This window comes from Marinobacter sp. MBR-105 (assembly GCF_053628895.1).
This window is the reverse complement of the sequence record NZ_JBRJHG010000011.1, coordinates 1-56,301: the sequence shown is the minus strand read 5'-3', so window position 1 is coordinate 56,301 and position 56,301 is coordinate 1. Positions and strand designations below refer to the sequence as shown.

Here is a 56,301-nt window from a genome sequence, read left to right as displayed (position 1 = left end):
TGGCCGGCTGCTGGCCGGACCGCCCGGAGGCAATGACTGATGAGTGAGCTGTTTTACGACGCCGCCCCCAATGCCACCCGCGTGGCTCCTGAGCGCCCCAGGCCACGAACGTATCCGGCCAAGCCGGCCGAGGTCACTTTGTTCGGCACCTGCGTGGTGGATTTGTTCTTTCCCGAGGCCGGGCTGGATGCTATCCGCCTGCTGGAACGGGAAGGCATTCGCGTGCATTTTCCAGACGAACAATCCTGCTGCGGTCAGCCGGCCTGGACCTCCGGCTACGTGAACGAGGCCCGGGAGGTGGCGCGGGCACAGCTCAATTTACTCGACAACGGCTTGCCGGTGGTGGTGCCGTCCGGATCCTGTGCCGGTATGTTCCGACAGCATTACCGGGAAGTCTTTGCAGAAGAACCAGATACCCTTAAACGTGTGGAAGATCTGGCTGAACGAACGTTCGAGCTGACCGAGTTTCTGCTGCATGTATGCAAGGTGGACTGGCAGGATCTCGGCCAGCCCACACAGATTGCCTTGCACACCTCCTGTTCCGCCCGCAGGGAAATGAACACCCACCTGCACGCGCGGGAGTTGCTGGGCAAGCTGGCGAATGTCGAGCGGCTGGACCACGATCATGAAAGCGAATGCTGCGGCTTTGGTGGCACCTTCTCTGTGCGCATGCCCGAAGTGTCCGGGGCCATGGTGCTCGACAAAACCCGTTCGTTGCGGGAATCCGGTGCAGCGGAAATGGTAACCGCTGATGGCGGCTGCCTGCTCAACATCAACGGCTCCCTGGAAAAACAGAAACAGACGTTCCGGGGCCGGCATCTGGCCAGCTTTCTTTGGGAGCGGGTGAGTGGAGAGGTGAAATCATGAGCCAGCGTATACCGGTAAAAGAACTCACCGACAGCTTCCGTGGCCGCGCGGTGGGCGCCCTGGCCGACGACCAGCTGCGCACCAACTTCCGCGTCGCCATGGACTCGCTGATGAAAAAGCGGGCCGATGCCTTTCCGGACGAGGAAGAGCGTGAGGGCCTGCGGGAACTCGGCAACCACATCAAGGCCCGGGCGCTGTCCCGGTTGCCGGATTTGCTTGAACAACTGGAAACCAGGCTGACCGCAAACGGTGTCAAGGTCCACTGGGCGGAGACTACCGAAGAGGCCAACCGGATTGTGCACTCCATCATTGAGGCGAAGCAGGGTTCTCAGGTGGTGAAGGGTAAATCCATGGTCAGCGAAGAAATGGAAATGAACGACTACCTGGCCGAACGCCACATCGAGTGCCTGGAGTCGGACATGGGCGAGTATATCGTCCAACTGGATGGTGAAAAGCCCTCCCACATCATCATGCCCGCGATTCACAAGAACCGCTTTCAGGTCTCCAGACTGTTCCACGACAAACTGGGCGTGGATGAGACCGAGGATGTGAACGAACTGATCCAGATTGGTCGCCGCACCCTGCGCCAGAAATTCCTTGAAGCGGATGTCGGGGTCTCCGGCGTGAACTTCGCCATTGCCGAAACCGGTACCTTGCTGCTGGTGGAAAACGAAGGCAATGGCCGCATGAGTACCACGGCGCCACCGGTGCACATTGCTGTTACCGGTATTGAAAAAGTGGTGGAGAACCTGAGGGACGTGGTGCCTCTGTTGTCGCTGCTCACCCGCTCCGCATTGGGCCAGCCGATCACCACTTACGTGAACATGATTTCCGGCCCGCGCAAGGCGGATGAGCTGGATGGTCCGGAAGAAGTGCATCTGGTGCTGCTGGACAATGGCCGCAGCGGTGCTTTCGCCGATGCCCAACTGCGCCAGACGTTGAACTGTATCCGCTGCGGTGCGTGCATGAACCACTGCCCGGTCTATACCCGTGTGGGTGGCCACACCTATGGTGAAGTGTATCCGGGGCCGATCGGCAAGATTATTACGCCGCATATGGTTGGCCTGCACAAGGTACCGGATCATCCCAGCGCGTCCTCATTGTGTGGCGCCTGTGGCGAAGTGTGTCCGGTGAAGATTCCGATCCCGGAAATGCTGCAGCGCTTGCGTCAGGAAAACGTGAAAAGCCCCGCCGAACAGCCGAAAGTTAAAGATGGCGGCGCCAAGTATTCCCGCAAGGAGCGGGCAATCTGGCGCTTCTGGGCCAGCCTGAATACGTCGCCGGTGTTTTACCGCCTGTTCCTGTGGGGCGCGACCCGTTTTGGCAAACTGGCACCGAAAAACGTCGGCCCCTGGACCGAGAACCACTCGGCGCCGGTACCGGCCCGGCGGTCTTTGCATGATCTGGCCAAAGCCCATTTAAATCAGGGAGACCGGTGATGAGTGCCCGCAGCAATATTCTCAACAAGCTCCGTGCCGGTCTGGCCGGCACTACGCCCCGGCCGGACGATTTCGATGAGGCTCTGGTGACCCGCCCCTGGCAGTATGCGCCGGAGGACCGGATTACCCGACTGCGCTCCCTGATGGAAGCGGTGCACACCGAAATCCACCAGTTGACGACCGAGCAATGGCCCTCAAAGGTTCAGGAATTGCTGGAGAGCCGCGGCCTGAAGAATGTGCTTTATGCCCCGGGTACCGAGCACGGCAAGCAGCTGGCGGAGCACTGGCAGCGTGCGGAGCCCAGACCGGAGCTGTTGGTCTATGACCGCCCCATTGAGGAATGGAAAGAGGAACTGTTCTGGCAGGTGGATGCCAGCGTGACGGGCACAGTGGGCGGGATTGCTGCCACCGGTTCACTGGTACTGTGGCCGGATCGTCACGAACCGCGGCTAATGAGTCTTCTGCCGCCGTTGCATATCGCGTTGCTCAAGGCGAGTGAGGTGGAAGACAACCTGTATGGGATGATGCAGAAGCACAACTGGTCCGCGGGTCTGCCCACGAACCTGTTGCTGGTCTCTGGTCCGTCCAAGACGGCGGACATTGAGCAGGTGCTTGCCTATGGGGCCCATGGCCCCAAGGAGCTGGTGGTCCTCATCCTTGAGGACGGCTGATCAGAGTTCCTTGATCGCGCTGGTGGTGGCTTGCAGGACTTCCTTGGCGTCGCCCTTCACCATCAGGCTGTTGTCGCGAATGAACAGACCGTTGGGAATGCCGGCGAAGCCAGCGGACAGGCTGCGCTTGACCACCACCACCGTTTTCGCCTTGTGCACGTCCAGTATGGGCATGCCGAAGATGGGCGAGTTCGGGTCTTCGGCGGCGGCCGGGTTCACCACGTCATTGGCGCCGAGCACGATGGCCACATCCGCCTGCGGCAGTTCCGGGTTGATGGCGTCCATGTCTTTCAACTGGTCATAAGGGATTTCAGCTTCGGCCAGCAGCACGTTCATGTGCCCTGGCATCCGGCCTGCCACCGGGTGAATCGCGTAACTGACCTTGGCACCACGGCCCTCAAGCTGGTTGGCGAGTTCTTTCACCGCATGCTGTGCCTGAGCCACCGCCAGGCCGTATCCGGGCACCATGACCACTTTACGGGCACCATCGAGCAGCAGAGCCAGGTCGTCAGGGGTGGCGTATTTCACCTTGCCATCGTAGAACTCCCCTTCATCCTGCTGGCTCGCCGTGCTGTCTGATCCGCCCAGTACACCGCCGAACAGAACGTTGGGCAGGGACCGGTTCATGGCCTTGCACATGATGGCGGTCAGAATCAGCCCGGAAGCACCCACCAGGGAACCGGTAATGATCAACCCCTGGTTGCCCAGCACGAATCCGGTGGCCGCGCCCGCCAGGCCGGAATAGGCGTTAAGCAGGGCGACGACGACCGGCATGTCGGCACCACCGATAGGCTGGACCAGACCAATGCCAAGCAGCAGGCAGAGCCCTACGAGGGCCGCGAGGGCCAGCGGGCTGGTGCTGCCGCTGGTGGCAAACAGCACCGCTCCGGCGACGGCGGCAATCAGCGTAACCAGCGTGACACTGTGCCACAGGCGATTGTTCCGGCTGTCGCCAATATTCCCCTTGAGTTTCAGAACGGCTACCACCGAACCGGTCAGGGTCACTGAGCCGATGACGATGGAGGCCAGAATCGCGGCGGTCCAGCCGCCACTGCCGGCACCGGTGGCATTAACCGCGTGCATCCAGGTACTGGCGGCCACTGCAACGGAGGCGCCCCCGCCGATACCGTTCAGGCTCGCCACCAGTTCCGGCATTTCCGTCGTTGCGGTCCGTTTTGCGAGCCAGACGCCGATCGCGCCGCCCAGCAGCATGCCAGCGATGATGGCCGCGTAGCTGATGATTTCCTGGTGCAACAGGGCGGCGACGACCGCAATCAGCATCCCGATGGCGGCCAGCTGGTTGCCACGTACCGCTGTTTTCGGGCGGGTCATGCCCTTGATGCCGAGAATGAAGCAGACAGCAGCTGCAAGGTAAGACAGATTGATCAATGCAAACATGGTTATCCCTTCCGCTTGAACATATTCAGCATGCGATCCGTCACCAGAAAACCGGCCACGATATTGATGCTGGCCAGGGTGACAGCGATAAAGCCCAGCACGCCGGCGACATTAGGCGACAGCTCTGTGCTACCCGCGCTGATGATGGCGCCGACAATCACGATGCCGGAGATGGCATTGGTGCCGCTCATCAACGGGGTATGAAGCGTGGGCGGAACCTTGTTGATCAGTTCCACCCCGACGAACAATGCCAGAATGAAAATGGTAAAGCTGAGTGCAAACAGTTCCATCAGTCCGTGTCCTTTTGGGTTGAAGTTTGCGGAGTGTCTCGAGTCTCGGCGTTGTGGCGGACGCTGCCGTGCTGGACCACCAGTGTGGACGCAACAATCTCGTCCTCCAGCTTGGGCACCACACGACCGTCTTCGGTCATGTTGAGCAGAAAGGCGGTAATATTGCGGGTGAGCAGCTGGGAGGCATGCACCGGTACGCGGGAGGGGTGGTTGGCATGGCCCACCAGGGTAACGCCGTCTACATCCACCTTCTGGTTCAGAACGGTGCCGTCCACGTTGCCACCTTTGTCCGCCGCCAGATCCACGATCACCGAGCCGCTCTTCATGCGGTGGATCATTTCCTGGTCAATCAGTTTGGGAGCCGGTTTTCCGGGCACCGCCGCCGTGGTGATCACCAGGTCGGCGCGGGCGACGCAGTCTGCCAGTTGCTGTCGTTGGGCGGTGTAGAACGCCTCGCTCTGCGCCTTGGCATAACCGCTGTCTCCGGTGGTATCGGATTCAGGCACTTCGATTTCAATGAAATCGGCGCCCAGGCTCTCCACCTGCTCTTTCACCTCAGGGCGAAGATCGTAGGCCTCGACCACTGCGCCCAGACGGCGGGCGGTGGCAATGGCCATCAGACCTGCAACACCGGCGCCAATGACCAGTACCCGGGCCGGATGAATGGTGCCGGCGGCGGTCATCAGCATGGGGAAGTAACGGGGCAGGGCCATGGCGCCACTGAGGACGGCGCGGTAGCCGCTGATGCCCGCCATGGCACTCAACACGTCCATGGACTGGGCGCGGGTGGTTCTGGGCACCAGGTCCAGGGCAAATGCCTGTACGTTTTGCCCGGCGAGCTGTTCCAGCAAAGGCTGGTTGAACCAGGGATCGAGCAGGCAGATCAGGGTGGCGTCTTGCTGAATCAGTCGCGCTTCCTCTGAGGAGGGCGCCCGAACCTTGAGGATGACTGTGGCCTGACGATATAAGGCGTCGGCATCGTCGGCGATGATGGCCCCGGCGTGGCGATAGTCGTCATCGGTGAAATGGGCGGCACTGCCAGCGCCACTCTCGACCACCACCTCGTAGCCGGCCTCCAGCAGGGTGGAAACTCCGGATGGGATAATGGCCACACGGTTTTCACCGTCTTGTCGTTCTCTGGGAATCCCTATCATCATGCGTACAGGCTCCGTTCAGTTTGAGTTTGTTCTGCCCCGGTGTTCAGTCCCAGGGTGTTAAGGGTGTAGCGGCGGACATCGGCCAGCAGTTGGCGGTTGGCCTGAAGCGATTGACCGTAGCTCGGAATCAGCGATTGCAGGGTTTGCAGCGGTTGGCCCTGAATCAGCTCCGGGAAACAACGTTCTATAACCTCCAGCATTGCGGAGACGCAGGTGGAGGCGCCCGGTGAAGCGCCCAGCAGGGCTGCCAGGGATCGGTCCTCAGTGCTCAAAACCTCGGTGCCGAATTCCAGACTGCCCCGGCCCGAGGCCGTTGGCTTGATAACCTGCACACGCTGCCCGGCCCGCACCAGTTGCCACTGAGCCGGGTCCGGGTCCGCAATAAAGCGCGCCAGTTCGCCGAGGCGGGCCGATTTGGGGCTGAGGGCTTCTTTGATCAGGTATCGGGTCAGCGGCCAGTTGTGCACACCAACGTCGATCAGCGGCCGCAGGTTGTGGCTGCGAACTGAGCGGATCAGGTCCGAGCGATCGCCGCTTTTGAGGAAGCGGGTGGTAAAGCCGGCGAAGGGACCAAAGAGCAGGGCCGCCTTGCCATTGATAAAGCGGGTGTCCAGGTGCGGTACCGACATGGGTGGCGCGTCCACCGGTGCCTGGCTATAGACCTTGGCGTTGTGTGACAGGGCCATGTCTTCGTTATTGCAGGCCAGCCACATGCCGGATACCGGGAACCCCCCGTAGCCGCGAATTTCCGGAATACCGGTCTTCTGCAGCAATGACAAGGCCGCTCCGCCCGCGCCAATGAACAGAAAACGGCTGGTAATGCTGCGTTTCTCGCCGCTGCCCAGGTGATGCAGGCTCACGCGCCAGCCGCCGGCTTCGCGCTTGATATCGGTTACCTGGCACTGGAGCTGAATATCACAGGCGTTGTGCTGGGCCAGGGAGCGCCCCAGCAGGCGCGTCAGTGCGCCAAAATTGACGTCACTGCCGTGGGCGACGCGGGTAGCTGCGACCGGCTCAAAGGCTTGCCGGGTACCGTGGATAAGCGGGAGCCAGCGAGCGAGGGTGTCTGGCTGATCGCTGAACTCCATCTCCTGAAACAGCGGTTGGCCCTCGAGGGCTCTGTGGCGGGTTTTCAGAAATTCACAGGCCCTGGCACCCTGAACCCAGCTCAGATGTGGCACCCGGCGAATGAAGTTGGCCGGTGCGGGCAGGAGCCCTTTCTCAACCAGGCTGCTCCAGTACTGAAGTGAGAGCTCGAAGCGCTCGTTGATGGCGAGCGCCCGCTCTACGGAAACGCTGCCATCGGGGTTGGCGGGGGTGTAGTTGAGTTCGCAATAACCGGCGTGACCGGTGCCTGCGTTGTTCCAGGCGTCCGAGCTTTCGCCGGCCAGCTGTTGTCCCTGTTCGACCAGGGTGATCGACCGGGAGCTGTCCAGTTGCTGAATCAGAGAGGCCAGCGTGACGCTCATAACGCCGCCGCCAATCAGAAGAATATCGGTATCGAAGCCCGCCATGGGTATGCCCCTTTCAGTAGCAAACGAACAAAGGGGGCATACTTTAGTCTAAGGCGGTTGCCGCAAGAATCGTATTTACTGAGGCAAATGCATCGAAAAAATCGATCTATTTGGTACCGAAACCGCGACCGTTGAGGAATGGTTTTATGTGCGGGCGCAGTTTTGAGGTAAACAGCGGCTTCAGCTGTTCGGACCAGGTGGTGTCTTTATTGCTGCTGCTTCTGGCCTGGTAATACTGATTCATGGTCTGGTCGAAACGGTTCACCAGTGCGGTGTCATCGGCATCAGTGTAGGCGTCTTCTTTCAGAATCGCGGAAAGTGGCAGCCGGGGCTTAACTTCCGGGTTCTGATCGGGGTAGCCGAGGCACATGCCAAATACCGGGTAGACATGTTCCGGCAGTTTCAGAATCTCGCTCACGTCCTGCGGGTTGTTACGAATACCTCCGATGTAACACAGTCCCAGCCCCTCGGATTCCGCCGCAATGGCGACATTCTGTGCCATCAGGGCGGTGTCGATGGTGGCAACCAGCAGTTGCTCGGTCATACCTCGTATCACCTCGGCACCGGCCCGCTCTGCGGCTTCGGTCGCCCGTTTCATATCGGCACAGAACACCAGGAAGTCGGAACTGTTGGCGACATAGGGTTGGCCGCCGGCCAGTTCGGCGATTTTACGGCGGTTCTCCGGGTTGACCACATGGATGATGGAGTAGGCCTGAACGTGATTGGAGGTGGCGGCACTCTGGCCGGCACGAATCAGCTCTTCGAACAGTTCCCGGGGGATCTGTTGGTCCTTGAACTTGCGGATGGAGCGGTGGGATTTCAGAAGTTCAATGGTCGGGTTCATAACCTCTCGCCTGTCTTTGAGAAAGAGAACAGACGATAGCTTGCTCATCAGCAACCGCACAAGCGGACAAAGGTGGGTAGTTGTCCGGATGGTATGACTTTCGCCAGACAAAAAAGGCGCGCCGGGGAGGCGCGCCTTTGAGGGTGAATGCAGAGCCCGTGCTTTACGGGATCATGTCCACCGGCTTGGGCGTATTGGCCGTACTTGGTGGCAGTACCGGATAGGTTACTTCCGGAACATTGCCGGTCAGGGTCTTGAGGAAGGCGACGATGGATTTCACTTCGTCGTCGTTCAACTCGGTACCCAGCTGGGCAGTACCCATCACCGCAACGGCTTCTTCCAGGCTCCAGACGGCGCCAGAGTGGAAATAGGGCGCGGTCAGCTCGATGTTACGCAGTGGAGAGGCGCGGAACACATACTCGTCAGACGCGGTTTCGGTGACAGAGAAGCGGCCTTTGTCGCCCTCTGGCAGGATCTCGGCACCGGGCTTGGCAACCAGTCCGAACGGATAGTAGTTCTGGCCGCCGAGGTTCACTCCGCTGTGGCAGGCGGTACAACCGCGGTCCATGAACAGGGCCAGGCCTTCTTTTTCACTCTCGTTCAGAGCGGAACCGTCGCCGCGCAGGTACTTGTCGAAAGGTGCTTCCGGGGTGATCAGTGTCGCTTCATAGGCTTCAATGGCCACAGCCATGTTGTCGAAGGTGACCGGATTTTCCTGGCCCGGGAAGGCATCCTCAAAACGCTCGATATACTCCGGCATACTCTTCAGGGTAGCCACCACACGGTCTGGCGTGCTGCTCATCTCGACACCCGCCTGTACCGGCCCTTTGGCCTGCTCGGCCAAGTCGGCGGCACGGCCATCCCAGAACTGGGCCGCGTTAAACACGGCGTTGAATACGGTCGGTGAGTTCCGGGGGCCTTTCTGCCAGCCATGGCCGATCGAGGTAGGCAGCTCGTCATCGCCACCCAGTCCCACGTTGTGGCAGGTGTTGCAGCTGATCAGGTGGCTGGAAGACAGGCGCGGTTCAAAGAACAGCATCTTGCCCAGTTCAACCTTGGCCTGGGTGAGTTCATTACCGTCAATCACCGGTGGGTATTTGGGAATGGGCTCGAACATGCTGTTGGCCCGTTCCATCAGGTTGTCCGCCATGGCGGAACCTGCTGCCACGCCCAGGCTCAGGGTGAGTGCTTTTGCCAGTGGATGCTTGATCATGTCGCTTTCTCCTTTGAGAACAACTCGGTATCCATCTGGTTCCAACGTAACAGAGTGGCAGCGTGGTTCATCGCAAAAACGCGAGAGTTGGTTCTGAACTTGATGTTCATCAAGTTTGGTTCCGGTCTGCAATTTGTGGATCTTTCTGCGGCATTTCGTCGCGCAGAAAAGCCGTGCTCTCCCGCTTTTATTTAGGTTATAAAGTTATGCTCAGAAGAAATTTAAAAGTAGGCAGGAGTACGCGTTATGAAACCGATTGTTGTGTCTGTGCTTTTCTTTTTGACGGTTGCGATGTCAGCCCAAGCGGAAGAGGCACTGTCTGTGACTCCGGAGCAGACCTGGGACACGGTTCAGGAGCAAGGTGACAATCTGCTGTTCATTGATGTCCGGGATCCGGTGGAAATCATGTTCATCGGCTTTACCGATGCGGTGGACCGAAACATTCCGTTCCAGCTGGTGGATCGTACGCGCTGGAACGATGAGAAAGGTGTCTTCGCCATGGACATCAACGAGGATTTTGTTGCCCAGGTTGATGCCGCGCTGAAGGAAAAGGGACTGACGCGGGATTCCCTGATCATCACCATGTGCCGCTCCGGTTCCGCCCGCGGCAAGCCCAGTGCTGATTACCTCCTGGAACGTGGCTTTACCAACGTGAAGTACATCGACAACGGCTTCCAGGGCAGTACTGTGAAGGAAGGCGAAAAGAAAGGATTCCGTGTGCAAAACGGCTGGCAGAATTCCGGCCTGCCCTGGTCGACCAAGGCCAACCCCGAGAAAATCTATCGTCCGTGATAGCGACGACGCCCGCCTGCATTGGGCGGGCGTCACTGCCCGGTTTCACTCCTCCACGCAGATTTCCCGCCGCCGCACCGCAACTGCGGTTCTGATCACCAGCCCGGTAATCAGCAGGCAAAGCACTATCAGCAAGATCAGCCCCAACCATTTCAGGAAGACCAGCCCCAGGCTTTGATGCATCAACAGTGTGGCAATGGTGATTGCTGCCATGGGGAATGAATAGGCCCACCAAGACAGGGCGAACGGGACTTTGATGAATCGGGATGTCTGGGTAAACAGCATCAGGGTAAGGAACAGTGCGCTGTAGTAGAGAATCCGGGCGAAGGCGTCCACTTCTTCTCCGTTCAGCTGTAACCAGGACACCATTCCGACGCCGGGTGGTGCTATCAGGATAAACAGTGTAGGCAGCAGCTTTCCCGGTAGCGGTTGATGGAAGAACATTCGATTAAAAATAATGGTCAGCAGCACCAGCCAGAACAGCAGCCCGATGCTGAAAAAGAACCAGGAAATTTCCACCGACGCGTGATGCACTCCGGCGACGGGTACCAGGATGTTGCCCACAATCGGGATGAACCAGGCCGGGTTCATATGGTTAATCTCGAAATGGGTGTGATGGATCCAGATCGACAGCACATACAGCGTGAAGCCGAAATGCAGCACAGTGCCGGCGGTCCAGACAATCTGTGACAAGCCCGGATAATGAGGCAGAAGGGCAATGCTGATCAGTATCAGGCCAATCGAAATGGTCGGAAAAAAGTTGAGTTTGACCGGATGGCTCAGTTCAGCTTTGACACTGGCGGGGTGTCTGGCCAGTTTTAACAGGTAGAGGCCGGCCAGCGTGGCGAACACGGCCACGGTCAATGCCAGAAGTGCAGGGCTTGGGTGAATGCTCCACCCGAGTATCGCCTCTGCCCGGTGCAGGGCAATGGTCAAACCGGCAAGCCCCATGACTGTGGCAAACCAGGAAACCGGGAAGTTCTGTAGCCGTGAAACGTCGCTATGCGCCATCGGATACCTCGTTGTTTGCTTGTAACCAAAAGCGCCAGCCCGATAGAGGCTGGCGCATGAAAAACACCGGAACTATGTCAGGCCTCAGAAAGTGAAGGTGCGCATCTTGCGATCCAGCATCTGGGCGGCCATGGCCGGCGGGGTTGCAACGCCGACACCGTCCAGCAGGTCGTCTTTGCTGTACTCGCTGTTGGGCAGGTACAGCGCACATACATTCACCGTACCACCGGCTTTCATCAGACCACGCAACATCTGGCCCGGAGTGACGTTTTTCGGTGCCAGGGGCTCGGCCTCATAGGCTTTCAGGGCCAGGTCGCCGGCTTCGTCGCATAGCAGCACATTCACCTTGGCACCTTTCTGGGCCATGGTGTTGGATAGCACCATCGCCATACCCTGGGTTTGCAGAGAGTCGCTGGAGAGAATCACCAGAACCTCGTCCACGGTGTTTCCTTTATTGCCGTTGTTTGCCTTGTGGTTATCGGCCATGGCTGTCAGCGGGGCCGAGAATAGCAGAGCCAGTACAAAAGTCTTGATTGCATTCATCATGGGGTAACTCCTGAGTGTTGTTGGTTCACATGCCAATCCTAGGGGCATAACTATCGAAGCTTCAGTGACAATGTCACTGATCTGTCCGCCGCCGGGCGATAGATTGATCCTGCTCAATCTTTGTACACGCTGCCGGGAAAACCAGCACGGCGCGACTAGACTAAAGGTAGATGCTCATCTGAGTGGACGGTGTGGATATGAACAATAAAAGAGCTCTGCGAATCATTTTTTCGCTCAGGTGGTTGGTGCTCGTCGCCTGTCTGGTGTTTGCCGCGAATGGGGCCGCCTCGATAGCGGCTGTAAATGGGAAATCGACCACCACGGCAGATCACAGCAAGTTCAAGGCATTACAGGGCCCCTTCGAACGGGCGGAAGACGTGACGGCGGCCTGCCTGACCTGCCATACCGAGGCCGGTGAACAGATTCGCCAGACCACTCACTGGACCTGGCTCTACGAGCATGACGAAACCGGGCAGACCCTGGGCAAAAGCAAGGTCATCAACAGCTTTTGCGGGATGACCATTACCAACGAGCCCCGGTGTACGTCGTGCCATGTGGGTTACGGCTGGAACGATATGCGTGAGCCACCGCCGCAGGCCGAGAATGCGGTGGATTGCCTGGTTTGCCACGACACCACGGGGGAATATTGGAAATTCCCGACGCTGGCGGGCCACCCCACCTATATTCCCCGGGAATGGCCCAAGGGCAGCGGCAAAATGGTTCAGCCGCCGGACCTGGAGCGCATTGCCCGGAATGTGGGCGCCAGTGGCAGGGCGAATTGCGGTAGCTGCCACTTCCATGGAGGCGGTGCCGACGGCGTGAAACATGGCGATCTGGATACGTCCCTGATCAACCCACCGAAATCGCTGGATGTGCATATGTCGCCGGACGGCCTGAATTTCGGCTGTTCCGACTGCCACACCACCATGGGCCATGCGGTATCCGGCAGCCGGTACCAGGCCAATGCCCGGGATACTCTGGGCATTGATGTGCCGGGCCATACGGATTTCTCCCGGGCCAGTTGCGAGTCCTGCCATGGCCTTGCGCCCCACGACAAGCCAAAACTGAACGACCACGTAGACAAACTCGCCTGCCAGACCTGCCACATCCCGGCTTTTGCCCGGGGCGGGGTGCCCACCAAGACCTGGTGGGACTGGTCCACCGCCGGTCGGCTGGATGAAAACGGACAGCCAATAAAACAGCTGGACGACCATGGCCACCCGAGCTACCTCAGTGAAAAAGGGGATTTCCGCCATGGCGAGAATGTGGTGCCGGAGTACGCCTGGTTTGATGGCACAGTGAAATATACCCTGGCCGGGGATCCGCTGGATATCGAGAATCCGCCGGTGGCCATTAACCGGGTGGAAGGCAGCCCTGATAATGGTGAATCCCGCATCTGGCCGTTCAAGGTGATGCGTGGAAAGCAGCCGTTTGATACCGAGAGACAGACCTTGCTGGCCACCCATGTGTTCGGTGCCGATGATACCTCGTTGTGGAGCAATTTCAGCTGGGAGAAAGCCCTGCAAGCCGCCAGTGATCTGTCTGGCATGCCCTACAGTGGTGAGTTCAGCTTTATCGAAACCACCATGCACTGGCCGATCACCCACATGGTGGCACCCGCTGAACAGGCGGTGAAGTGCGGCAGTTGCCACAAGGCTGAAAGCCGGCTGGCGGGGCTGGGTGGTATTTATATGCCAGGCCACAACGGTAGTGTCTGGCTGGACCGGATTGGCTGGTTGCTGGTGGCAGCCACCCTGTTTGGTGTTCTGGTGCACGCCATGGCAAGGGTCGTGTTCAGTGGGAGGAAAGACCAATGAGCCGGGTACTGATGTTCAAACGTTTTGAGCGCTTCTGGCACTGGACTCAGGCGCTGCTGATTTTTGTCTTGCTGTTCACCGGCTTTGCCATTCATGGCAGCTACGACGTCATGCGCTTCAGTACCGCCGTGCAGGTGCATACGCTGGCCGCCTGGGCACTGATTGTGCTGTGGATATTTGCCATTTTCTGGCATTTCACCACCGGCGAGTGGCGCCAGTATATTCCTACCCGGGATGGCCTGTTTGCGGTGATGCATTATTATCTGGTGGGTACTTTTACCGGCGCCGCCCATCCCTACAAAAAGACCTCAAGGGCCAAGCACAACCCGCTGCAGCGGCTGGCTTACCTGTTCTTCAAACTGATAATTTCACCGATTATCTGGGCTTCTGGTCTGTTGTATCTGTTCTATAATGACTGGCCCGCAACGCTGGCCGGCGCGCTGCAGCTGGAAACGGTCGCGCTGGTTCACACCGGTGCCGCGTTCGCCATGCTGGTGTTTGTGATTGCCCACGTTTATATGGCCACCATGGGTAAAACCCTGACCAGTTATATCAAACCGATGATTACCGGTTATGAGGATCTGGACAGTCACTGAGCCGCAGTCAGGTAAACGCCTCTCGTTTGCCTGACCGCCCCCGGCCCGACAGCCATCCCGGCCGTGTAAAGGCCACTCCCACCGCTCTATATTCCCGCCTTGAGCGCTATGAACCGCGAAGGACCTTGTGCATCGCTATATTTCATATCGATATAACGATATATCTTAAATGGTGTTAGGATTTGATATACATCAAGATGAAATGCCGTGCGAACAAACACAAGAGGGTAGAGGCATGAACAGCAGAACAGAACCGGCGGGGGCAGACAGGCACCACACCATTGTTATCGTTGGTGGCGGCGCTGCCGGTATCTCGGTGGCGTCCAGCCTGTACAAACGGGACCGCCGTCTGGATATCGCGATCCTGGAACCATCCGCGACCCATCACTATCAACCAGGCTGGACCATGGTCGGTGGCGGCGTTTTTCAGCCGGAGGTTACCTCCCGGCCCATGTCACAGGTGATGCCGGGTTTTGTCTCCTGGTATCAGCAGGCGGTTTCGGGCGTAATGCCGGAGCAGAATCAGGTAAGACTGGCGGACGGTTCGAGTATTTCCTATCAGGCACTGGTGCTGGCGCCTGGGCTGGAGCTGAACTGGTCTGCGATTGATGGTCTGGAATCCGCGCTTGGGGACAATGGTGTGACGTCCAACTACCGTCAGGGTATGGCGCAATACACCTGGCAAACGGTACAGGCCCTGAAAAAGGGAAGGGCCCTGTTCAGCCAGCCACCCATGCCTATCAAATGTGCCGGGGCGCCGCAGAAAGCGATGTATCTGTCTTCCGACCATTGGCGCAGAAACGGAGTTCTTGGCCAACTCGATATTCAGTTTCATAATGCCGGAGCGGTTCTGTTCGGTGTGCCGGCTTATGTCCCGGCACTTCAGGAATACATTGATAAATACGGTATTCAGGTCAACTTTCAGAGTAATCTGGTAGCTGTTAACGGCCCCGCCCGGAAAGCCACGTTCCGGCTTACGGACGCTGAAGGTAACAGCCAGGATCGGGAACTGGATTTCGATATGTTGCACGCGGTGCCGCCCCAGCGGGCGCCCGGTTTCATCCGCGAGTCCGTTCTGGCCAATGACGGTGGCTGGTTGAATCTGGCGGACGATACGCTCCAACACAAAACCTTTGCCAATATATTCGGACTTGGCGACGTGAGCGGCACCGGTAATGCCAAAACCGCCGCAGCCGTTCGAAAGCAGGCGCCGGTCGTGGCGGAAAACCTCATTGCAAGTTTACGGAATCAGCCCCTGCCTGCGGCTTACCTCGGGTACGGTTCCTGCCCGTTGACGGTAGAGAACGGCCGCATCGTGCTGGCCGAATTTGGCTATAACGGTGTGCTTCAGCCCAGTTTCCCGCAGTGGGTAAACGATGGCACCAAAGCCACCCGCGCTGCCTGGTGGCTCAAGGCCAAGCAACTGCCCACCTTATACTGGCACGGTATGCTCAAAGGTCGGGAGTGGCTGGCCGGCCCTGCCGTCCGCGAGCATCACTGAAACAACGTTCAGAAAAACGGCGCCCGGACAGGGCGCCCCCTCCTGTGATTTAGTCCTCCGTCCTTCATCCATAGCGAATTAATTAAAGCTTCTGATATGTGATTTACCGGAGCTATCGCCTATATCAAATTTTATATGCGGTAATGGTATATGGTTATATCTAAAAGTATGGTCTACTGAGGGTGTGAGTTAACGATACCCATGCCCGAGGAGGACACGACGATGCAAACGCCATCAGTCACTCACTTCTTCGACGAAGCGACCAACACCTTCAGCTACGTCGTTCAGGATCCTGACAGCCAGGCCTGTGCCATCATCGACTCGGTACTGGATTTTGATTATGCCGCCGGCAGGATCGACGTGCGTTCCGCCGATCAGATCATCTCGTTTATTCGGGACAACAATCTTCAGGTGGAGTGGATTCTCGAAACCCACGTACATGCCGACCACCTCTCCGCTGCGCCCTACTTGCACGAACACCTGGGTGGCAAGACCGGCATAGGCGCGAAGATTGTGGATGTTCAGGAAATCTTCGGAAAAGCCTTCAACGCCGGCACCGAATTTGCCCGGGACGGTAGCCAGTTTGACCAGTTGTTTGAGGAGGGCGACACCTTCCGGGTTGGCAACCTGGAGGGGCAGGTCCTTCACACGCCTGGTCACACGCCGGCATGCCTGACCTACGTTATCGGTGATGCGGCCTTTGTTGGCGACACCCTGTTCGCGCCGGATTCCGGTACCGCCCGCTGCGATTTCCCCGGCGGTGACGCCCAGACCCTGTACCAGTCTGTGCAGAAGGTACTGGCTCTGCCCGGCGAGACGCGGATCTTCCTGTGCCATGACTACAAGGCGCCGGGGCGGGATGAATACCAGCATGAAACCACGGTAGCCGAACAGCGCGAACGTAACATCCATGTTCGCGAGGGCATGAACGAATCCGAATTTGTGCGGATGCGAACCGAGCGCGATGCCACGCTCGCCATGCCGAGGCTGATCGTACCGTCGGTGCAGGTGAACATGCGTGCCGGGGCCATGCCGCCGGCGGAAGACAACGGACAGGTTTACCTGAAAGTCCCGGTAAACGGCTTCTGAGCTGGAGATTAACGATGAAGATTCATTTTCTGGAACCAGGATTCGCCGTGGCAGATGCGGTCGCTCCTGAGGACTTTGAGGACATTCGCCGCCAGGGCTTCCGAACCGTGATCTGTAATCGCCGCGCGGGCGAGGACGGCTACGAGGGTGAAGAAGCCTTCCTGGAAGCAGCAGCCAGCCAGGGCCTGCAGTGGTTCTGCGTGCCGGTCGCCTCCGGTGAATACACCGAACAGGATGTGGATGCCTTTGCACAGGCACTTGATGCGGCCCCTGCGCCCATTCTCGGATTCTGCCGCACAGGCCGGCGGGCGGTGCACATGTGGGCCCAGTCCCGGGCCCGGAACCCGCAATGCAATATCCCGATGTTGCTCAAAGCGGCCCATGACGCAGGCCATGAAACCCAACCCATTGAAGCTTTGTTAACCAATGCCACAAACGTGGAAACCCCGACAGGAGAAATGAAATGACGATTCGTCTTGGACAAATTGCCCCTGATTTCAACGTAGACACCACCAAAGGCCCCATGAGCTTTCACGAGTGGGCCGGCGATTCCTGGGTGTTCTTCTTCAGCCATCCGGCTGACTTCACCCCGGTATGCACCACAGAAATGGGCCGCACGGCACAGCTGGCGCAGGAGTTTGCTGCCCGCAATGTGAAGCCTCTCGGTTTGTCGACTGACTCAGTCGAAGAACATCTGAAGTGGATTGATGATGTAAACGACACTCAGAGCTGTGATCTGCAGTTCCCGATCGTTGCCGATGAGGACCACAAGATCGCTGAGCTGTATGAAATGATCCATCCGGGTGAGAGCGAAACCGCCGCTGTGCGCAGTGTGTTCATTATCGATCCGGACAAGAAAGTACGTCTGACCATGACCTACCCGATGGCGGTGGGCCGTAACTTCGACGAGATCCTGCGTGCCATCGATGCGCTGCAGACGGCCGATGCCAATAGCTGTGCATTGCCGGCGGACTGGAAGAAAGGTGGCGAGGTGATCATTCCACCGTCCATCTCCAACGAGAAGGCGAAGGACATGTTCCCGCAGGGCTGGAACGAATTGCGTCCTTACCTGCGCCTGACCAGAATCTGATTTCTGGTACTGAGGAAGCGCCCCGACCGGGGCGCCTCCTCATAAGGCCCAGCTAAAAGACAGCGTGCCAAAGCTGAAGTTATCCTGGTTACGCTGTTCCTCCCCCGTCGTGGCCCGCAAAATCAGCGCGGCTTGCAGGTTGTCCCACTGCCAGGTGCCGCCCAGGCCTATCTGGCCGAGCAAGGGGCCTTCACTGAACCGGTAGGGCCCGGAATTGTCCTCCAGATAGGAATAGGCAATGTATTCCGCCCCCAGGCCTATGAATACTGACCAGGCGCTTTTCGCGTCACTGAAAGATCCGGGTAGCGCGATGGCCGAGGAGCTGCCGGCGTAATCCGGTATAAAATTGGCCGGAAGGTTTCTGCCCATCCGCCAGATCACGCCAACGGTCGCGGAGGTTCGAAAACTGGACAGCAGGCCGGAGCCCACCGCTGAAAACTGTTGTTCAAGGTCGCCGCGTTGCCCCGCTTGCAACAGTTTGCGCCCGTGGGCCGCCTGAAATCCGCCAACCACGTCGGTCCCTAGCTGGTTGTCCCATCCTTTGGGGCGTTCGCTCCCGGTGATTTTGTGTACCCATTTCTGGCTGGCTTCGGCGCCGCTTTCAGGACCAACCACGCCAATGTGAGCGCCGTACCCCGTAATACTGTCGGCGCTCCAGCTCCAGAGGGTGCTGCTCAGGGAGAGATGACCGGCGTAGGGGATATCATTGAGTTGAGGCTCTTCCTGGCTAATATCTGCCGGTGTCACCATGAGTTGACGCAGACTGACAGTCATTGCATGGTTGTTGGCGGCGTCGCCGACGCCGGGCAGAAATGACAGACTATCTCTGCCCGCCCTTGCAAGTCGGGCTGAGCCTCCGCCGGAGTCTTCGGCTGTATTGGTAAGGTAAGACAGGCGCACGCCATTGGTGTAGCCCCGGTCGCTGCCAGTGAATAGATCGTTGTCCCAGGCAAGGTTGAACTGTTCCGCATTGGCGGAAGCGGGTGCTAGCACGAGTAAGAGGCTAATGCGGGCAAAAAGAGCTCGGATGGGCATTGGGAATGGACTCCGTGAGGGTAGGATGCAAAGTATCTTAGCAGAACCCTGCTACGGTTTTATGGCGCAAACAGATCCATACCCGCGCTAATCAGGAGTCAATATGCACGTTAAAACCAATACCACGGGCTATGCCGATGCGCTGATTTGCGAAGCTGAGGGTCTGGAATCTCTTCGGGACGGGTTGCAACAGGCAGGGGTTGAAGCACTCCGTATTCCGGAGGTTATGGAGGTGAACCAGCACCGACTTACCCTCAGGCGGATTGACTCAGCACCGCCCGACGACAAGTGCCTCACTGCGTTGGGGGAGGGGCTGGCGCAGTTGCACCTGCTGGCTCGGGATCAATATGGCTGGCGCCGCGACAACTTCATTGGCCTGGCACCTCAACCCAATACGCTGACAGATTCCTGGGGCCGGTTTTTCCTGGAGCAGCGGCTGAAGTATCAGGTCAGCCGGATCTCAGATGCCGGGGTGCGAGCCAGGTTCGAGCGCACCCTGGAAGCCTGTGATGCCCGCCTGGCCAACTGGCTGGATCAGCATTGTGAACAGCCGAGCCTGCTGCATGGCGACCTGTGGAACGGCAACGTGATGTTTGACCGTAATGGCCCCTGGCTGATTGACCCGGCGGTGTATCAGGGCGACCGGGAGGCGGACCTTGCCATGACCGAGATGTTTGGCGGTTTCGGCGCGGCATTCTATCGTGCCTACGATCGCGTATACCCGCGCACTGAGGTCTACGCCACCAAGCGAGAAATCTATAACCTGTACCACTACCTCAACCACTACAACCTGTTTGGTGGCGGGTATCTGGGTGGTTGCGAGCGTGGCCTGTCGGCCTTGGCGGCGTTACCAGCCCCGTGATCAGAAGCTGGTAACGCCGGCATCACACTCAGCTCCTGGCGGGTTTGCGTTCCCACACGGTCACTTCAGACAGCGTGTGCTGGAACTTGTGCTCGGTCTCGCGAATCACGAAGGGCACTTTCCGGGGCTCGCCCACCATCCGGAAGTGCTCTCCAAGGCACTCTCGAATGCCGTCTAGCGTTCGGTGATTTTCGCCATCCTTCTTGAAACCGCCGAGCCATTCCTCTTTCGGGGTGTGTTCTTCAAGCCAGGTATACGGGGAGGCAATAATCAGCAGCCCGCCTTCATTAATGCGCTCGTGGATACCCTCCAGGAAACGACGTGGCCGGTACAGGCGGTCGATCAGATTGGCGGCCAATACCAGGTCATAACCGGAATACTGGGGCTTCAGGTTGCAGGCATCGCCCTGATAGAACGCCACCTTGGCGGCGGTATCTTCGAGATCCAGTTCTTTCAGGGTGCGGGTGTGGTAGCTGACCAGTTCGCCTTCTTCGGTCAGTGAATACCGGATGGCGCCCTGCTCGGCCATCTCCACCCCCAGACGTATGAAGTTGGCGGAGAAATCGACACCTTCAACCTCGTCAAACTGGCGTGCCAGCTCAAAACTTGCCCGGCCACAGGCACAGCCCAGATCCAGCGCTTTCCCGGTCTTTTTGCCGGCCATAGCGTCCAGGGCCAGTTCCGCCATGGTTTTCGGGAAATTGGCGACGCCAAACCAACGGTCGCCGTAATGGAACTCGGCGTATTCAGTGAGTAGCCGGTCGCTCTCGTAGTAGGCGTTGGGTTGAACAGCCTGGGCCTCGGAGGTGATGTAGCGGAAGCCTGCATGCTGGAAGAAATGCCGACGGAAGGCATAACGGGAGGCCAGCCTTGCTTCGTTGCCACAGGAAATCCAGGAGCCGCCTTTGATCAGATTGTGCTGGCCGTCGAACGTGGGTGTGGTGAAGTCGTCGTACAGTGGATGCACCTTGAAGTTGTCGAACGGATAGGTGGGCGTTTCGGTCCACTGCCAGACGTTGCCAACCACATCGAACCACTGGCCGTGGCGAAAGCGCGTTACCGGACACGACGAGGCACCATGGTCCAGGTGGAGGTTGGCGTTGGCCGGGGATTCTCCCACTTCTCGGACGCCGGATTCGTCACAGAGGCGATACCACTCGTCTTCCGTGGGCAGGCGGATGGGTTTGCCGGTTTGCTCACGTTTCCACTCACAGAACGCCTTGGCCTCGTGATAGTTGACCTCGACCGGCCAGTCCCAGGGCATCTCCACCTCTTCAGTCATCAGGCGCAGCTGCCAGCCATTTTGCCAGCGCCAGAACGTGGGGTGTTTGGCTTCGGCAAAGGTTCGCCAGGCCAGGCCCTCCTCGCTCCAGTATTCGTCTTGTTGATAGCCGCCGGCCTCGACAAATTCCAGGAACTCCTGATTGCTTACCAGGTACTGGCTGGCCTTGAACTCGGCGACGTCGGCCTGGTGCTCGCCGTACTCATTGTCCCAGCCGTAAAAGGCATCGTCGTAGGGCTTACCGATGTGTACTTTGCCAGCGGGAACGGTGAGCAACTCGTTTTCCGGTGCCTCGCCGGTTTCCCGAATGGGCGCCCATTCCGGTTGCGGTTGAACGCGTTCCAACGCGTGCTGGCGGATGAGCACCGAGGACGTCTCAAGGTGAATTCGCTCATGTTCGATGCCCATCACGATGGGCCACCAGTCACTGTCCCAGTCAATCGGCAGCGACAGCGGCATGGTTTCGATCAACTCCAGCACGGTCTGGCGCACCTGTGCCCGGTAGTCCAGTACTTCCTGGACAGCGGGCCAGTCGTAGTGATCGTCGTTCAGGTCGTCCCAGCTCATTTCATCCACACCCACCGCGAAGATGGATTCCATGTTGGGGTTGATGCGTTCTTTCAGGATCTTGGCCAGTACCAGTTTGTTCACAAAGAAGGTGGCGGTGTGGCCAAGGTAGAAAATGAGCGGATGCCGGAGCGGGATAGATTTCTGGTAATAGCCGGAGTCATCAGCCAGGCAATCGAACAGGCGCGTGTAGGTGTCGAAGGTGTCTGTGAAATAGCGCGCGATTTCCTGGCGCTTGGTGTCCGGGGTTCCCTCGGCCAGATTGGGCGTGCGGGTTAAACCGATGGCATGTTGGCGTTCGAGAATTGCAGTCGGGTTGGAGAACTCCATGGCTGAACCGATCCTTCCAGTGAATGATGTCCTACAGGATTACGTTCAACCATAGGTAACCGGTTCAGCGACTGGCAAGTAAAGGCCGGAATTAATCCGGGGGACTCAGGCGCGGTTCAGCTCATAAACCGCCATATTGACCGCGGAGGCCAGGTTCAGCGACTCGATAGCGGCCGCACCGGGGATGGTGTAGGCGTGGGCACTAAGTTCAGTCAGGGCTTGCTTTGGCACGCCGCGGGCCTCATTGCCAAACAGGTAGCAGTCCTGGGCCTGGAATTCGGGCTTGGTGATAGAATCGCCGCCGATGTCCAGGCAGGCGATGCGGGCGTATCGCTGCCCCAGCGTGTCCAGGGCAACCTCGGTCTCCAGCGGTACATGGAATATGGCGCCCATGCTGGCGCGCACCACTTTCGGATTGAACGGATCCACGCTGCCGGGGCTAAGGAGGCACCGGAAGCCACCGAACCAGGCCAGCGTGCGCAGGATGGTGCCCAGATTGCCGGGATCCTGCACCTCGTGAAGGTAAAGCGCTTTTTCCCGGGAGGCGTTTTCTCCGCGGGCAGCCGGTGGCAGTGGCACCAACGCCAGGATGCCCTGAGGCGTTCTGGTATCGGAAAGCTGGGCCATCTGCCGGTCACTGATGACGTGCTTGGGCCAGAGGCTGGGCCAGTGCTCGTAGGCGCCGGTCACATACAGTTGGGCGTTGCGCCAGTGGGGCACCTGCTTCGCCGCTTTTTCCAGCTCCAGTACCAGATGCTCGCCTTCCACCAGAAACTGTCCGAACGACTGGCGGTATTTCTTTTGATGCAGCTTTTTGATGTCGTCCAGTTTCACGGTCTGCTTTCCATGGTGCCTGGCACGGCCGGGGCCGGGCGATGATGGTTTTAATGAGGCATGTGATCAGGCGCTATTGTACGGGGGCTTGGCTGGCTTGTCAGGAAGTGGCTGGTTTTTGCGGCGTCACTGACGCCGGCGTACAATGCCGGTTTTCCCGCAGTGAACAGAAGGCAGGCGATGGCACGCTCGAAAAGCAGTAACCGGTGGCTCGAAGAGCACGTAAACGACCCCTTTGTAAAACAGGCGCAACAGGATGGCTATCGTTCCCGTGCCAGTTACAAACTGCTGGAAATCAACAACAAGGATCGGCTGATTAAACCCACGGACCTGGTCGTCGATCTGGGTTCGGCCCCGGGCGGCTGGTCCCAGGTGGCGGCGAAACTGGTGGGCCACAAGGGCCGTGTGGTGGCGTCTGACATTTTGCCGATGGATCCGATTGCCGGCGTTGAATTCATCCAGGGCGACTTCACCGAACAGGAGGTCTTCGACCAGATCATGGCGATACTGGACGGGGCCCGTGCTGACGTCGTGATCTCGGATATGGCCCCCAACATCAGTGGCGTAAACGCCGCAGACCAGGCAGCCTCCATGTATCTGGTGGAACTGGCCCTGGATATGGCCTGCCAGGTGCTCAAACCCAAAGGCAGTTTTGTTGCCAAGGTGTTCCATGGTGAAGGCTATGATGAGTATGTGAAAACCGTGCGCGAGTCCTTCGATAAGGTGGTGATTCGCAAGCCGGATTCGTCCCGGGCCAGATCCCGGGAGGTGTATCTGGTGGCCAAGGGTTTCCGCGTAGCCTGATTTTAAGGTCGAACTGCGACGCTCTGCGGCCAAACTGCTTTTTTGGTGCGAGTGGCTACATATTTTTTACTGCTGTCGAGCAGAATTTCCGAAATCGTCTATTCTTTAACCTGTGAGGAAAGGGACTGTTCTCGCAGGCTGCCTGATATTGCCACCTCCCTGAATATCCTTTTCTTTGAAACCACACCACGATCAAAAGGTATGGAGCGCCTGAGAGAGGCCTATGGGACTTGTGGCTGTTCGTTACAAAACAAACTGGAACTGGGCAACGGGACAGCGATAAACGCCGCCCCACCGACAACAACCGGCCAGGCTGAAAAGGACGAACCTCGTGCGACAGAATCTACCCATAACCGGGAACGAAAGAACGTTTCCGGAATCGCAAAAACTGATTTCCTCAACGGATCTGCGGGGAAAGATCTTGCACTGTAACGACGCTTTCGTGGCGGTCAGCGGTTTTTCCCGGGATGAGTTGATTGGTCAACCGCACAATATCGTTCGTCATCCGGATATGCCTCCGAAAGCCTATGAGAACATGTGGTCTCACCTCAAGGCCGGCCGACCGTGGATGGGCCTGGTGAAAAACCGCTGCAAGAACGGCGACTTCTATTGGGTCAGCGCCTACGTCACACCGGTGACCGCAAATGGCGAGGTTGTCGGTTATGAATCCGTTCGCTCTTGCCCGGGCCGGGAGGATGTGGCCAGGGCTGAGAAACTCTACAAGTCGATTCGGGAAGGGAAAACCGGGATCCCGTTCTGGCAGCGGGTGGCGCCGAGCACCTGGTGCCTTTTTGGATTGTTGATGGCAGCCGGAGGATTGTTTCTCTCAGGCCAACAAGTGTTGTCGGAGTTTTTGCTGTCGGTGGGTGTGCTCGCCTATGCGATCTGGATGAATATAGCGAGGCACCGGTTAATTCAGTCGGTTACCGATATGATGGGTAATACCTTTACTGACAACCTGGCAGCGCGAAGCTACACCGATGATGACCTGCAGTTGGGGCGCATCAAAGTGGCGGTCAGAGCGCAACAAGCCCACCTTGACGCCGTGTTGACCCGGATTGAAGATTCTGCCGCCGGCGTAAAGACTGCCGCAGTCAGAGGTCTGGAATACTCCTCTCAGGCCCAGGACACCATGCGGAAACAGCAGGCCGAGACCGAGCAGGTGGCTGCTGCAGTTCATGAAATGTCGCAGACCATCGGCGAAGTCTCCGAAAACGTGCAGCGAACCGCCGACAAAGCCGATGGGGCCAGGGTATTGGCGGAACAGGGCAGCCAGGTTGTCGCCTCAACCAGGCAGTCTATTGAAGAACTGAAAACCACCGTTCATGGCATCAGTCGCTCCGTCGGTGAGTTGGCGACGGAGAGTGAAAAGATTGCAGATGTGGCGAAGATCATTGAAGACATCGCCGAGCAGACCAATCTGCTGGCTCTGAACGCGGCGATTGAAGCTGCCAGAGCCGGGGAACACGGGCGTGGCTTCGCGGTGGTGGCGGATGAGGTCCGGAACCTGGCCCAACGGACCCAGAATTCCACCCGTGAGATTCACGGGATCATCGACAAGCTTCTCTCAAGGTCGTCCGAATCGGTGAAGGTCGCCGAACAGGGTAATCTGGCTTCAGACAGTGGGCTGGACCGTATGCTGGATGCGGAAAAGACCCTGAACCAGATTGCAGACTCAGTGAATACCATTGCAGAAATGGCGATTCAGATGGCCACCGCTGTGGAGGAACAGGCGCAGGTTTCCGACCAGATTAACGAGCAGGTCGAGAGCATTTCCTCGCTCGCATCGGTGAACTTTGAGAAAGGAGCGCAGTCGGCCTCCAGTGTCGAGAAGATGGAGAAAATTGCGGCTGAGTCGCATGAGCTGGTGGTGCGGTTCAAATAAGCCAGATTCGCCGCTTTTGAAAACGCTCGAAACACTTTGGGCAAAGACAAACAAAAAAGGCCTGCGTTCTCACGCAAGCCTTCGAAAATAATGGCGCGCCCGATAGGATTCGAACCTATGACCTTTGCCTCCGGAGTGCGCCTTCGAAGGTAGGCAGCAACCGGTCTAAATCGGTGAAAAGTCTGAAAGATCAAATGCCTAAAGCAAAAAACACCAGCCTCCAAAACCCCGATATATCAGCATTTTAAGCCAATTAGCGCCGAAGTTTGGCACACCTTTGTCAGGTAACCAATGTCCGGAAACAGGACATTTGATCGGTGCCCTCCAGGCACTCTAAACGGACATTTGGATCCAATTTTGTCGGGTCGGGGAGTGCAGAATTGTCAGGATTTCAGTGTCCGGAAATCGGGCACGCTTTAGGGTCCGGAGAAAACTACATCGTTGAATTAAATAAACAATAGCATTCCTGCCATCATGCTACGATCAAATCTATCGAGCACGATTCGCTCGGAGAAATGCCATTTCCGCGTGGCTTCTTGATTAGGCGAGGTTGTTTGTATTGCGACATACAATGGTGACGACTCACTGCAAGCCCTCTTCAAAAGCTTGCAGGTCTTCCTCCCTCCAACGAGTTGTCCCCGGGCCGACCTTGACCGGTCGGGGAAATCTCCCCTCTCTGACCCAGCGCCATATAGTTTTAGTTGAGACTTTGTAACGGCTACTCACTTCATCGACGGTGTAAAACATGGGCTTTCTCTCGGCAGTTGCGGAGGTTTCGATTTGTTCCGCTTCAAACGAACCTGTGATACTCCAGATGACGTTGTCTGAATTGATCGATGACAGCATTGATGAATGTCTGATTAGTAGGTATGGCCTGCTTTTGATCGTCAGACTCAAAGGCCGCTCGACTGGGTGAGTGGCGTGGTGGAAAGGCTATCCAATTCCGATGGATGTGGCGACAGATCTGATCGCCGTTGGGAGGCTTAAAGATTGAAAACGACTGATATGAAGCGGTATCCAATGAAAGTCATTAGCGGTGGTCAGACTGGTGCCGACCGCGCGGCACTTGATGCGGCGATAGACCGGGATTACCCGATCGCGGGCGCTTGCCCAAAAGGGCGCCTAGCAGAGGATGGGACGATACCGGAGCGCTACCCGCTTACGGAAATCACTGGAGGCTATCGAGCCCGAACCCGAAAAAATGTTCAGACAGGCGACGGTACGCTTGTTTTCTATCGCGACGAGCTCAAGGGCGGCACAGCATTGACTGTTTCTATGGCTCTGAAGGAGCGGAAACCGCTAAAGCTGATTGATATTTCTGTAGTAGAGCCGGGCCTGGCTGTTGAGAAGATCCGGGAATTTTGCATCGATAATCAGATAGGGACGTTAAATGTTGCAGGTCCGAGAACTTCGCAATGCGCTGGCATTTACCCCTATGTCTTTGAGGTCATTTCTGAGTTGCTAGGTGATAATTCAGGATGTTGATGAGGCTTAGCTCCGCCAATACGTCAGCAAAACTCGATGTTGTCACGTCGATCAAGCTTGAATAGTGTCCGAAAAAGTAGTAGTTTTTCTGACAATGCTTGGAGGTGTGTCATGTCCGTGAAAGAGTCCATTGAGCGTCAAATAGTCAAGCTCCCGCAAGGTGAGCCCTTTACAAATACAAGGTTTCTTCGGCTCGGGTCACGCGCAGCTGTGGATAAGGCTATGTCTAGGCTAGTAGAGGCGGGTGTGATTCAGCGGGTTGCAAGGGGCGTGTTTGTCCGGCCAAAGCAAAGCAGGTTTGTCGGGGTGGTGATGCCCGACGTGTCGCGTGTGGTTGAGGTGATCGCGAAAGAGCATGGAGAAACCATTCAGGTTCACGGGGCAGAAGCGGCTCGCCGCTTCAAGCTCAGTACGCAAATGCCAACGACACCGGTTTACTACACTAGTGGCCCCACCCGAGAAATTTGCATCGGTAAACTTAAAGTGAGGCTTGTGCACACCAGCAGTCAGAGAAAGCTTCAGCATGCGGGCAAAAGACCTGGCTTGGCCCTCTCTGCTCTTTGGTATCTGGGTAAAAACAACATCAGTACCGAGGTAGTGAAGCGGATCAAAGAGGGGTTGAGCGAAGAAGAGTTCGAGACGTTGCTTTCCTCCCGTATGCCGGCCTGGATGAGCGAGGTGTTCAGGCAATATGAGACTGGCCGTGTCCATGGCTGAGCAGGTATTTCTCGAACTTTCCGCGGAGGAACAACGCGATATCCTTCAAACTGTTGCACCTCAACTGGCTCGCAGTGCATCTGTTTTGGAAAAGGATGTATGGGTCTGCTGGACTCTGCAGGCGCTGTTCTCCATGCCTGGTGCGCACCCGATGGCTTTTAAAGGTGGTACATCGCTCTCCAAAGTTTACGATGTGATTGATCGCTTTTCTGAGGATGTCGATATCACGTTGGATTACAGGGCCTTCGAGGACGGCTTTGACCCATTCGCAGGGGGCGTAAGTCGTACCAAAACCAAGCAGTTTAGTGAACGACTGAAAGGTTATGTTTTTGCCTATGCGAATGAAGTGGTCGTTCCATACCTAGAAAGAGAATTGGCTAAATTGCCAGCGTCTGAGCATCACACCGTTGAGCTAGACGATGGAGGTGAAAAAATCTGGGTCACTTACCCATCGGTTATAGAGGATTCGGATGAATACATCCGTTCGCAGGTACTTATTGAGCTAGGTGGCAGAAATGTCATCGATCCCAACGAAACGCATACGGTCTGCCCATACATCTCTGAGCTGACGCAAGACCTAGTCTATCCGAGCAGTGAGGTCGTGGTGCTCTCGCCGGAACGGACCTTCTGGGAGAAAGCGACGCTCATACATGTTGAATGTAGTAGGGGTAAGCTCAGGGACAGTGCTGAAAGGTTGTCCCGACATTGGTACGACTTGGTGATGCTTGCAGAGCATCCTGCCGGCCGATCAGCGGTCAAAAACCGGGAGCTTTTAGAGGATGTAGTTCGTCACAAGAAAGTTTTCTTCCATACGGGCTACGCGAACTATGACGAGTGTCTGGATGGACGGCTGAAGCTATTGCCGGAGACCGATACTCTGGAGGGGTTGCGGGGTGACTACGAGAAAATGGTGGGTGCGGGGATGATGTACTCGACACCTCCGGACTTTGAGGAAATCGTCGACTCAATCCGGGATCTCGAAAGCCGTGTTAACAGCTGGTGAGCGTCGTTGTGCCCGCCATTTTACTGATTAGCCAGTGAACGCCGAGCACTGTCAGGGCACCATTTGGGCACAAGCCAAAAAAAAGGACCTGCGCTCTCACGCAAGTCCTTGATATTCATGGCGCGCCCGATAGGATTCGAACCTATGACCTTTGCCTCCGGAGGGCAACGCTCCTATATCAACTTATATGCCTAGATATGCGAAAATAGCATTTAAAACAAATAGTTGTGTGTTTTCGTTGTCTCTCGTTGTCTATTGGAATATCGGTCTATACACTCAATTTGTGGTTACAAGTGTGGTTACAATTTGAGTGGAGGATATTCCGTTGCTCACGACCGATCGCCAGATTGCATCACTGAAACCCAGGGAGACCGTTTACTGGGAGTCGGTGAAATCCCCGCATGGTGGGGGGCTTGCTATCAGAATCTCCGTTCGTGGAACAAAAACTTGGTCATACCGTTTTAGGTTTCGCGGCAAGCAGGATGCTGTTTCTTTGGGACGCTACCCTACAACTTCTCTGCTACAAGCACGAGATGTCCATGGTGAGGCCTGTGCGTTGCTTGCCAAAGGGATTAATCCAAAGAAGGCTTTCAAGGAAAGTAAGAAGGTCGCTGAACAAACTTGGACCGGCCAAGAATTGTTTGACGATTGGATTCGTGTGTACTCGAGTACACCTTCTACACGCACGAAACGAACTCCCTCAGAACAGGTTGTACGGCAAACAACATGGCGCTGGAATAAATACCTACGGCGAACACTTGGCCAAATTCTGATTCCTACAATTACGAAGCAGGCAGCAGCTTCGCTTATCTCCGCAGTATCCGAACTGAATAGTCGTGAACAGGCTAGGAAGTGTTTAACGATACTTAACGGTATGTTTGAGCTCGCAGTTGCCAAAGGGTTGATTGATGAGAATCCCTGCTACGGCCTGCAACCGGCCAAACTGGGAGCGTCGAAGGGATCGCCACGTAGTCGCGTTTTGACACCGTCGGAAATGAAGCGGTTTTGGGAGGCGCTTGAGGACAGTTCCTTGGACACCTCCGTTCGCGCCGCACTGAAAGCGATTCTGCTGACTGGGCTGCGCAGGGGAGAAATCTGCCAAGCAAAATGGTCAGATATTGACTTCAACACAAACGTTTGGAACTTGCCTCCAGAGATTACCAAGAGTCGCCGAAAGCACACCGTACCAATCTCCACAGCGCTTAAGAACCTGCTCCAATCGCTTGATATGGACGGTACCTACGTTTTCAGGAGTACCAGGGCACCTTGGCAACCGATTGGTTCAAACTCGCTCACAACCGCTATTGCTCGCTTGCAAGGCATAAAAACCCAACAAGTCAACGAGAAGGCGCCATTGTTTGGTTTAGAACGGTTCTCGGTCCACGATTTGAGGCGAACTGTGGCAACAGGTTTAGGAGAGTACTGCGAGACTCCGCCTCACGTGATAAGACGCATTCTGAATCATCTGAGTGATGATCGCCTGGAGGACATATATCAACGAGCAACACTATTTGACGAGCAGGCGAAAGCCTTGGAGCGTTGGAGCACGTGGGTGATGGAGACTGTAGAAGAGGAGTAAGGAGCCGGCTGTTTTTGCGAGTGTGTCCATCGCCAAAAACTGCCAATTTGGTCTGGTAAGATCTCAATAGATCTCGGGATACATCCGAGGCAAGAGAGGGAAGCTTGGCGCCATGGTTGGAGCCTCAACGCCAAGCTTCCATGTGTCAGCCAGTAAGCCGGCCTGAGCCAATTAGAATCTTGGTGCTGCAACACCATTACCTAAGAAGCTCTTGGACACTTTAAGCTTCAGGATGCCGTTGTGCAACGTCAGCGAGTGCCCAGTCGGTTTCTGGTATTTCAAACCAGGAACTATCCATGACCGATAATGTTATTTCTTTGGAACACCGTTTTTTGAATGAGCGTCAGGCTGCCGAATACTTAGGATTCAGCCCTTTAACGCTAAGGCAGAGTAGGTGGAATAATGAGTTGGCCGGCCTGCCGGCTCCGCAGCATGTCTATTTTGGACGCAATGTCCGTTACAAGTTTTCTGTTCTCCAGCAGTGGGCTATGGATGCTCAAAAAGGAGAGCTAAATGGCTGACAGTCCTCAGATTAATCGTTCTGCAGCGCCTTCCTCCAACGATGGGATTTTGCTAGGTCCGACAAAAGATCTGGAATACCCGATTGACGCACTGGGAGAAGTGCTCGGGGAAGTCGCCGCTTCATTAGCCGGTGTTGTTATGGTGCCGCGGGGGATTGCTGCTCAATCAGTCCTGGCATCCGCAACACTCGCAGGTCAGCCCCTTGTTGACGTCGCCCGTGGAAAAGCATTCCGGAGTCCGATATCACTTTTTTTCCTCTCGGTGGCTGATTCAGGTGATCGAAAATCTACGGTCGATAAGCTCGCCCTGCTTCCCGTTCATGAATGGCAAGAAGCGAGAGCTCGAGAGCTAAAGGCCCAAGAGCCTCATTACAGGGCCGGTAGAGAAGCCTGGGAGGCAAGCTATAAGGCACTTAAGCAGAAACATTCAAAAGCCGTTGAAGAATCTACAGGGAAAGACTTTGAGGCATTCGCGAAAGCTCTCACTGCGATGGAATTAAATCGTCCATCCCCAGCTCCAATCCCACACATTCTGATTCAAGAGCCAAATGCGGAAGGCCTATACGCGCATCTTCGCGATGGGATGCCAACGGCGGGGATATTCACCGATGAGGGTATAGGTTTCTTTGGAGGCCATGGGATGACCGACGAGAGCCGGGGGAGAATGCTAGCGATAATGTCGGCGCTATGGGGCGGAGATCCGGTAACGCGAACGCGTGCAAATGCTTTGGAGTCCGGCCAGCTCCGGAACAGGCGTTTGTCGGCCCATTTAATGTTGCAGCCTGTTGTGGCAGCTAAAGTCCTCTCTGACCCGTTATTAGACGGCCAGGGTTTTTTGGCACGTTTCCTCATATGCCATGAACAAAGTATTGCTGGTAGCAGGTTTGTGGATGAGCACAGTTTGAGTCGTGATATCCGATGTATTCCGGAGTATCAGCGATACAGCAAGCGGCTGTTAGAGCTCTTGAATACGCCAATTTCGATATGCCCCCATACTGGAGGAGTATTACCGGAGGTGCGAGAGATATCTGGTCCCGCTTTGCAAGAGTGGGTAAGACATTACAACCGTATTGAGGCGGAAATTGGTCCGGGCGGGACGTTTTCGGGCATTGCGCGAGTCGCTAGCAAGGCGCCAGAAATGGCTGCACGAATTGCTGCCACGTTATCTCTATTTGATGGGGAGCCTGAAATTAACTCTGATCATGTCATGCGGGCCTTTACGCTCATTGATTACTACCTGTGGTCGGCCGCCTCCAGGGAGGAGAGTGTTTTCTTCGGACGACGAGCGGCTATGGCAGGAGAGCTCCTTGACTGGATCAAAGGTAAGCAGGGAGGGCAGATAGCGTCTGATGATTTTAAGAGGGTGCCTCGCAGGCTTTGTCATCGAAAAGCCGACGACCTGAGGAGGACTCTGGCCTATCTAGTTGATGAAGGCTATTTGAAAGTTGTTAGACGAGGGCGAAGCGATCGGCCTGTTGCGTGGGCTCTGATTAGTTGATCCCCAGTACGCCAGTGTGAGCGGCGGAAATGGCGGAATTGGCGGATCACCTTGAAAATCAGAAGGTTAAATGGCGGATCGGTTGGCGGAGCTTGGCGGATAGAGTCTATGCAATGTTCCGCCATGGCCCGCCATTCCCCCGCCAGGGGTTTCGTGCGGCAGCACGCTGATTTTTAAAGAATTTTATAGTTCTCCGCCACTTCCGCCATTTCCGCCATTGCATACTGGTTGAGTTTATAGGGACTCAGGCAACGTGCTGAGTTCGTTCTCCCATAAAGACATAAGTGTACTCACTACACCTATGTCAGGACCTGGGCCAGGTAACCCATTATGAATGTGGCAATTCTTAGACTGAAGAAACTCAAAAGGGCTAATGTCGCTGGCAGTAGCGCTCATGTGATGAGGGAGATCAGCACCCCGAATGCTGATCCTCAAAGGAGTCGGTTCAATCAGATTCTGAAAGGAAGAGGAAAAACGCCTGCCCAACAAATTTTGAGTCTGGTGTCGAAGATTTCGGATCAAAGATCTTTGTCTGGGAAGAAGCGTCTTCGGAGCGACGCCGTATGGGCTGTGGAGTTCGTGATGACCGTCGAACAAAGTCATTGGCGGGGTAAGGATGGGGGTTATGTAAAGGATTGGGCTAAGCGTTCCCTATCATTTCTCAACTCAAAGTATGGTGAAGCTCGCATAGTGAGTGCTGTACTTCATTTAGATGAGACCAGTCCCCATATTCACGCCTACATGGTTCCAGTATCGAAGGACAGTGACGGTATCCATACGTTATCGGCGAAAAGGTTCTTCGATGGGCGAGGCAAATTGGCCAAGCTCCAGGATGAATATGCGGAGTTCATGAGTTCATTCGACTCAAGTTTGCAGAGAGGCTTGAAGAAATCGCGAGCCCGGCATTCTGAGCTGAGGACATGGTACTCCAGATTGCCCACTGAAATTAAACGAGAGGAAATACGCCTTCCTAGTTTCAGAGTTAGGTGTCCGCCACCTGCCATCACGCAAACCGCGCGCAGAGCGTGGGCTGACGAGGAAACAGCGCGTTTGAGAAAGGCGCTATTGAGTTCTTTACATCGACTTATTCAAGCGCGGAGAGAGGCACTCTTTGTTGCACAGCAATTCCAACTTCGATATCAAACGGAGTTACAGCGCACGAAAGCATTCCGAGATATACGACTGGATCCAAATGGATTGAGAAAATGGGTGTTGGAGTATGATCAATACTTGGCTCAGCTCTCAACGCTGCGAGGAGTGGCAGAGCACTTTGAGCAACTTTATGTTGAAACGATCGATGAACTGGATGAGATGGAAACCTTGAATTCAAGGTACGGAAGGGTAATTGAAGTGATGTGCCATCGTCTTGATATCTCCCTGGAAGATTTGGAGTATCGGCTGGATCGGAGTGAAACTAAATCGAGAATATTTGCACAGTTAGAAGAGATGGTTGTTGTTGACGCTGATGGCCTGAAGAATGATTGATTTGTTGATTATTCGGCCCTCGCGTGAACTAGCCCGATGTTTTATTTCCGTGTAGACGATGATCTTGGGTTTTGGAGTAATGATGTTGCCCAAAATGGAGATATAATCGTTGACACAGTGATAGGAGAGCCAGAGGGGGGAGCTAGCTATGGCTACAGTAAAGCGTCTAACTGAAAAAGAGTTGCTGGATAGTTTAGATGCATATACATCTCATGCTGACGAGTTGGCTGAACCGCTTCCTCAGGAGTTTGCTCCCCTCGAGCGCCTCAAGGGATCAGTAAAACATTATGAGCGACCAACTGATCCTGTGTGGGATGAGTTTTTTGACTCTGATGAGAGGGCAACGGATGACTTTATGTCGGATCGAGAGCAGCCTGAGCCAGATTGAAAGCAACATCTGATGTGGACCCTGGGTGAATTTTCGAAATCAAACGCTCCAAAGAACAATACCCTCACGGACAATGTTCTGAAGTAGAGCTGGATTAGAGTAGTTTTTCGGGTTATTCCACTCGCTCTCCCATATCGGCAGAGGCTGGATCAAAACGCCGGTCTCAACGAGCACATCAAACGCCACGCTTGCCATATCCAGCTTCGTCACCACGAAATCAACAGGCGATCCACTTAGGATAACTGCCAAGTCAGCATCACTCTCTGGCTTATAATTGCCACGTGCACGACTGCCATACAAGATTAGTTGAACTACCCCGAAACGATCAGCCAATTTTTCCGAAAAAGCTAGCGCCGCCTCCTGTATATTCGCCTGGCCGGCCAAAGTAGGTTGCTCCAAACCAACAGACCTCAACTGGTCCCACTCTCTCATGGCATCCGGCATCGGGGCACTTGGTTTACAGTGGGTCAGCAATTTTCGGAGGTGATAGCGCTTTCGTTTTTCCATGGCTTTACCGTCTGTCTCCCCTGCGCCCCCGGATCACTACAGCGTTTGGTGCACCGATTATCTGCTTTGCGAATCTGTTAGACTTCTGATACTCGCCATCCCATTCCTGAGCATGTCGGTACTGAACAACCTGTTCCATTGTAAGCTCGACGATGTCGTCGAATCCGGTTTCGTACCCCTCTACCAGAACTGGTGTTTCCGGTGGCAGTTCTTTCAGTTGCTCAATGAGCTCTTCCGCTGTCATTCCGACTCCCCGTTCAAATTTGAACAGATCAAAGACCTATCGCAATAGGCTCGTTCTCTGACGTTCTTCCTGGGTTTCAATCCGTTGGTTCAATGGTTACTGCGCCCGCGAGGTCTCTGCCATTGTTAATCAACAAAGTGAACTCGTCGGAGGGATCAATTCGCTGCTCAAAAGCCTGAATACGTCTCAACCAACCTTCGGAGCAAAGTCCGCTGAAGTAGGCAGGGAGCCCTTCCGATTCAAAAGGTTCCGAACGAAGAGGGAGGCTAAGGCTCAGCGGCTTTCCGAATTCGAGGTAGTTTGAGTCGTATTGAAATAGAACTCTATTTCCATGTCGCTCTAGGTGGCCTACGCGCTTGCCGTGCATAAAAACGATTGCTTTGTGTTTGACTCGATGCATAGATAACGCTACTCCCTGTATTTAAGGTAGGTCTGGATTCGCCAATAATTCTGCCTCAAGCGACCAATCCATAAATGGCAGAAGTCGGACGATGTTTCGGGCATCGTCGACGCCCCTGTGGTGACTTCCCTCAAAGGTTAGATCGTGAAAAGCTAGGGCGTTGACAAGACCATTCTTTTGTTTCTGTCCGGTAGTGCGCCGCCAAATGCGCTTTAGGTTCAGATGAGGATATCGACTCATTGCTGGGCGTGAGCCTGTTTGCTGGTTTTGGGCTTCTACATGCCGACGATCGTAGTTTCCCCAACTGCACCAGATGAACTCATCAGAAAGCCCTCCCAGCCATTTGTTCAGCGCTTCAATAGCTTCAGGGTAGGTTGGGGCCTCATCAACCATTGATTGAGTAATTCCCGTCAGAGCTGTGCAGAAATCGCTAAGTTGAGGGAAGCGGGTTGGCTTGACCAAGAAGCTAGCGCTTTCGAGAAGCTGCCCGTCTCGTGTTGCGAGTGCGCATCCGATTTCAATGATCTCCATGCTATCTACATCTTGACGTTTCCCCTCGGGAGTCAGATCCTCCCAGCAGGTTGATTCAAGGTCGACCACAAGTAGAGCCGGCGACTTGTTTCTCATGTACGTTTCATCCATTTAAAAATTTCAGCGACTGGAATGAGGGTAATATTTCCAGTTTGCTCAAGGGTGTCTATCCAGAATTGATTCCCTCGTCGAACGACCTCCTTCATACCTATGTGGCCAGATACAACCGCAGTCACGCCTTTGATGATTTGTGCCGGACCCTGAGCTCGATTCCAGGGCCAGGTACAATCAACGGCAAAACTTTCCGTAACTGTGGCGGTCTGCGCCTCTAGCCAGTCATCTGAGGGGCTCTGAGCATGGACCAGTCCTAAAGTACCTTGTTCACATTCCAAGGTGATGGTCAGTGGAAAGCTCTTGATGCAGAGCTGCGCTAATCTGCGGTACTCCTCCAACGCCAGTTGATCGGACCATTGACCTCCCATCGATAAGTGTCTTTGCCTATGCCGAGGACTCCACGCGCCGGCTGCGAACGTCAGCTCATGGTTGCCCATGACGCTGTAGACGTTGCTGGTGAATAGTGCCCAGTTTAATAGCTCTTTGGATTGGGGGCCCCGGTCTACTAAGTCGCCCAGTAGAAACAGACGATCAAGTAAGGGGTTAAACTCCTTTTGCTCCATGGTATATAGCAATTCATGGTATTGGCCATGAATGTCTCCGCATAGCCAGTCTTTACCCTGGAGGTTTTGTTGGATCGAAAGGTGGGCGGTTAATTTATTGATCATGACTCAAAACTCAAATCGTCCGTAAAGTTAGAATAACGCGTATGGAGCCTTTGGGGGCAATGTAAAAACCATGATCTCATTAATTTTTGGCTTGGTTATCAAAAGATATATTACTTTTTTAAGGTATTTCTGAAAATTGACAGAAAATTTTTGGAAAATGGTTTTTTTGATGGTTTTAATTCTTTCCTTGATGGAAGTGATTTGGAATTCGAGAGTGAAATGAATGAGACAATTTCCTAAACGTTCTAAGGAAGAAATTGGATTAGATGTCGCATTGAAAATCCTGGCCGAATGGGGGTGTTCTGAAGACCAGAGGCTCAAGGTTCTCGGGGTTGGGGATAAAGAATCTGTTTCAGACGAACTATCTTCGGATCAGGTGTTGAGGATTAGTCACGTACTGAATATCCATGCCGCCCTTCGGCTACAATTCGAAAATCCGGCCAATGTATACGGGTTTATGTCGGTGGCTAACGATCATAGCCTTTTTGGAGGTAAGTCGCCGCTGGAGGTGCTCATTACTGACGGCAGCCTGGATGTTATGCAGCGGATACAAAACTACATAGAGTTGGGCGCTGGGTGGTGAGTTGATGCGGGCAGTGGTTTTTCGTGCCTGGTGTTTTTCTTTCCTTGCTTTTAAATGGCGGGTTGTATTGCAGATATCATGGTAGGTGAGCGCTGGTAGATCGCCGAACCATCACTCTTGCCGTCATTCGGGCCTTCGGCCCGAGCTTTCCTTCACAGCCAGGCAAAGCCTGACTGCTCAGCAACGAGCTCAGCCATAGGCTGAGCTCTCAGCTACGAGCTACCAGCCAAATCCTCATAGCTACTGTTGAGAGGTGAGCAAGGAAAGAACCATGTCGAGCAAGGAAAAAACCATTTCCATTATGTCGGATGGACTAAACAGTTAGATGAGGGGCTTTTGAGAGGGTAATTTTCCGCTACTAATTGCCACAGGCTCAGCTTTAATGGTTTTTTGGATGACCAAAAGCCTTACAATGGTTTTTTGAAATGGTTTCTTTCTTACATTGCAGGAGATTATCAATTTTGGATCCAGAAGTAAGGCCACTGAGATTTCAGCGTTAATAGTTGAGCAGCAGGTTCAGCCATAAAAAAAGCCGCTCGAAAGCGGCAATTACGTTGTTCTGGAGGAACATGGAAATTTTTCCATAGTCGCAGAGTGAATGCAAATAGTCGTTTACTACGGTGTTTGGTGATAGGCGTAATTTTACGGGATCAATACTTATCGATTAGCCATATAGTCACATTGAGTTCCGACGGACATCTGCAATTTAGAGTACAAAAGTGTTTAACGGCTATCTTTTGATCTATATTGATGTACAAGCTGGCGATGTTTGAGGGCCGCTTTCCGAAGCTGAAGGGAGACCGGTTTTGGGTTGTCCAAAAGTTCCAGTATTCGATCAGCCGTCTGATTTGAAACCGCGATATGAAGAGCGTCGTTTTCGACAGCTAAAGCTTCTTTTGTTGCAGCCTGAATTATAAATTTTTCCGGCGTGCTACCAGCAAGCTCAGCGGCGCGATCAATGAGTGTTTGCGTTTCCTCATCGATATGTATAACCAGGGAAGCGCTATTTTGGTCTCTGTGCATCGTCTTTTGCCTGTTACAATGTGAGCGTTTAGACTGGAACTTAAATTCGGGTGCTGAGATATTATAGATCGCCGTCAGGGTGGCGAAAGATCAACATCGAAAGAAAAATCTTTGAAAAATCGGTACTTAGCCCGGATTTCTCATCACCCCGCCGATTCTGATTTTTTCTCGATTGTGACCCGGTCGGCAGGGTGAAGTTGATCGCTTTTTAGTCGCTTACGGCAGTTTTTCCGCCGATCAGGCAGACGGCCCCCTTACCCCCATTGGTGTGGGCCGGGGACGCCCGATCGGCTACGTCGGTTTGAGACGTGCAACCAAGCCGGCAAACAGGTCTTTTAGGGGATAGGCTTCGCTGAGCAGGAAGCGAATGCGGCGACTGTTGCGGATCACCACTGCACCGATTTTGAGAAGTTTGAGGCGCAGCGTGTGGATACTGGCCCTTGCCAGCTCGGTATGTTTGAGGTGATCACGTAACCGCTCGAACAGCACATAGGCGAAGGCCGACAACATCAGGCGCCATTGGTTGGCCCACCAACGCGGGCTGGAAGTGCGGCCAGCGAACAAGTCCAATTGCTGGTCCTTAATGCGATTCTCCATATCACCACGGGCGCAATAATCTTCGTAGTACTGCTTGGCGCCGTCCTCCTCGTAACGGGACACCACGATGAAGCGCGGATTGGCACCGCGTTCGTCGTGCTCCAGTCGGGAGACAATCAGGCGTTGCTTACGCCAACTACCAGCCCGGTAGAGAAATCGGTAAATGCCGGCCAGCTTGCAGCCAGCCCGTTCCGCCGCTTCAGCCACCAGTTTCATGGCCGGCGCGGCGGCCTGGACCAAGCGGTCGTTGCGGGCAATGCCAACCACGTAATCGACTTGATGGCGGTCGCACCAGTCAAGCATGCGATGGCGGCAGAAGCCGCTGTCGCCCCGGAACACAATGCGCGTATCCGGCCAGTGGCGACGGATGAACTTCACCAGCAGCGCCAGAATCGCCCAGCTATGACGGGCGGCGTCGATGTTGCTGGGACGCAGGTAGCTGACCAGCAAATGGCGGCCGCAGAACACATAGAGCGGCAGAAAGCAGTAGTGGTCGTAATAGCCGTGGAAGAAGCGGCCTTCCTGATGCCCATGGATGGGCACGTCCGTCGCATCAAAGTCGAGCACAATTTCCGCAGGGGCCGAGTCGTGCTGGGCGATGAAGTGCTCCCAGAGGATACGATGGGCTTCCACCACGGCTTTACGGTTGGTTTGCTGCTCCAGGCGCCCCAGCGTTGACTTGCCGGCCAGGGGCTGAAGCCGATTGACCGCCGTCTGCAGGGCATAGTCGTGGCGCAGATCGTCGTGGTCATTGAGGTCTTCGTACCCGGCGGCCAGGGCATAGATCCGCTGCGCCAGCAACATCGGAAGAGGGTGTTGAATCCGCCCTGGATCACGCCGATCTGGAAAGATCTGGGCAAGCTGCCGAGTCAGGCGATGCTGGCGGTCCACTTCCCGCAGCAGCAAAAGGCCAGCATCCGAGGTGATATGGCCGCCGGAAAAATTAGCTTCGACGAGGCGGCGGGAGAGTGGCGAAAAGGCGATTTGATCTGGTAGCATTCCGTGCACGGCTGAAGGTTTATGACTCTTTGTTTAGCGACAGGAATCATAAGGCTTTCAGCCGTTTTTGTTTAGAGGGTGATGAGAAATCCGGGTTAGCCAAATGATCTAACGAACAACCCAAAAGACCGTTCACGATGTTAAGTCACCATAAAGCCGATTTTAGTCTAGATTGGCGCCGATGACCGTCTTTATCAAAAGTTTCGAGGCACCTCCCACGATAATCCCACACCGTGATCAGACAGCGTCAGCCATACGCGCTTGCCATATTAATAACGAGGCAAGTGAATTGTCTGAATGAAGCTGACTAGATAGAAGGAGGAAGTTCGAGAGCAAGAAAAGTAATTTAGAAAGATCGGTTTTAGATGTGCACTACCTACTAGATTTCATCGTGACCGTCGGCCGATAAACTCGAGCGGCTTTTGGTGTAAATAGGTATAGCTAAACGTTATAGCTCGACTGCGTTACTGCCCAAATCGACTCGGTGGGAACCATCTTCTGCAATAGACAGTGTTACTTGCCCAAGTCGGGAAGAACCAATAACCCGCCTCGAACGGACGACTCCACTCATAGTCTTTTCAACAGTCTTATTTCGCTTGGGCAGGCTCGCTTTAGGCGCGGTTGTGCAATACAGAGCCGATGTCAAAGACTTCAACCGTCTCACATCCTGTTCCCGCGGCAAACTATGTGATGAGAACTCGGTGAGAATCCCGACTGGATCACCTTCTGTAAGCTCTGTCCAGAATTTCGGATGATGCCCTGTTTCCGAACCGTGATGAGGAATCTTCACAAATCTAGCTTTTGATTCTGGCCTCAACCTGCTGTTTACAACGGCGTCCCAGCCTATCAAAGGATTAGTCTTTGAAGTTTCTAAATCAGCGCCCAATATTGCTGTTGCAGCATCATTAAAGCGAACGTGCAATGCTATTGCGCAAAAGTTACTGGTTGGTCTCGGAATGATTCTTGGGCGTCGGCGCGCTTCATCTAAATGGGAGGTGAAGTCATCAAGCGCGGCCGCTATTTCGCCTTGTGAGGGAGACAATGCCCAAACTTCTACTCGGTCCCGACGATACAAGAGGGAGTTAGGACCGACGAAGCTGTACGGCATCTCGATATTTCTGTCCTTGGCTTCTTTCACCCTCGGCGTCAGGATACTGAATACCTTTTGTAACTCCGTCACGCCGGTGTCCGTCGTCTGAACAGGCGTAGAACGACCACTGTATATATTCGCTAACTCGTAGAGCTCAGCTCTTTGCAAAGCCACAGACAAAAAAACTTGGGCGTGCGGGCAGGAACGAACGACCTCAGACATACCTCGGACATGGTCATCATGCCAGTGCGAAACGACGATGCCTTTGACAACTTCGGCTGGGTCCAAGCCTTGTTCTTCAAGAAACAATAATGCCGCAGGTCGCTTCGTTTTAGGATCCCGACATGAGTCAATGACGAACCAATCGCCGTTGCCCAGATGCAGACAAACGCTCTCACCAACTCCCGGCCCAAAAAGCGAAATGCTTGAGACCCCATCCGACCCCAAATTTTGGATTTTATCCAAAATCATTAACTCCGAAGAGGTTTTTCATCTCCAAGGTTTTCTCTTTAGCCAGGTCAAACTCTTCTTGGCAAAATGGCGCCAATCGGCGAAGCCTTATCTCTGATTTCCTGGACTTGCTTCCCGAGCGGTTGGTTTCATAACCAATAGTCCAGAAAATCTCGCTACCAACGGTAAGAGCTCGCTGATCGGAAGGGCTGAGCTCATCAAGCGCGATTACAACCTCTTCGTCCGGATTGTCCGGGTTCGTTTTATCTTTTATAACCGCTGTGAATTCGTCATCTTCGATAGCGATAACATGGCCAGCCCACTTCTGAAGAAGTTCAAACTTTCCTGCAAGTGCTGTGCTTGTAGCGCGAGTAGATATTCTTTCATACTTTTTTAGCTTAAATGCTAAGCCAAAAGATGAGGCATCCTCAAAGTCACGCCCCTCTAGAACATGATGAAGGTGAGCAACAGAAAGGTCCGCAAATTTTGATAACCTCTCGTAATCTGTATTTATAAAACCATCTTCTGATCTAATCGCACCCTCTAGGCGGGCGACAACATCATATTTCGAATCATCAACGGTACTGTCGAACGAATGAGTTCTGCTTGCCTGAGTTTCAAACATCTTCTATACGCTCCAATGTAGATTTGAAAATGTTCGACGCCAGCTCCATCTCGACTTCAAAGAGCCTCATGAATATTTCGTATAGGCTTTCAGCCTTTCTTTCATCGATGCTTTGCGTAACCTCTATATGGGAATTGAAAGTGAAAGCAATATCAGTATTCTTGGAGCCTTGATTGAAGACTGGGAAAACCTTAACGTTTCTCTCTCCCGGAAATCCGTCATCTCTTGCGCCCTGAATCTCGACCCCTTTCATTCCAAGTGGTGCGCCGGGCAAAACTTCCTCCCATATATTCTTCGGGGCTAGAGTGTTTCCTACGAGGTGCCAATACTTATCTGATTCAGCCCGGTATATACACTGTTTATTGAAGCCCGCAGCCTCGACTGGAGTTTCATTTAAGACAAGAAAAGTACTGGCTATTAAATCGCGCAACTCTTCTGCCCGGCCTATGTGCTTGGTTCGGATCGTCAAACGTTTCTGCAAGACCTCTAATTCAAACCAGTCGGTAGAGAATTTTGCAACGTCGCTATGACAAACTTCGAGCTGAGCAGCCTCAGCCTCTGAATCAGACATCAAATTTTTGCGGGCGAACCACTGGGGATGAAAAATCGCCGGGTTAAACGATCCAAGGAGGACGATTTGGATCCCTTCCTCCAAAAGCTTGAAGTGTCGCATTTAGATTCTCAATAGTGAATGCTCGTGATCACTCTAGCGCCGTCCAGAATCAACGTTTTCGGCTGGAGTACCCCTTTCCCTCACTGACGCACATGTAGTGCTTTCAATTCTTCAAACCCTCACCGAGAGTATACGGCGATTGTTGCAAGCTTGGGTTCTGAAAAAAGGAACGTTCTATAGCTTTGTAGAACCTGAACGTTACCACTAAAGGCTGCAGCGTCCAAATTCACCATCGTCTTTGGTAGAGGCGTAGTCAATTTTCCGGTACTCCCTATGGAGGTATGATTAACTCATCTCTCCTTAGCGTTGGATTGCAACCTGAGGATAGACTGAAAACGGTCGTTTGTTGGACACCTAGACCCTTCGTACGAAAACCTGCAATTTTTTGTTGTTTTGTGTTCAGAAATCACGTACAAAAAACTATGATTAGAAAAGGTGCGTTTAATGATCATAGGCTATGCGCGTGTCAGTACCCAGGATCAGAATCCTGAGTTTCAGGTGGACGCTTTGGAAAAAGCTGGGTGTGAGCAAATCTTCCAGGAAAAGGTTACTGGCAAACTTCGCGAGCGACCCGAACTGTCGCAGTGCCTTCGTACCCTCCGAAAAGGGGACATTCTCGTCGTCTGGAAGCTGGATCGGCTGGCACGCTCACTGAAGGATCTGGTTGAGATCGTTCAGGATCTGAATGATCGAGAAGTTGGCTTCAAATCGCTTACCGAAGCAATCGACACAACCAGCTCAGGCGGACGCCTGGTGTTCCATATCTTCGGCGCATTGGCTGAGTTCGAGCATGATCTGATTAGAGAGCGCACAAAGGCTGGTCTTGAGGCAGCTAGGGCAAGGGGGCGCAAAGGCGGCCGGAAACCATCTATGTCCGATTCGGACGTCCGTAAAGCAGCGGCCATGCTCTCCGACCCTCAAATCACGAAAACAGAAGTTGCGGCTCACTTCGGTGTGACTCGAACGACGTTGAACGCATCACTTAAAAGAATTGGATTGGCTGCCTGAGATAGTCGCAGCCCGACAACATGCTGTATTGGAGCTCCACGGATGACTGACGACAAAACCAACCACTCCCAAACCGCCGCGTTTATCTGGTCGGTTGCCGACCTTCTGCGCGGTGATTTCAAGCAGAGCCAGTATGGGCGCGTGATTCTGCCGTTTACCCTGCTACGCCGCCTGGAGTGCGTGCTGGAGCCAACCAAAGCCCAGGTACTGTCAGCAGCCCAAGAACATCAAACTAAACCAGATGCGGTTCGTGAGAAGCTCCTGCTCCGGGCCGCTGACCAGCAGTTCTTTAATGCTTCGCCATTAAGCCTGGCTACCCTATCTGACAGCCAGACGGCCGACGACCTGATGAGTTATGTCCAGTCGTTCAGCCAGGATGCCCGGGAAATTTTCGAGCATTTCCATTTCGAAGACTTCGTACAACAGCTCAGCGCCAACAACTTGCTTTACCAGGTGGTGCAGCGGTTTGCCAGCATTGATCTGAGCCCGGCAACCATCAGCAACTTCGGTATGGGGATCATCTTTGAAGAATTGATCCGGAAATTTGCGGAGAGCTCTAACGAAACCGCCGGGGAGCACTTCACGCCTCGTGACATCGTGCATCTGACCACCTCCCTTGTCCTGACCGGACAGGAGAACCGGTTAACGCCTAATAGCATTGTGACCATCTACGATCCTACAGCTGGAACGGGCGGGTTCTTGTCCGAAGGCGACGAGTACATTCAGCAGATCAGCGAGAGTGTCACCGTCTCGCTACACGGCCAGGAATTGAACCCGGAGTCCTACGCCATCTGTAAAGCCGACATGCTGATCAAAGGACAGGAAGTCAGCAATATCAAGCTAGGAAACACACTGTCGGATGATCAGCTGGCTACTAATAAGTTTGACCTGATGCTCAGTAACCCGCCGTTTGGCGTGGAATGGAAAAAGGTTCAGAAGCAGGTCACCGATGAGCACAAACAGCGCGGCTTCGATGGTCGTTTCGGACCAGGGCTACCCCGTGTGTCCGATGGGTCTCTGCTGTTCCTGATGCACCTAGTCAGCAAGATGCGGGATGCTCGTGAAGGCGGCTCCCGGATCGGCATCATTCTCAATGGCAGCCCCTTGTTTACGGGTGGTGCCGGCAGTGGCGAATCCGAAATCCGGCGCTATTTGTTGCAGAACGACATGGTTGAAGCCATCGTGGCTCTGCCGACGGATATGTTCTACAACACTGGAATCTCCACCTATGTGTGGGTGCTTTCCAACAATAAGCCGGCAGAACGCAAAGGCAAGGTGCAGCTAATCGATGCAACTGACCGGGCGACCAAAATGCGTAAGTCCCTCGGCAGTAAGCGCCAGTTTGTGAGCGAGTCCGATCAGGACGAAATCGTGAGGATGTATGGGGACTTTCAGGAAACCAAAAAGAGCAAGATTTTCCCCATCGAAGCCTTCGGTTACAGACGCATCACGGTTGAACGTCCGCTGAAGCTGAACTTCCAAACCTCGGAAGAACGCCTTCAGCGGATTGCGGACGAAAAAGCCATCCAGAAAATGGATCAAGAAGACCAGGACAAGATCCTCGCTGCCTGTCGTGCTATGGATGCCGAGACGGTCTACCGGAATCGCAAACAGTTCCAGAAGGCCCTGAAGACTTCGCTCACCGATCATCAGGTGTACCTGAGTGCGCCTCAACTGAAAGCCCTACTCAATGCCCTGAGTGAACGCGATCCAGAAGCGGATATCTGCACGGACAGCAAAGGCAATCCAGAAGCCGATACCGGCCTTCGGGACTATGAGAACGTGCCACTCTCAGAGTCCGTGTACGACTACTTTGAACGGGAAGTGAAACCCCATGTGCCTGATGCCTGGATTGATGAGACGAAGCGGGACGAGAAGGATGGCGAAGTGGGCATCGTTGGTTTCGAGATTCCTTTTAACCGGCACTTCTATGAGTTCACGCCGCCTCGGCCTCTGGAAGAGATCGATGCTGACCTGAAGCAATGCACTGATCGGATCAAGCAGATGATCGAGGAGTTGTCTGCATGAGTCTCCTCGCGTATCCCGAATATAAAGAAACGAACCTTGAGCGAATAGACTCTATACCCACACATTGGAAGTTGGTTCCATGCCGAGCTGTAGTCGACGAATGCATTGAGAAAAATACTGACGGAAAAAATCAGAACTACTTATCACTGATGGCCAACGTCGGGGTGATTAGATATGAGGACAAAGGTGATGTGGGTAACAAAAAACCTGATGACCTTGCCAAATGCAAAGTAGTTCGCCCTGGAAACCTAGTCATTAACAGCATGAACTACGGTATCGGATCGTATGGTCTATCTCCCTACAGTGGTGTTTGTAGTCCTGTATATATCGTTCTGAATCCGTTAAAGGACGTGGTGGATAAGCGTTACGCTTTACGGGTATTTGAAGACAAGCAGTTCCAGGCTTGGGCCCAGTCATTTGGCAACGGTATTCTTGCACATCGATCGGCAATTGGTTGGGACGACCTAAAGAATATAAAGGTCGCGTTACCGCCACTTGTTGAGCAGAAAATCTTATCCCGCTTCCTAGACCACGAAACCGCCAAGATCGACGCCCTGATCCGCGAGCAGGAGCGCCTGATAGAGCTGCTTCAGGAAAAGCGCCAGGCGGTGATTTCCCATGCGGTGACCAAGGGGCTGGATCCGGATGTGCCCATGAAGGACTCTGGGGTGGAGTGGCTTGGGGAGGTGCCGGCGCATTGGATGGTAGCCAAGTTGGGTTACTACGCCGAAATCAACACTGGAGCGACACCAGATCGATCAAATCCTGAATATTGGAATGGTGATATTCCTTGGATTAAGACAGGTGAGGTTAATTACAAATTAATTACCGAAGCCGAAGAGCATATTACCGGAGAGGGAGTTAGAAACTCGGCTGTACGTATTGCGCCTCCAGGGACGATGCTTATGGCGATGTATGGACAAGGTGTGACAAGAGGTCGGGTGGCGATTTTGGGTACACACGCTGCCTATAACCAAGCATGTGCAGCTATTGCACCGAATCGATCGTTGAATGTTCACTTTCTGCGCTGGTTCATGATCGCTGCCTATCCCTACGTTCGAGATGATGGTAATGAAACCAGCCAGATGAATCTCAGTTCGAGTTACATAAGCAAGATTCCGTTGGTTGTACCGGCAAGCGATGCTGAGCAAGAAGAAATTCACTACTTCTTGGAGAAAAGGGTTCGCCGGTTTGCTGAACTGATGGGCGCAGCTAAACACTCTATGGAATTGTTAAAGGAACGCCGCTCCGCGCTGATCTCCGCAGCGGTAACCGGCAAGATCGATGTCCGCAACTGGCAACCACCAACTGAGGAAAGTGCCTTCGATGAAGAAGTTCGCCAAGCCAGGATGGAGGCTACGGTATGAGCCATGGACGCGGCATCCGCTTGTTCCTGGTAGACGGCACTCCGAACGGTCTTCTGACTGCAGAAATCATGAACTGGACCGGCCATGCTCTGACAGGGCCTCGAACTAAGTTGACGGAACTGGTGCAACGGCCCGAGTGCGGTCGTACCGGCGTGTATTTCCTTGTAGGCCCGGATCCAGACAACGCCATGCGTCCTTTGGTCTACATCGGCGAATCCGATGATGTGGCCAAGCGCTTAAAGCAGCACAATCGTCCTGAGCCCCAAGGCGGCAAGGATTTCTGGGAGCGGGTGTGCCTGATCACCAGCAAAGACCAGAATCTCACCAAAGCTCATGTGAAATACCTGGAAAGCCAGCTCATCACCATTGCCAAGCAATCCGGACGCTGTGGCCTGGTCAACGGTACCGCCCACGATTACACAGTGCTCCCTGAGTCCGATCAGGCCGACATGGCGTTCTTCATCGAGCAAATCCGCATCATCCTTCCGGTCTTAGGGTTCGACTTCCTGCGTGAGCCTGCTGCGCTGCACACCAAATCGCCATCGTCCGACGAAGACACACTGTTTGAGATGGAGTTGCCAAAATATGGCGTTAAAGCGCAAGCACGGGAAATTGATGGCAGTTTTGTCGTCCTTCAGGGATCGGAAGCCCGTCCTAAATGGACAGCCAAGGCTAATGGTTATGGCAACCTGTACGACCAGTTGGTAAAGGATGGCGTGCTGGCAGACGAGACCAACGGGAAACGGCTGTTTGCCCAAGACTATGAATTTAACAGTCCAAGTGCCGCTGCGGCTATTGTATCCGGCCGAAATGCCAATGGCCGAATCAGCTGGATGGTCAAGGGTAGCCAGACAACCTACGGAGACTGGCAAAGCTCACTCGTTGAGGCTCAGGATTCGCCAGAGCTCACGGACTGAACCCATAAAGATCTGGAATAGGCAGTACCTCATGACATCAATAATCAGACTGGCTGGCATCGCTGTTTTGGGTAGCTTTGCTCTCGCGGGTTGCCAAACGACCGGTGTTACCCAGAAGCTTCATACAGAAATGTATCCCCCGCTTGGATGGCCAATCAGCGCGGAAATCGGTGAAACCGTGTTAGAGCGCACCCGAGGCATTGGTTCTCCAGGGTTTAAGCTTGAAGACCTGGAGTTTGAGCAGGGCGGGTATCGGTTCTTCTTGCCGGGCGATCACTATCAAATCGGTTATGAATCGCCCGAGGGTGAGAGTATTGCCTATGGTTATGGCAATCTGAAGCCTCTCAACGAGGGCATCTCCATCACTGGAGCGAATTACCAGCTTGTGGCGGGCCCAACGGATACCGGTTGCACTCTCCAGGTTTCCAATCTGAATTTAATGAACGAGAACGGCAAACTCATCACGAACTGGGTATCGAACGATCGGGGGGAGCAACCGGAAGAGAAAGCCATCTCCATCGGTGGTCGGACGATTCTGAGCGGCTCCATCCTCGGGGGCTCACAAGCCATGTTTGCTGTCGAAGTGCCAGAAGATCAGTGTACCAAGCGATACAAGTTCGCGAATTATGGGCAAACTTTTCGGCAGGAGCTGATTTACCTTGGGCGCTCTGGTGATGAGTTGTCGTTCAAATATCGCGAATACTCCGGGAGTCTCGCTCGACCTGCTTTTTCTGCGGACTTGAAGTATGACCTCTCCGAGAGTCAGACCATCGGTTATCGTGGTGCTCGCATAGAGGTCATTGAAGCGGGCAACCAGCTTATTCGGTACCAGGTAAACAGTCACATCAAAGGCATTTGAACACGAATCGGCCGAAAAACGATTTGACGGATACAAGGAGTAGTCATGGCTGACAGCCGAGAGAGAGTGTTCCAGAACGACATTATTGCTTCTCTGAGTGATCAGGGTTGGCTGGTCGGCAAGGCGTCGGAGTACGACAAGGTGCATGCCTTGTATCCGGAAGACCTGATCGGTTACTTCCAGGAGGCCTGGCCAGATCGATGGGAAAAGTTCTGCAAGGGTAACCCTCAGAACCCGGAAAAAGTGCTCATCCAGAAAACGGTTCGGGAACTGGAGAAAAAGGGCACCCTCGATGTGCTTCGCCATGGCTTCAAAGTGCCGGGTGTAAAAATCGATCTGTGCAGCTTCAAGCCGGATCACGGCATGAATCCGGACACAGAGCGTCGATATAACGCGAATCGGTTACGTGTGGTCGAGGAAGTCTCCTATTCGCCTCATGCCCGCACCGGTGACTACAATCCCCGTCTCGACCTGGTGCTTTTCGTGAACGGGATTCCGACGGCGACGCTGGAACTCAAAAGCGAGTTCAAACAAACCGTCGAACACGCCAAACGCCAATACAAAAAGGATCGTCCGATAAAGGATCCGGTTACACGGAAGCCGGAGCCATTGTTGACGTTCAAGCGTGGGGCATTGGTCCATTTCGCTGTCAGCCAGGACGAAGTGGCGATGACCACCCGGCTGAATGGAAAGGACACGTTCTTCCTGCCGTTTAACCGAGGCACGGCCGATGGTGGTGCCGGGAATCCCCGTGCCGAGGATGAGGGTAGCTACGCCACGGCTTACCTGTGGGAGCAGCTGTTCCAGAAGGATGCCTGGCTTAAGGTCCTTGGCCGTTTCCTACACCTGGAAAAGAAAACCGAAGAAGATTTCCATGGTAACCGGAAGACCAAGGAAACCCTGATTTTCCCCCGGTACCACCAGTGGGACGTGGTTAACCAGCTGATTCAGACGACCCGCGAAGAAGGTGCCGGCAAACGCTACCTCATCCAGCACAGTGCGGGCTCCGGCAAATCCAATTCCATTGCCTGGGCAGCCCATCAGTTGGCCCAGCTCTACGATAACGAGGGCAACAAGCTGTTCAGCTCGGTCATCGTCGTGACCGACCGAACGGTTCTGGATAGCCAGCTTCAGGACACCATCTACCAGTTTGAGCACGCTCAGGGCGTGGTTCGCCCTATCAACCGTGATTTGGGTAACCAGAGTAAATCAGAGCAGCTGGCTGAGGCTCTGGCCGAACAGACCCGAATTATTATCGTGACCATCCAGACCTTCCCGGCGTTGTTCGATGCGCTGGAGAAGTATCCCAAGCTGGCGTCAGGGCGGTACGCCGTGATCGCAGACGAGGCTCACTCTTCGCAAACTGGCTCTTCCGCAACCAAGCTGAAGGCCATCCTGGGTGGTGACTTACCCGAAGGTGAGGAAATCAGTGCAGAAGAGCTTCTGGATGCTGCCGTCTCTGCGCGAAAGCCTAGCCAGGACATCAGCTACTACGCCTTTACCGCGACGCCTAAGGCCAAGACCATTGAGCTGTTTGGCCGTGAGCCGGATCCGTCACAGCCTCGAAGTGAGTCCAATAAGCCAGAGCCTTTCCATGTGTACTCCATGAGACAGGCTATCGAAGAAGGGTTCATCATTGATGTGCTACGGCGCTACACCACCTATGCCGTCGCCTGGAAGCTCGCTCACCCGGACGCAGAGGACGATGAGGTCGATTCCAAGAAGGCCCGAACCACACTGGCCAAATGGGTGCGCCTCCACCCATACAACATCAGCCAGAAGGTTGAGGTCATCGTTGAGCACTTCCGGGAAAATGTCCGGCACCTGCTGGATGGCCAGGCCAAGGCCATGGTGGTGACCAGCAGTCGGCAGGAGGCTGCGCGTTACCAGCTGGCCATGCAGCAGTACATCCAGGACAAGGGCTATCAGGACGTTCATCCACTGGTGGCCTTCTCAGGCAGCCTGCCAGCGGATGATGTGATTCCGGAGGAGGTTACTGAAACCAGTAGTCTTCTGAACCCGGGCCTGAATGGCCGCGATCACGCCAAGGCGTTCGATACGGACGAGTACAACGTGATGCTGGTAGCCAATAAGTACCAGACGGGCTTTGACCAGCCGAAGCTCTGCGCCATGTACGTGGACAAGAAGCTCAAGGGCGTGGAGTGTGTCCAGACGCTCTCTCGCTTGAACCGGCTGTTCCCGGGCAAGGAAACCTTCATCCTGGATTTCATCAACGACGCTCAGGAGATCCTCGATTCGTTCCTGCCGTACTACAACAAGGCGGAACTTACCGGGGTTTCTGACGCCCAGGTGGTCTATGACATCCAGGAAGCGCTGGATGCCGAGCAGGTGTACCACTGGGACGAGGTGGAGGCCTTTGCCAGGGCCTTCTTCGACCCAAAAGCCGAAGCCTCCAAGCTCAGCTATTACTGCCAGCCAGCCCGGGAGCGCTTCAACAAGCGGTACAAGCTGCTTCGCGACGAACGAGCGCAGGTCCGAGCCGCCCGGAAACAGGCTGAGGCTGATGGGAATACCATTGGTCTGAAGCAGGCTGATGCTTCTCTCAAAGAGATTGGCGAAGGTCTCGATCAATTGGATCTGTTCAAGAAAAACCTGGGCAGCTTTGTTCGAGCCTATGAGTTCCTGTCGCAGATTGTGTTCTTTGAGGATGCAGAGCTTGAGCAGTTGTGTGTCTTTGCCAAACATCTCCTCCCTCTGCTGCGCCAGGAGGCCCTGGACGACGACGAAATCGACATCTCTGAGCTGGCCCTCTCACATTACCGGATCACCAAGCGAAAGGAGCACGAGCTCCGATTAGAGGGGGAGGACGACCCAGACGGGCTGGATCCGATTACCGGTGTCGGTACCGGAAAGCCCCGTGACCCGGAGAAGAAGCGTCTGTCTGAAATCATCGAGAAGTTAAACGACATCTTCGGTGCTGAAGTCAGCGATGAGGATCAGCTTCATTTTGCCAATGGCATTGCTGATCGGGTTCGCCGGGACGAAGCAGTGATGGCCCAGGTAAACAGCCATTCAACGGATCAAGTGATGCATGGGCTTTTTCCGAAGAGGCTTACCGATTTAGTTCTGGATTCGATGACGGATCACGAAAAGCTGTCTATGGAAATTTTGGAAAACGAGGACAGCCAAAAAGCCTTTGCCGTACTCATTCTTCGTCTATTAAGTGAGAAAGGTGGCGATTCAGAGCTGAGGCGCTTCATAAAGTAACTTGGTGGTTTATATGAAACGCGTTTGTGTTGTTGTTTGGTATTGTTTTTGCGCCAATTCAAACCTTGGGGGACAGAGCAGGCATAGCAAGGCAATACCGTAAGCAGCGCTATGAAGAAGTTTGTGGAGACCACGGATTCCACGTGATCGATATACGTTAAAATTCTGTATTGGAGAGATGATGACCTCAGTTCTGGACCCTGATCGCGCCCTGGAAGACGAAGCAAAAGACAAGTTCGGTTTCGTTGGCATCGCTAAACGACTCGCGCCACCAATCATTGAGGCAGCAAAAGGCGAGGGAATGGTGATTGGGCTCGAAGGACGGTGGGGCTCTGGCAAAACGTCACTCCTGAATTTCCTTCGCGCCGAGCTTCAGGCGTCAAAGAAGAGCGGGATACATACGATTACAATTGCTCCGTGGCTGAACGGCGATACTTCTTCATTGGTTTTATCCTTGTTAGAACCAATGGCAGCGGTCTTGAAACAAAAGGAAGATGAACTCGCAGAGTCTTATGGCGAGGGACAAAGTGCAACGAAGGAAAGGGTAGCTGAAGTCGGCAGGCTTCTCCGTGCTTATGGTCCAAAGACGGCGCGTCGAATTGCTTCGTTGGCGAACGTTGCTGGGTATGTTCTTCCAGGAGCGCAAGCTATTGGTGGCGCTCTGGCAGCCAGTGCAAGTGCAGCAGATGAAATCTTTGATGTTGGCCCAACGCCTTCTGAGTTGAAGCAGGAACTAGCGGTCAAGATCCAAGAGCTTAATGTAGGGTTTATTGTCATTCTTGATGATCTCGACCGTCTCGAGCCCGAACAGGCGGTTGAGGTTGTTCGGTTAGTGCGATCCGTAGCTGATTTCCCGAAAGTCGTTTATTTAATGTGCTATGACCGGGAGGTTCTGTCCGAAGCACTAAAGACCGGTCTGAAAGTCTCAGATGGTGATCTTTTTCTTCAAAAAATTGTACAACTTACTTTTAACATTCCACTCCCAGAACCATTTGATCTTCGCACCCAGTTTCGAAATGAGGCGAAAGCCATTTATTTCGAAGCAACCGGTGTGGATCTCGATGGAGCGATCCTCCACGACTTAAGGTATGCCGTCGACCGAGAAGGTATGGGCTTGTCGACACCCCGTGAAGTCAAGCTTGCTTTGAACAGTATTAGATTCGTATTTTCACAGGTTAAAGATGACGTGTACTTTCCCGATCTTTGCCGTCTGCATCTCATAAAAACAACGAATTACAAACTTTATAAGTGGCTTGAGATTTACCTATCAGTTCGCTCTGTATTAGTGACTGGAGACGCGACTGTTTCAGAAGATGAAAAAACCAAAATGGGAGAAGAGCTAAAGATGCTTCTGCCTGCGAGTGGCCCGGGTTCCGTTCACTCAATTTGGAGTTTAGCGCGTTTCATTCCCGGAGTAGTCGATACAGAAGAAGTGTCAGAGCGAGTTTTTAATGCCATAAATTCATCTGCAATTTCTGAAGCAGTCAGACTAAAGCGACTTGGCAGCCCCCTGCATTATCGATTTTACTTTGCGCTCACAGGCCCGAAGACTGTTATGCCAGACGAGGACTTCAATACCATCTTAGAGCTGGCTCGCAATGACACCGACCAACTTGAATCCCGTCTTGCGGCGGAAACTATGAAGCGTCGCGATTCTGGTCGAACATGGTTTGAGCATGTTCTGGACAGGCTCGATGATGATTGTATCTCCAGTCTTGATGAAAGCCAGCTATCAGGGATACTCCACGCGCTATCGGGAATGATGGATATCGCAATGAAAGAAGATGGCGCGGTTCGGTCATTTGCCCTTTCACTTGATGGGATTGCTAATATCGTTGCAAAGCGCTGTCTTGTGCGATTACGAGAGCTGAATCCTGAAAAGCAAGCAAATACTGTCCGATCTATGGCGCAGGATGGGAAGGCTATCAATTGGCTGGTTGGAAAGTTTTTTAGAAGTCAGCTTTTTAACCATGGAAAAGTTGGAGAGAGAGCCGAGAGACCCGAACAATGGGAAATTTCAGAAGATCTTCTGGACGACATAATCGAAATACTCAGGAAGCGTGTCAGTGAACAAGATATAAAAAATTTGATCCCTAACCTGCCCAATGTTTCAGCATATTTATATGGCTGGATGAATTTAACTGATGACGATCAAGCGAAGAATTGGGTTCGAGAATATAGTGAATCCGATGAAGGCTTTCTTGATATTTTGAACCATCTTAGGGGCTGGGCGATGAGTGATAAGGTCTATTATCCTTTGTCCGAAAAGGCTGTTTCCAGTTTCCTCGATTGGAATGAGGTAAAAACGCGCTTGGATGTAATGCAAAGTGGAGAATTTTCGGACAAAGCTGCAGAGCTTCAACAGGCAATCGAGCAAGCTCTAGATTAGTTCAATGAGGGCCATCGTGACTCGGACCCGGTCAAGGGCATTGTGAGCCGCTCATCAGTCTAATCAGCACTGCGCATAATCTGACGTTATGGTGAATGCCACCCTTCGCATGCTTGACTACTACTAGATAAAGACGGAGCGCATATAACCATGGCGAGCAAACGTCCGATCGAGGAGGAGCTTTTGAAAGGCCGGGGGAAGCGCTTCGATCGCCCCACCGACTCTGTGTGGGATATGTGGTTCGATACCGCGGCAGGCGTATGTGAAAGCATCAACGAAAACCGTAATCAGCCGTCGGAAGGGCAGAAATAGTGGGAACGGTCTATATTACGGCCCTGGCGGCCCTATGCATTCCCCACCCGGGCAGACCAAAACCATTCTGGCATAGCCTTCCATTATCCGACACCAAATGGACCCTATCTGGCCGGGATTATCCAGACACATCCTGGTTCTTTGGAAAACGCGAGCTTGTGAATGTGACAGAATACTTTGCTCTGGCCGGTATCAAAACCGACCTAGTCCTCTGTGCTAGTTATGAGCGCGCCATCTTTGACCTGCTCTACCGCCATATTGAAAAAGACAACGCAATGGTTCCCAATGTTCAACCGTCTGACATTAACGACGTTGTGAATTTCGAGCGTATTCTTACCTGGGTTTTGGAGTTGGAGCGGTCTGGCCAATTGAAACGTGCGGAACCCATGCGGGGCTGGCTGACCTCTGCTGAGCCATGGGTTACGGCATAGCGATCACCTCAACGCAGCAAGGCGTTCGCTCTGCATAGAGATCTTGTGACCCGTGATTGAATAAAGTCTCCAGCCTAGATCCTGGTCTAAGAAATGACGGGCTGCCAAGGATGCATCTTGAAAAAGAGCCCCGAAAGCAACGAAGTCGGGCGACTCATAGATGGTCATAGGTCGCGCTAGTTACCCCAAGGTAACAAACTGCTACGGCCGACATTTTCACCTCTCGAACCAGATAGATCCATGAAGAACACTTTCCTTTTATCTCGCTTAATGATCCTCGGTGTTATCTGCTTTGCTAGCAGTGGTGCGGCTGCAGATCTCGTTAAACAATCAACCAGCGGCCTGTGCCATCCACCGCAGAGTAGTTGGTACGAAAGAACCTTAAACTACATACCCTTTAAGACCCTTGAGGCGTGTTTGGACGCTGGAGGGCGGCTGCCCAGCGGTGTTAGCTTGAGTGGGGCCCGAAAGTTGGCTGGGGAGCTCTCAGAGAACCGGAATCAGTATCAGCGATCAGCCTTTGGTCATGGTTGGGATGATGCTGATCGCGACTGTCAGGATAGCCGTGCCGAAGCACTGATTTCGACTTCGACGACACCGGTTCGTTTTGCTGATGGTAAGCGGTGTCGGGTGGTCACCGGCCGATGGATTAGTCCGTTTACTGGGGAGGTGATACAGAACGCTGCCAATATCGAGATCGACCACGTGGTTCCACTCGCTTTAGCCTGGGAGCGAGGTGCATGGAGGTGGTCAGATGAGCGCCGCGAACAGTTTGCCAACGATCCGGTCAATCTTTTGCCTGTCGAGGGTAGCCTAAACATGCTCTCTATAACAATATAAAATATCCCAAATGATCGTATGAGTGAGTGAATAAGCGTTTTTAGGTTTAGTAAACATACTAATCTAAAATCCTAAAAGTTAGCTGAAAGAAACCATGGCGTGACTTCTGTTCATGTAGTAGCACGCAAAAAAATCACCCCACTTTTGCGTCCACTCGGTTTTCAAAGCGGACCTTTCTGGACGTTCAGTTAAGCTCAAGCTCTTTTAAACAAATGTAGTGGCATAGTGAATCTGGCCACCTGATTTTGAGTGTATGATCACTCACATAATGAATCAGGTGAAGACGATGGCGAAAACTAGAAACTTCA

General features: G+C 54.2%; 54 protein-coding genes. 32 read left to right on the top strand and 22 right to left on the bottom strand.

Going from position 1 to position 56,301, the window contains the following annotated elements; genetic code table 11:
* Positions 1-39 precede the first annotated feature (39 nt).
* The 3 genes from ACSSVV_RS13560 to ACSSVV_RS13550 are packed head-to-tail and all read left to right on the top strand — an operon-like array spanning position 40 to position 2,977.
* Positions 40-867 carry a (Fe-S)-binding protein gene (locus ACSSVV_RS13560; protein ID WP_011783917.1) on the top strand — a complete coding sequence of 276 codons (828 nt, stop codon included), beginning with the start codon at positions 40-42 and terminating at the stop codon, positions 865-867.
* Entirely contained in the window at positions 864-2,306 is a 1,443-nt protein-coding gene (locus ACSSVV_RS13555; protein WP_141066811.1) for a LutB/LldF family L-lactate oxidation iron-sulfur protein, read from the top strand. The genes ACSSVV_RS13560 and ACSSVV_RS13555 overlap by 4 nt, the downstream gene beginning before the upstream one ends.
* On the top strand, positions 2,306-2,977 hold the full coding sequence (locus tag ACSSVV_RS13550) for a LutC/YkgG family protein (RefSeq protein WP_022993338.1): 672 nt from the start codon (positions 2,306-2,308) through the stop codon (positions 2,975-2,977). Before ACSSVV_RS13555 ends, ACSSVV_RS13550 begins: the two co-directional genes overlap by 1 nt.
* Here the strand turns inward: ACSSVV_RS13550 and ACSSVV_RS13545 are convergent, their stop codons facing one another.
* From ACSSVV_RS13545 to ACSSVV_RS13520, 6 genes are all read right to left on the bottom strand, one after another.
* Positions 2,978-4,375, bottom strand: coding sequence for an NAD(P)(+) transhydrogenase (Re/Si-specific) subunit beta (locus ACSSVV_RS13545; RefSeq protein ID WP_023010720.1), 1,398 nt, complete (start codon positions 4,373-4,375; stop codon positions 2,978-2,980).
* Positions 4,376-4,377: 2 nt separating this feature from the next.
* Entirely contained in the window at positions 4,378-4,665 is a 288-nt protein-coding gene (locus tag ACSSVV_RS13540; RefSeq protein ID WP_011783921.1) for an NAD(P) transhydrogenase subunit alpha, read from the bottom strand.
* The gene (locus ACSSVV_RS13535; protein WP_121208198.1) at positions 4,665-5,822 is read right to left on the bottom strand and encodes a Re/Si-specific NAD(P)(+) transhydrogenase subunit alpha; all 1,158 of its coding nucleotides are present in this window, start codon (positions 5,820-5,822) and stop codon (positions 4,665-4,667) included. The genes ACSSVV_RS13540 and ACSSVV_RS13535 overlap by 1 nt, the downstream gene beginning before the upstream one ends.
* Positions 5,819-7,336, bottom strand: a complete 1,518-nt coding sequence (mqo, locus tag ACSSVV_RS13530; protein ID WP_454106402.1) for a malate dehydrogenase (quinone) — start codon at positions 7,334-7,336, stop codon at positions 5,819-5,821. The genes ACSSVV_RS13535 and mqo overlap by 4 nt, the downstream gene beginning before the upstream one ends.
* Positions 7,337-7,442: 106 nt before the next feature.
* A complete protein-coding gene (gene nfsA / locus ACSSVV_RS13525; protein WP_113879527.1) occupies positions 7,443-8,180 on the bottom strand; it encodes an oxygen-insensitive NADPH nitroreductase in 738 nt (245 codons plus the stop codon).
* A 163-nt stretch (positions 8,181-8,343) separates the two neighbouring features.
* Positions 8,344-9,393 carry a cytochrome-c peroxidase gene (locus ACSSVV_RS13520; RefSeq protein ID WP_454106401.1) on the bottom strand — a complete coding sequence of 350 codons (1,050 nt, stop codon included), beginning with the start codon at positions 9,391-9,393 and terminating at the stop codon, positions 8,344-8,346.
* 246 nt (positions 9,394-9,639) lie between these two features.
* Between ACSSVV_RS13520 and ACSSVV_RS13515 the strand changes: the two genes are divergently transcribed.
* The gene (locus tag ACSSVV_RS13515) at positions 9,640-10,185 is read left to right on the top strand and encodes a rhodanese-like domain-containing protein (protein WP_011783926.1); all 546 of its coding nucleotides are present in this window, start codon (positions 9,640-9,642) and stop codon (positions 10,183-10,185) included.
* Between the two features lie 45 nt (positions 10,186-10,230).
* Here the strand turns inward: ACSSVV_RS13515 and ACSSVV_RS13510 are convergent, their stop codons facing one another.
* Positions 10,231-11,196 (bottom strand): SLAC1 anion channel family protein, encoded by a 966-nt coding sequence (locus tag ACSSVV_RS13510; RefSeq protein WP_011783927.1) that lies wholly within the window; start codon positions 11,194-11,196, stop codon positions 10,231-10,233.
* An 84-nt stretch (positions 11,197-11,280) separates the two neighbouring features.
* Positions 11,281-11,742, bottom strand: a complete 462-nt coding sequence (locus tag ACSSVV_RS13505) for a hypothetical protein (protein ID WP_454106400.1) — start codon at positions 11,740-11,742, stop codon at positions 11,281-11,283.
* Positions 11,743-11,939: 197 nt separating this feature from the next.
* Between ACSSVV_RS13505 and ACSSVV_RS13500 the strand changes: the two genes are divergently transcribed.
* The 6 genes from ACSSVV_RS13500 (at position 11,940) to ACSSVV_RS13475 (ending at position 17,835) form a co-directional block, all read left to right on the top strand.
* Positions 11,940-13,559 (top strand): tetrathionate reductase family octaheme c-type cytochrome, encoded by a 1,620-nt coding sequence (locus ACSSVV_RS13500; protein ID WP_454106399.1) that lies wholly within the window; start codon positions 11,940-11,942, stop codon positions 13,557-13,559.
* Entirely contained in the window at positions 13,556-14,155 is a 600-nt protein-coding gene (locus ACSSVV_RS13495; RefSeq protein ID WP_011783930.1) for a cytochrome b/b6 domain-containing protein, read from the top strand. Before ACSSVV_RS13500 ends, ACSSVV_RS13495 begins: the two co-directional genes overlap by 4 nt.
* 235 nt (positions 14,156-14,390) lie before the next feature.
* Positions 14,391-15,656 carry an FAD-dependent oxidoreductase gene (locus tag ACSSVV_RS13490; RefSeq protein ID WP_454106398.1) on the top strand — a complete coding sequence of 422 codons (1,266 nt, stop codon included), beginning with the start codon at positions 14,391-14,393 and terminating at the stop codon, positions 15,654-15,656.
* Between the two features lie 222 nt (positions 15,657-15,878).
* The gene (locus ACSSVV_RS13485; RefSeq protein ID WP_011783932.1) at positions 15,879-16,745 is read left to right on the top strand and encodes an MBL fold metallo-hydrolase; all 867 of its coding nucleotides are present in this window, start codon (positions 15,879-15,881) and stop codon (positions 16,743-16,745) included.
* 14 nt (positions 16,746-16,759) lie between these two features.
* Positions 16,760-17,212, top strand: coding sequence for a TIGR01244 family sulfur transferase (locus ACSSVV_RS13480; RefSeq protein WP_114434300.1), 453 nt, complete (start codon positions 16,760-16,762; stop codon positions 17,210-17,212).
* Positions 17,209-17,835, top strand: coding sequence for a peroxiredoxin (locus ACSSVV_RS13475; RefSeq protein WP_011783934.1), 627 nt, complete (start codon positions 17,209-17,211; stop codon positions 17,833-17,835). Before ACSSVV_RS13480 ends, ACSSVV_RS13475 begins: the two co-directional genes overlap by 4 nt.
* A 39-nt stretch (positions 17,836-17,874) precedes the next feature.
* On the opposite strand, the gene ACSSVV_RS13470 is transcribed toward ACSSVV_RS13475, so the two are convergent.
* On the bottom strand, positions 17,875-18,870 hold the full coding sequence (locus ACSSVV_RS13470; protein WP_454106397.1) for a lipid A deacylase LpxR family protein: 996 nt from the start codon (positions 18,868-18,870) through the stop codon (positions 17,875-17,877).
* Positions 18,871-18,973: 103 nt separating this feature from the next.
* Here ACSSVV_RS13470 and ACSSVV_RS13465 point away from each other — a divergent pair, with 103 nt between their 5' ends.
* Positions 18,974-19,732 (top strand): fructosamine kinase family protein, encoded by a 759-nt coding sequence (locus tag ACSSVV_RS13465; protein ID WP_454106396.1) that lies wholly within the window; start codon positions 18,974-18,976, stop codon positions 19,730-19,732.
* Positions 19,733-19,760: 28 nt separating this feature from the next.
* On the opposite strand, the gene ovoA is transcribed toward ACSSVV_RS13465, so the two are convergent.
* Both ovoA and ACSSVV_RS13455 read right to left on the bottom strand, forming a co-directional pair.
* On the bottom strand, positions 19,761-21,911 hold the full coding sequence (gene ovoA / locus ACSSVV_RS13460) for a 5-histidylcysteine sulfoxide synthase (protein ID WP_454106395.1): 2,151 nt from the start codon (positions 21,909-21,911) through the stop codon (positions 19,761-19,763).
* 105 nt (positions 21,912-22,016) lie between these two features.
* The gene (locus ACSSVV_RS13455; RefSeq protein ID WP_022993322.1) at positions 22,017-22,745 is read right to left on the bottom strand and encodes a TrmH family RNA methyltransferase; all 729 of its coding nucleotides are present in this window, start codon (positions 22,743-22,745) and stop codon (positions 22,017-22,019) included.
* A 180-nt stretch (positions 22,746-22,925) separates the two neighbouring features.
* Here ACSSVV_RS13455 and rlmE point away from each other — a divergent pair, with 180 nt between their 5' ends.
* Together rlmE and ACSSVV_RS13445 are read left to right on the top strand one after the other, a co-directional pair.
* Positions 22,926-23,549, top strand: a complete 624-nt coding sequence (rlmE, locus tag ACSSVV_RS13450; RefSeq protein WP_011783941.1) for a 23S rRNA (uridine(2552)-2'-O)-methyltransferase RlmE — start codon at positions 22,926-22,928, stop codon at positions 23,547-23,549.
* Between the two features lie 331 nt (positions 23,550-23,880).
* Positions 23,881-25,434, top strand: coding sequence for a methyl-accepting chemotaxis protein (locus ACSSVV_RS13445; RefSeq protein ID WP_454106394.1), 1,554 nt, complete (start codon positions 23,881-23,883; stop codon positions 25,432-25,434).
* Between the two features lie 582 nt (positions 25,435-26,016).
* Here ACSSVV_RS13445 and ACSSVV_RS13440 read toward each other — a convergent pair.
* The gene (locus tag ACSSVV_RS13440) at positions 26,017-26,181 is read right to left on the bottom strand and encodes a helix-turn-helix transcriptional regulator (RefSeq protein WP_081432094.1); all 165 of its coding nucleotides are present in this window, start codon (positions 26,179-26,181) and stop codon (positions 26,017-26,019) included.
* 243 nt (positions 26,182-26,424) lie between these two features.
* On the opposite strand from ACSSVV_RS13440, the gene ACSSVV_RS13435 reads away from it, so the two are divergent.
* From ACSSVV_RS13435 to ACSSVV_RS13400, 8 genes are all read left to right on the top strand, one after another.
* Positions 26,425-26,919, top strand: coding sequence for a putative molybdenum carrier protein (locus tag ACSSVV_RS13435; protein WP_198324796.1), 495 nt, complete (start codon positions 26,425-26,427; stop codon positions 26,917-26,919).
* 111 nt (positions 26,920-27,030) lie between these two features.
* The gene (locus ACSSVV_RS13430) at positions 27,031-27,636 is read left to right on the top strand and encodes a DUF6088 family protein (RefSeq protein ID WP_454106393.1); all 606 of its coding nucleotides are present in this window, start codon (positions 27,031-27,033) and stop codon (positions 27,634-27,636) included.
* Positions 27,629-28,639 carry a nucleotidyl transferase AbiEii/AbiGii toxin family protein gene (locus tag ACSSVV_RS13425; RefSeq protein WP_454106392.1) on the top strand — a complete coding sequence of 337 codons (1,011 nt, stop codon included), beginning with the start codon at positions 27,629-27,631 and terminating at the stop codon, positions 28,637-28,639. Before ACSSVV_RS13430 ends, ACSSVV_RS13425 begins: the two co-directional genes overlap by 8 nt.
* 325 nt (positions 28,640-28,964) lie before the next feature.
* Positions 28,965-30,218, top strand: coding sequence for a tyrosine-type recombinase/integrase (locus ACSSVV_RS13420; protein ID WP_454106391.1), 1,254 nt, complete (start codon positions 28,965-28,967; stop codon positions 30,216-30,218).
* 296 nt (positions 30,219-30,514) lie between these two features.
* Complete coding sequence (locus ACSSVV_RS13415) at positions 30,515-30,739, top strand: hypothetical protein (protein WP_041656101.1); 225 nt, start codon at positions 30,515-30,517, stop codon at positions 30,737-30,739.
* Positions 30,732-32,237, top strand: a complete 1,506-nt coding sequence (locus ACSSVV_RS13410) for a YfjI family protein (protein ID WP_454106390.1) — start codon at positions 30,732-30,734, stop codon at positions 32,235-32,237. The genes ACSSVV_RS13415 and ACSSVV_RS13410 overlap by 8 nt, the downstream gene beginning before the upstream one ends.
* A gap of 330 nt (positions 32,238-32,567) precedes the next feature.
* Positions 32,568-33,722 carry a MobV family relaxase gene (gene mobV, locus ACSSVV_RS13405; protein WP_011783949.1) on the top strand — a complete coding sequence of 385 codons (1,155 nt, stop codon included), beginning with the start codon at positions 32,568-32,570 and terminating at the stop codon, positions 33,720-33,722.
* Between the two features lie 148 nt (positions 33,723-33,870).
* Complete coding sequence (locus ACSSVV_RS13400) at positions 33,871-34,110, top strand: AbrB/MazE/SpoVT family DNA-binding domain-containing protein (RefSeq protein ID WP_011783950.1); 240 nt, start codon at positions 33,871-33,873, stop codon at positions 34,108-34,110.
* A 39-nt stretch (positions 34,111-34,149) separates the two neighbouring features.
* Here the strand turns inward: ACSSVV_RS13400 and ACSSVV_RS13395 are convergent, their stop codons facing one another.
* The 5 genes from ACSSVV_RS13395 to ACSSVV_RS13375 form a co-directional block, all read right to left on the bottom strand.
* Positions 34,150-34,617 carry a nucleotidyltransferase domain-containing protein gene (locus ACSSVV_RS13395; protein WP_232902445.1) on the bottom strand — a complete coding sequence of 156 codons (468 nt, stop codon included), beginning with the start codon at positions 34,615-34,617 and terminating at the stop codon, positions 34,150-34,152.
* A 4-nt stretch (positions 34,618-34,621) separates the two neighbouring features.
* Positions 34,622-34,861 carry a hypothetical protein gene (locus tag ACSSVV_RS13390; protein WP_232902444.1) on the bottom strand — a complete coding sequence of 80 codons (240 nt, stop codon included), beginning with the start codon at positions 34,859-34,861 and terminating at the stop codon, positions 34,622-34,624.
* Between the two features lie 76 nt (positions 34,862-34,937).
* The gene (locus tag ACSSVV_RS13385) at positions 34,938-35,261 is read right to left on the bottom strand and encodes a HipA N-terminal domain-containing protein (RefSeq protein ID WP_041656104.1); all 324 of its coding nucleotides are present in this window, start codon (positions 35,259-35,261) and stop codon (positions 34,938-34,940) included.
* 21 nt (positions 35,262-35,282) lie between these two features.
* Positions 35,283-35,888 (bottom strand): exonuclease domain-containing protein, encoded by a 606-nt coding sequence (locus tag ACSSVV_RS13380; RefSeq protein ID WP_454106389.1) that lies wholly within the window; start codon positions 35,886-35,888, stop codon positions 35,283-35,285.
* Entirely contained in the window at positions 35,885-36,574 is a 690-nt protein-coding gene (locus ACSSVV_RS13375; RefSeq protein ID WP_454106388.1) for a metallophosphoesterase, read from the bottom strand. Before ACSSVV_RS13375 ends, ACSSVV_RS13380 begins: the two co-directional genes overlap by 4 nt.
* 223 nt (positions 36,575-36,797) lie before the next feature.
* On the opposite strand from ACSSVV_RS13375, the gene ACSSVV_RS13370 reads away from it, so the two are divergent.
* Positions 36,798-37,157 (top strand): hypothetical protein, encoded by a 360-nt coding sequence (locus ACSSVV_RS13370; protein WP_454106387.1) that lies wholly within the window; start codon positions 36,798-36,800, stop codon positions 37,155-37,157.
* A 723-nt stretch (positions 37,158-37,880) separates the two neighbouring features.
* Here ACSSVV_RS13370 and ACSSVV_RS13365 read toward each other — a convergent pair.
* From ACSSVV_RS13365 to ACSSVV_RS13345, 5 genes are all read right to left on the bottom strand, one after another.
* Positions 37,881-38,180, bottom strand: a complete 300-nt coding sequence (locus tag ACSSVV_RS13365; protein WP_454106386.1) for a type II toxin-antitoxin system TacA family antitoxin — start codon at positions 38,178-38,180, stop codon at positions 37,881-37,883.
* A 291-nt stretch (positions 38,181-38,471) separates the two neighbouring features.
* Positions 38,472-39,776, bottom strand: a complete 1,305-nt coding sequence (locus ACSSVV_RS13360; RefSeq protein ID WP_454106385.1) for an IS1380 family transposase — start codon at positions 39,774-39,776, stop codon at positions 38,472-38,474.
* 448 nt (positions 39,777-40,224) lie between these two features.
* On the bottom strand, positions 40,225-41,331 hold the full coding sequence (locus tag ACSSVV_RS13355; RefSeq protein ID WP_454106384.1) for an MBL fold metallo-hydrolase: 1,107 nt from the start codon (positions 41,329-41,331) through the stop codon (positions 40,225-40,227).
* On the bottom strand, positions 41,324-41,941 hold the full coding sequence (locus ACSSVV_RS13350) for a hypothetical protein (RefSeq protein WP_454106383.1): 618 nt from the start codon (positions 41,939-41,941) through the stop codon (positions 41,324-41,326). Before ACSSVV_RS13350 ends, ACSSVV_RS13355 begins: the two co-directional genes overlap by 8 nt.
* Positions 41,934-42,614: a hypothetical protein gene (locus ACSSVV_RS13345; RefSeq protein ID WP_454106382.1), complete on the bottom strand. Its 681-nt coding sequence runs from the start codon at positions 42,612-42,614 to the stop codon at positions 41,934-41,936. Before ACSSVV_RS13345 ends, ACSSVV_RS13350 begins: the two co-directional genes overlap by 8 nt.
* Positions 42,615-43,058: 444 nt before the next feature.
* Here ACSSVV_RS13345 and ACSSVV_RS13340 point away from each other — a divergent pair, with 444 nt between their 5' ends.
* The 10 genes from ACSSVV_RS13340 to ACSSVV_RS13295 all read left to right on the top strand — a co-directional run bounded on the left by ACSSVV_RS13340 (position 43,059) and on the right by ACSSVV_RS13295 (position 55,993).
* On the top strand, positions 43,059-43,622 hold the full coding sequence (locus ACSSVV_RS13340; RefSeq protein ID WP_133007686.1) for a recombinase family protein: 564 nt from the start codon (positions 43,059-43,061) through the stop codon (positions 43,620-43,622).
* Positions 43,623-43,664: 42 nt separating this feature from the next.
* Positions 43,665-45,650: a type I restriction-modification system subunit M gene (locus tag ACSSVV_RS13335; RefSeq protein WP_454106381.1), complete on the top strand. Its 1,986-nt coding sequence runs from the start codon at positions 43,665-43,667 to the stop codon at positions 45,648-45,650.
* A complete protein-coding gene (locus tag ACSSVV_RS13330) occupies positions 45,647-47,017 on the top strand; it encodes a restriction endonuclease subunit S (RefSeq protein ID WP_454106380.1) in 1,371 nt (456 codons plus the stop codon). Before ACSSVV_RS13335 ends, ACSSVV_RS13330 begins: the two co-directional genes overlap by 4 nt.
* On the top strand, positions 47,014-47,934 hold the full coding sequence (locus ACSSVV_RS13325) for a GIY-YIG nuclease family protein (RefSeq protein WP_454106379.1): 921 nt from the start codon (positions 47,014-47,016) through the stop codon (positions 47,932-47,934). The genes ACSSVV_RS13330 and ACSSVV_RS13325 overlap by 4 nt, the downstream gene beginning before the upstream one ends.
* Before the next feature lie 31 nt (positions 47,935-47,965).
* Positions 47,966-48,793 carry a hypothetical protein gene (locus ACSSVV_RS13320; RefSeq protein WP_454106378.1) on the top strand — a complete coding sequence of 276 codons (828 nt, stop codon included), beginning with the start codon at positions 47,966-47,968 and terminating at the stop codon, positions 48,791-48,793.
* A 45-nt stretch (positions 48,794-48,838) separates the two neighbouring features.
* Positions 48,839-52,021, top strand: coding sequence for a type I restriction endonuclease subunit R (locus ACSSVV_RS13315; RefSeq protein ID WP_454106377.1), 3,183 nt, complete (start codon positions 48,839-48,841; stop codon positions 52,019-52,021).
* Between the two features lie 181 nt (positions 52,022-52,202).
* Positions 52,203-54,410, top strand: a complete 2,208-nt coding sequence (locus ACSSVV_RS13310) for a KAP family P-loop NTPase fold protein (RefSeq protein WP_454106376.1) — start codon at positions 52,203-52,205, stop codon at positions 54,408-54,410.
* Positions 54,411-54,560: 150 nt separating this feature from the next.
* The gene (locus tag ACSSVV_RS13305; RefSeq protein ID WP_232902434.1) at positions 54,561-54,722 is read left to right on the top strand and encodes a hypothetical protein; all 162 of its coding nucleotides are present in this window, start codon (positions 54,561-54,563) and stop codon (positions 54,720-54,722) included.
* The gene (locus ACSSVV_RS13300) at positions 54,722-55,153 is read left to right on the top strand and encodes a hypothetical protein (protein WP_454106375.1); all 432 of its coding nucleotides are present in this window, start codon (positions 54,722-54,724) and stop codon (positions 55,151-55,153) included. Before ACSSVV_RS13305 ends, ACSSVV_RS13300 begins: the two co-directional genes overlap by 1 nt.
* A gap of 240 nt (positions 55,154-55,393) precedes the next feature.
* Positions 55,394-55,993 carry an HNH endonuclease family protein gene (locus tag ACSSVV_RS13295; RefSeq protein WP_454106374.1) on the top strand — a complete coding sequence of 200 codons (600 nt, stop codon included), beginning with the start codon at positions 55,394-55,396 and terminating at the stop codon, positions 55,991-55,993.
* The last annotated feature ends 308 nt before the right edge of the window (positions 55,994-56,301 follow it).

What these genes read in the sequence shown, in the direction of transcription:
- ACSSVV_RS13470 (WP_454106397.1), bottom strand. Translation starts at nt 18,870, where the DNA reads ATGCCCATCCGAGCTCTTTTTGCCCGCATTAGCCTCTTACTCGTGCTA.
- ACSSVV_RS13315 (WP_454106377.1), top strand. Translation starts at nt 48,839, where the DNA reads ATGGCTGACAGCCGAGAGAGAGTGTTCCAGAACGACATTATTGCTTCT.
- ACSSVV_RS13345 (WP_454106382.1), bottom strand. Translation starts at nt 42,614, where the DNA reads ATGCGACACTTCAAGCTTTTGGAGGAAGGGATCCAAATCGTCCTCCTT.
- ACSSVV_RS13545 (WP_023010720.1), bottom strand. Translation starts at nt 4,375, where the DNA reads ATGTTTGCATTGATCAATCTGTCTTACCTTGCAGCTGCTGTCTGCTTC.
- ACSSVV_RS13465 (WP_454106396.1), top strand. Translation starts at nt 18,974, where the DNA reads ATGCACGTTAAAACCAATACCACGGGCTATGCCGATGCGCTGATTTGC.
- ACSSVV_RS13555 (WP_141066811.1), top strand. Translation starts at nt 864, where the DNA reads ATGAGCCAGCGTATACCGGTAAAAGAACTCACCGACAGCTTCCGTGGC.
- ACSSVV_RS13370 (WP_454106387.1), top strand. Translation starts at nt 36,798, where the DNA reads ATGAGACAATTTCCTAAACGTTCTAAGGAAGAAATTGGATTAGATGTC.
- ACSSVV_RS13495 (WP_011783930.1), top strand. Translation starts at nt 13,556, where the DNA reads ATGAGCCGGGTACTGATGTTCAAACGTTTTGAGCGCTTCTGGCACTGG.
- ACSSVV_RS13340 (WP_133007686.1), top strand. Translation starts at nt 43,059, where the DNA reads ATGATCATAGGCTATGCGCGTGTCAGTACCCAGGATCAGAATCCTGAG.
- rlmE (WP_011783941.1), top strand. Translation starts at nt 22,926, where the DNA reads ATGGCACGCTCGAAAAGCAGTAACCGGTGGCTCGAAGAGCACGTAAAC.
- ACSSVV_RS13350 (WP_454106383.1), bottom strand. Translation starts at nt 41,941, where the DNA reads ATGTTTGAAACTCAGGCAAGCAGAACTCATTCGTTCGACAGTACCGTT.
- ACSSVV_RS13490 (WP_454106398.1), top strand. Translation starts at nt 14,391, where the DNA reads ATGAACAGCAGAACAGAACCGGCGGGGGCAGACAGGCACCACACCATT.
- ACSSVV_RS13540 (WP_011783921.1), bottom strand. Translation starts at nt 4,665, where the DNA reads ATGGAACTGTTTGCACTCAGCTTTACCATTTTCATTCTGGCATTGTTC.
- nfsA (WP_113879527.1), bottom strand. Translation starts at nt 8,180, where the DNA reads ATGAACCCGACCATTGAACTTCTGAAATCCCACCGCTCCATCCGCAAG.
- ACSSVV_RS13385 (WP_041656104.1), bottom strand. Translation starts at nt 35,261, where the DNA reads ATGCATCGAGTCAAACACAAAGCAATCGTTTTTATGCACGGCAAGCGC.
- ACSSVV_RS13320 (WP_454106378.1), top strand. Translation starts at nt 47,966, where the DNA reads ATGACATCAATAATCAGACTGGCTGGCATCGCTGTTTTGGGTAGCTTT.
- ACSSVV_RS13410 (WP_454106390.1), top strand. Translation starts at nt 30,732, where the DNA reads ATGGCTGACAGTCCTCAGATTAATCGTTCTGCAGCGCCTTCCTCCAAC.
- ACSSVV_RS13330 (WP_454106380.1), top strand. Translation starts at nt 45,647, where the DNA reads ATGAGTCTCCTCGCGTATCCCGAATATAAAGAAACGAACCTTGAGCGA.
- ACSSVV_RS13510 (WP_011783927.1), bottom strand. Translation starts at nt 11,196, where the DNA reads ATGGCGCATAGCGACGTTTCACGGCTACAGAACTTCCCGGTTTCCTGG.
- ACSSVV_RS13485 (WP_011783932.1), top strand. Translation starts at nt 15,879, where the DNA reads ATGCAAACGCCATCAGTCACTCACTTCTTCGACGAAGCGACCAACACC.
- ACSSVV_RS13440 (WP_081432094.1), bottom strand. Translation starts at nt 26,181, where the DNA reads ATGTTTTACACCGTCGATGAAGTGAGTAGCCGTTACAAAGTCTCAACT.
- ACSSVV_RS13375 (WP_454106388.1), bottom strand. Translation starts at nt 36,574, where the DNA reads ATGATCAATAAATTAACCGCCCACCTTTCGATCCAACAAAACCTCCAG.
- ACSSVV_RS13475 (WP_011783934.1), top strand. Translation starts at nt 17,209, where the DNA reads ATGACGATTCGTCTTGGACAAATTGCCCCTGATTTCAACGTAGACACC.
- mobV (WP_011783949.1), top strand. Translation starts at nt 32,568, where the DNA reads ATGAATGTGGCAATTCTTAGACTGAAGAAACTCAAAAGGGCTAATGTC.
- ACSSVV_RS13395 (WP_232902445.1), bottom strand. Translation starts at nt 34,617, where the DNA reads ATGGAAAAACGAAAGCGCTATCACCTCCGAAAATTGCTGACCCACTGT.
- ACSSVV_RS13500 (WP_454106399.1), top strand. Translation starts at nt 11,940, where the DNA reads ATGAACAATAAAAGAGCTCTGCGAATCATTTTTTCGCTCAGGTGGTTG.
- ACSSVV_RS13305 (WP_232902434.1), top strand. Translation starts at nt 54,561, where the DNA reads ATGGCGAGCAAACGTCCGATCGAGGAGGAGCTTTTGAAAGGCCGGGGG.
- ACSSVV_RS13520 (WP_454106401.1), bottom strand. Translation starts at nt 9,393, where the DNA reads ATGATCAAGCATCCACTGGCAAAAGCACTCACCCTGAGCCTGGGCGTG.
- ACSSVV_RS13480 (WP_114434300.1), top strand. Translation starts at nt 16,760, where the DNA reads ATGAAGATTCATTTTCTGGAACCAGGATTCGCCGTGGCAGATGCGGTC.
- ACSSVV_RS13365 (WP_454106386.1), bottom strand. Translation starts at nt 38,180, where the DNA reads ATGCACAGAGACCAAAATAGCGCTTCCCTGGTTATACATATCGATGAG.
- ACSSVV_RS13425 (WP_454106392.1), top strand. Translation starts at nt 27,629, where the DNA reads ATGGCTGAGCAGGTATTTCTCGAACTTTCCGCGGAGGAACAACGCGAT.
- ACSSVV_RS13360 (WP_454106385.1), bottom strand. Translation starts at nt 39,776, where the DNA reads ATGCTACCAGATCAAATCGCCTTTTCGCCACTCTCCCGCCGCCTCGTC.
- ACSSVV_RS13535 (WP_121208198.1), bottom strand. Translation starts at nt 5,822, where the DNA reads ATGATGATAGGGATTCCCAGAGAACGACAAGACGGTGAAAACCGTGTG.
- ACSSVV_RS13295 (WP_454106374.1), top strand. Translation starts at nt 55,394, where the DNA reads ATGAAGAACACTTTCCTTTTATCTCGCTTAATGATCCTCGGTGTTATC.
- ACSSVV_RS13390 (WP_232902444.1), bottom strand. Translation starts at nt 34,861, where the DNA reads ATGACAGCGGAAGAGCTCATTGAGCAACTGAAAGAACTGCCACCGGAA.
- ACSSVV_RS13400 (WP_011783950.1), top strand. Translation starts at nt 33,871, where the DNA reads ATGGCTACAGTAAAGCGTCTAACTGAAAAAGAGTTGCTGGATAGTTTA.
- ACSSVV_RS13325 (WP_454106379.1), top strand. Translation starts at nt 47,014, where the DNA reads ATGAGCCATGGACGCGGCATCCGCTTGTTCCTGGTAGACGGCACTCCG.
- ACSSVV_RS13550 (WP_022993338.1), top strand. Translation starts at nt 2,306, where the DNA reads ATGAGTGCCCGCAGCAATATTCTCAACAAGCTCCGTGCCGGTCTGGCC.
- ACSSVV_RS13560 (WP_011783917.1), top strand. Translation starts at nt 40, where the DNA reads ATGAGTGAGCTGTTTTACGACGCCGCCCCCAATGCCACCCGCGTGGCT.
- ACSSVV_RS13415 (WP_041656101.1), top strand. Translation starts at nt 30,515, where the DNA reads ATGACCGATAATGTTATTTCTTTGGAACACCGTTTTTTGAATGAGCGT.
- ACSSVV_RS13335 (WP_454106381.1), top strand. Translation starts at nt 43,665, where the DNA reads ATGACTGACGACAAAACCAACCACTCCCAAACCGCCGCGTTTATCTGG.
- mqo (WP_454106402.1), bottom strand. Translation starts at nt 7,336, where the DNA reads ATGGCGGGCTTCGATACCGATATTCTTCTGATTGGCGGCGGCGTTATG.
- ACSSVV_RS13515 (WP_011783926.1), top strand. Translation starts at nt 9,640, where the DNA reads ATGAAACCGATTGTTGTGTCTGTGCTTTTCTTTTTGACGGTTGCGATG.
- ACSSVV_RS13430 (WP_454106393.1), top strand. Translation starts at nt 27,031, where the DNA reads ATGTCCGTGAAAGAGTCCATTGAGCGTCAAATAGTCAAGCTCCCGCAA.
- ACSSVV_RS13380 (WP_454106389.1), bottom strand. Translation starts at nt 35,888, where the DNA reads ATGAGAAACAAGTCGCCGGCTCTACTTGTGGTCGACCTTGAATCAACC.
- ACSSVV_RS13505 (WP_454106400.1), bottom strand. Translation starts at nt 11,742, where the DNA reads ATGATGAATGCAATCAAGACTTTTGTACTGGCTCTGCTATTCTCGGCC.
- ovoA (WP_454106395.1), bottom strand. Translation starts at nt 21,911, where the DNA reads ATGGAGTTCTCCAACCCGACTGCAATTCTCGAACGCCAACATGCCATC.
- ACSSVV_RS13310 (WP_454106376.1), top strand. Translation starts at nt 52,203, where the DNA reads ATGACCTCAGTTCTGGACCCTGATCGCGCCCTGGAAGACGAAGCAAAA.